Origin of the sequence: Actinoplanes lutulentus (assembly GCF_003259845.1) — a bacterium.
Lineage (GTDB): Bacteria > Actinomycetota > Actinomycetes > Mycobacteriales > Micromonosporaceae > Actinoplanes > Actinoplanes lutulentus.
Genome location: NZ_QLMJ01000032.1, coordinates 1 through 55,942, shown reverse-complemented (window position 1 = coordinate 55,942; position 55,942 = coordinate 1). Strand labels below are relative to the sequence as shown.

At 70.6% G+C, this 55,942-nt stretch carries 42 protein-coding genes, 1 rRNA gene and 1 pseudogene; 34 read left to right on the top strand and 10 right to left on the bottom strand.

What is annotated here, in order from left to right; all coding sequences use genetic code 11:
- Positions 1–157 precede the first annotated feature (157 nt).
- The 4 genes from rrf to B0I29_RS47655 all read left to right on the top strand — a co-directional run bounded on the left by rrf (position 158) and on the right by B0I29_RS47655 (position 5,792).
- Positions 158–274: ribosomal RNA gene (gene rrf / locus B0I29_RS43865) — 5S ribosomal RNA — on the top strand.
- A gap of 140 nt (positions 275–414) precedes the next feature.
- A complete protein-coding gene (locus B0I29_RS47915) occupies positions 415–3,219 on the top strand; it encodes a tetratricopeptide repeat protein (protein ID WP_245973205.1) in 2,805 nt (934 codons plus the stop codon).
- A 2-nt stretch (positions 3,220–3,221) separates the two neighbouring features.
- Entirely contained in the window at positions 3,222–4,349 is a 1,128-nt protein-coding gene (locus tag B0I29_RS43855; RefSeq protein ID WP_245973204.1) for an HAD-IIA family hydrolase, read from the top strand.
- Between the two features lie 159 nt (positions 4,350–4,508).
- Positions 4,509–5,792 (top strand): methyl-accepting chemotaxis protein, encoded by a 1,284-nt coding sequence (locus B0I29_RS47655; RefSeq protein ID WP_111655110.1) that lies wholly within the window; start codon positions 4,509–4,511, stop codon positions 5,790–5,792.
- A 45-nt stretch (positions 5,793–5,837) separates the two neighbouring features.
- On the opposite strand, the gene B0I29_RS43840 is transcribed toward B0I29_RS47655, so the two are convergent.
- Positions 5,838–6,173: an SCP2 sterol-binding domain-containing protein gene (locus tag B0I29_RS43840; RefSeq protein WP_111655109.1), complete on the bottom strand. Its 336-nt coding sequence runs from the start codon at positions 6,171–6,173 to the stop codon at positions 5,838–5,840.
- Between the two features lie 95 nt (positions 6,174–6,268).
- On the opposite strand from B0I29_RS43840, the pseudogene B0I29_RS43835 reads away from it, so the two are divergent.
- The 16 genes and pseudogenes from B0I29_RS43835 to B0I29_RS43760 all read left to right on the top strand — a co-directional run.
- Positions 6,269–6,898: pseudogene (locus tag B0I29_RS43835) on the top strand (phasin family protein); the annotation flags it as partial.
- A 292-nt stretch (positions 6,899–7,190) separates the two neighbouring features.
- Positions 7,191–7,505, top strand: a complete 315-nt coding sequence (locus B0I29_RS46225; RefSeq protein ID WP_181558295.1) for a hypothetical protein — start codon at positions 7,191–7,193, stop codon at positions 7,503–7,505.
- Positions 7,506–7,535: 30 nt separating this feature from the next.
- Positions 7,536–8,351: a TlyA family RNA methyltransferase gene (locus tag B0I29_RS43825; RefSeq protein ID WP_111655108.1), complete on the top strand. Its 816-nt coding sequence runs from the start codon at positions 7,536–7,538 to the stop codon at positions 8,349–8,351.
- Positions 8,348–9,235, top strand: coding sequence for an NAD kinase (locus tag B0I29_RS43820; protein WP_111655107.1), 888 nt, complete (start codon positions 8,348–8,350; stop codon positions 9,233–9,235). The genes B0I29_RS43825 and B0I29_RS43820 overlap by 4 nt, the downstream gene beginning before the upstream one ends.
- A 51-nt stretch (positions 9,236–9,286) precedes the next feature.
- On the top strand, positions 9,287–11,044 hold the full coding sequence (recN, locus tag B0I29_RS43815) for a DNA repair protein RecN (protein ID WP_111655106.1): 1,758 nt from the start codon (positions 9,287–9,289) through the stop codon (positions 11,042–11,044).
- A 73-nt stretch (positions 11,045–11,117) separates the two neighbouring features.
- Complete coding sequence (gene steA / locus B0I29_RS43810; RefSeq protein WP_111655116.1) at positions 11,118–12,296, top strand: putative cytokinetic ring protein SteA; 1,179 nt, start codon at positions 11,118–11,120, stop codon at positions 12,294–12,296.
- A gap of 7 nt (positions 12,297–12,303) precedes the next feature.
- Entirely contained in the window at positions 12,304–13,233 is a 930-nt protein-coding gene (locus tag B0I29_RS43805) for a copper transporter (protein ID WP_111655105.1), read from the top strand.
- A 24-nt stretch (positions 13,234–13,257) separates the two neighbouring features.
- Positions 13,258–14,091 carry a hypothetical protein gene (locus tag B0I29_RS43800; RefSeq protein ID WP_111655104.1) on the top strand — a complete coding sequence of 278 codons (834 nt, stop codon included), beginning with the start codon at positions 13,258–13,260 and terminating at the stop codon, positions 14,089–14,091.
- Complete coding sequence (gene murJ / locus B0I29_RS43795; RefSeq protein WP_111655103.1) at positions 14,088–15,662, top strand: murein biosynthesis integral membrane protein MurJ; 1,575 nt, start codon at positions 14,088–14,090, stop codon at positions 15,660–15,662. Before B0I29_RS43800 ends, murJ begins: the two co-directional genes overlap by 4 nt.
- A 25-nt stretch (positions 15,663–15,687) precedes the next feature.
- On the top strand, positions 15,688–16,800 hold the full coding sequence (locus tag B0I29_RS43790) for a glycosyltransferase family 4 protein (protein WP_111655102.1): 1,113 nt from the start codon (positions 15,688–15,690) through the stop codon (positions 16,798–16,800).
- Positions 16,797–19,019: a hypothetical protein gene (locus B0I29_RS43785; protein WP_245973203.1), complete on the top strand. Its 2,223-nt coding sequence runs from the start codon at positions 16,797–16,799 to the stop codon at positions 19,017–19,019. The genes B0I29_RS43790 and B0I29_RS43785 overlap by 4 nt, the downstream gene beginning before the upstream one ends.
- A gap of 137 nt (positions 19,020–19,156) precedes the next feature.
- Entirely contained in the window at positions 19,157–20,836 is a 1,680-nt protein-coding gene (locus B0I29_RS43780; RefSeq protein ID WP_111655101.1) for a CTP synthase, read from the top strand.
- Complete coding sequence (locus B0I29_RS43775; protein ID WP_111655100.1) at positions 20,833–21,405, top strand: NUDIX domain-containing protein; 573 nt, start codon at positions 20,833–20,835, stop codon at positions 21,403–21,405. Before B0I29_RS43780 ends, B0I29_RS43775 begins: the two co-directional genes overlap by 4 nt.
- A gap of 761 nt (positions 21,406–22,166) precedes the next feature.
- Positions 22,167–23,012 (top strand): CPBP family intramembrane glutamic endopeptidase, encoded by an 846-nt coding sequence (locus B0I29_RS43770; RefSeq protein WP_181558290.1) that lies wholly within the window; start codon positions 22,167–22,169, stop codon positions 23,010–23,012.
- A 142-nt stretch (positions 23,013–23,154) separates the two neighbouring features.
- Positions 23,155–25,491 carry a hypothetical protein gene (locus tag B0I29_RS43765; protein ID WP_111655098.1) on the top strand — a complete coding sequence of 779 codons (2,337 nt, stop codon included), beginning with the start codon at positions 23,155–23,157 and terminating at the stop codon, positions 25,489–25,491.
- Between the two features lie 11 nt (positions 25,492–25,502).
- Positions 25,503–25,913, top strand: coding sequence for a VOC family protein (locus B0I29_RS43760; protein ID WP_111655097.1), 411 nt, complete (start codon positions 25,503–25,505; stop codon positions 25,911–25,913).
- Here the strand turns inward: B0I29_RS43760 and B0I29_RS43755 are convergent.
- A complete protein-coding gene (locus tag B0I29_RS43755; protein WP_183192688.1) occupies positions 25,886–29,413 on the bottom strand; it encodes a WD40 domain-containing protein in 3,528 nt (1,175 codons plus the stop codon). The two genes, B0I29_RS43760 and B0I29_RS43755, sit on opposite strands and share 28 nt — an antisense overlap.
- Before the next feature lie 363 nt (positions 29,414–29,776).
- On the opposite strand from B0I29_RS43755, the gene B0I29_RS47265 reads away from it, so the two are divergent.
- Entirely contained in the window at positions 29,777–30,325 is a 549-nt protein-coding gene (locus B0I29_RS47265; protein ID WP_245973202.1) for a hypothetical protein, read from the top strand.
- 451 nt (positions 30,326–30,776) lie between these two features.
- Here the strand turns inward: B0I29_RS47265 and B0I29_RS43745 are convergent, their stop codons facing one another.
- On the bottom strand, positions 30,777–31,925 hold the full coding sequence (locus tag B0I29_RS43745; RefSeq protein WP_111655094.1) for a barstar family protein: 1,149 nt from the start codon (positions 31,923–31,925) through the stop codon (positions 30,777–30,779).
- Between the two features lie 128 nt (positions 31,926–32,053).
- On the opposite strand from B0I29_RS43745, the gene ald reads away from it, so the two are divergent.
- From ald to B0I29_RS43725, 4 genes are all read left to right on the top strand, one after another.
- Positions 32,054–33,169, top strand: a complete 1,116-nt coding sequence (gene ald / locus B0I29_RS43740; RefSeq protein WP_111655093.1) for an alanine dehydrogenase — start codon at positions 32,054–32,056, stop codon at positions 33,167–33,169.
- Positions 33,166–34,071 (top strand): site-specific tyrosine recombinase XerD, encoded by a 906-nt coding sequence (gene xerD / locus B0I29_RS43735; protein ID WP_111655114.1) that lies wholly within the window; start codon positions 33,166–33,168, stop codon positions 34,069–34,071. The genes ald and xerD overlap by 4 nt, the downstream gene beginning before the upstream one ends.
- Positions 34,072–34,173: 102 nt before the next feature.
- Positions 34,174–35,106 (top strand): ParA family protein, encoded by a 933-nt coding sequence (locus tag B0I29_RS43730; protein WP_014446189.1) that lies wholly within the window; start codon positions 34,174–34,176, stop codon positions 35,104–35,106.
- Between the two features lie 11 nt (positions 35,107–35,117).
- Positions 35,118–35,795: a zinc metalloprotease gene (locus B0I29_RS43725; RefSeq protein WP_111655092.1), complete on the top strand. Its 678-nt coding sequence runs from the start codon at positions 35,118–35,120 to the stop codon at positions 35,793–35,795.
- 24 nt (positions 35,796–35,819) lie between these two features.
- Here B0I29_RS43725 and B0I29_RS43720 read toward each other — a convergent pair whose 3' ends face one another.
- Positions 35,820–36,557, bottom strand: coding sequence for a class I SAM-dependent methyltransferase (locus B0I29_RS43720; protein ID WP_111655091.1), 738 nt, complete (start codon positions 36,555–36,557; stop codon positions 35,820–35,822).
- A gap of 1,084 nt (positions 36,558–37,641) precedes the next feature.
- On the opposite strand from B0I29_RS43720, the gene B0I29_RS43715 reads away from it, so the two are divergent.
- Complete coding sequence (locus B0I29_RS43715) at positions 37,642–37,965, top strand: hypothetical protein (protein WP_146617100.1); 324 nt, start codon at positions 37,642–37,644, stop codon at positions 37,963–37,965.
- Positions 37,966–38,026: 61 nt separating this feature from the next.
- Here the strand turns inward: B0I29_RS43715 and B0I29_RS43710 are convergent, their stop codons facing one another.
- Positions 38,027–38,545, bottom strand: a complete 519-nt coding sequence (locus tag B0I29_RS43710) for a GNAT family N-acetyltransferase (protein ID WP_111655113.1) — start codon at positions 38,543–38,545, stop codon at positions 38,027–38,029.
- Positions 38,546–38,667: 122 nt separating this feature from the next.
- Between B0I29_RS43710 and B0I29_RS43705 the strand changes: the two genes are divergently transcribed.
- From B0I29_RS43705 to B0I29_RS43695, 3 genes are read left to right on the top strand one after another with little or no spacing between them, the layout of a single operon-like run.
- Positions 38,668–39,702, top strand: coding sequence for a segregation and condensation protein A (locus tag B0I29_RS43705; RefSeq protein ID WP_111655112.1), 1,035 nt, complete (start codon positions 38,668–38,670; stop codon positions 39,700–39,702).
- Positions 39,699–40,712 carry an SMC-Scp complex subunit ScpB gene (gene scpB, locus B0I29_RS43700; protein ID WP_181558288.1) on the top strand — a complete coding sequence of 338 codons (1,014 nt, stop codon included), beginning with the start codon at positions 39,699–39,701 and terminating at the stop codon, positions 40,710–40,712. Before B0I29_RS43705 ends, scpB begins: the two co-directional genes overlap by 4 nt.
- Positions 40,681–41,436 carry a pseudouridine synthase gene (locus B0I29_RS43695; RefSeq protein WP_111655089.1) on the top strand — a complete coding sequence of 252 codons (756 nt, stop codon included), beginning with the start codon at positions 40,681–40,683 and terminating at the stop codon, positions 41,434–41,436. The genes scpB and B0I29_RS43695 overlap by 32 nt, the downstream gene beginning before the upstream one ends.
- On the opposite strand, the gene B0I29_RS43690 is transcribed toward B0I29_RS43695, so the two are convergent.
- Positions 41,437–41,919, bottom strand: a complete 483-nt coding sequence (locus B0I29_RS43690) for a flavoprotein (RefSeq protein WP_111655088.1) — start codon at positions 41,917–41,919, stop codon at positions 41,437–41,439.
- On the bottom strand, positions 41,916–42,800 hold the full coding sequence (locus B0I29_RS43685; protein WP_111655087.1) for a LysR family transcriptional regulator: 885 nt from the start codon (positions 42,798–42,800) through the stop codon (positions 41,916–41,918). The genes B0I29_RS43690 and B0I29_RS43685 overlap by 4 nt, the downstream gene beginning before the upstream one ends.
- Positions 42,801–42,882: 82 nt before the next feature.
- Between B0I29_RS43685 and B0I29_RS43680 the strand changes: the two genes are divergently transcribed.
- The gene (locus tag B0I29_RS43680; RefSeq protein ID WP_181558287.1) at positions 42,883–44,121 is read left to right on the top strand and encodes an MFS transporter; all 1,239 of its coding nucleotides are present in this window, start codon (positions 42,883–42,885) and stop codon (positions 44,119–44,121) included.
- Between the two features lie 795 nt (positions 44,122–44,916).
- Here B0I29_RS43680 and B0I29_RS43675 read toward each other — a convergent pair.
- Positions 44,917–45,162 (bottom strand): hypothetical protein, encoded by a 246-nt coding sequence (locus B0I29_RS43675; RefSeq protein ID WP_111655086.1) that lies wholly within the window; start codon positions 45,160–45,162, stop codon positions 44,917–44,919.
- 91 nt (positions 45,163–45,253) lie between these two features.
- Here B0I29_RS43675 and B0I29_RS43670 point away from each other — a divergent pair, with 91 nt between their 5' ends.
- From B0I29_RS43670 to B0I29_RS43660, 3 genes are read left to right on the top strand one after another with little or no spacing between them, the layout of a single operon-like run.
- Positions 45,254–45,961: an endonuclease/exonuclease/phosphatase family protein gene (locus B0I29_RS43670; RefSeq protein WP_181558286.1), complete on the top strand. Its 708-nt coding sequence runs from the start codon at positions 45,254–45,256 to the stop codon at positions 45,959–45,961.
- A 4-nt stretch (positions 45,962–45,965) separates the two neighbouring features.
- Entirely contained in the window at positions 45,966–47,120 is a 1,155-nt protein-coding gene (locus tag B0I29_RS43665) for a hypothetical protein (protein WP_111655084.1), read from the top strand.
- 10 nt (positions 47,121–47,130) lie between these two features.
- A complete protein-coding gene (locus B0I29_RS43660; RefSeq protein WP_111655083.1) occupies positions 47,131–48,303 on the top strand; it encodes a hypothetical protein in 1,173 nt (390 codons plus the stop codon).
- Here B0I29_RS43660 and B0I29_RS43655 read toward each other — a convergent pair.
- Together B0I29_RS43655 and B0I29_RS43650 are read right to left on the bottom strand one after the other, a co-directional pair.
- Positions 48,300–50,528 carry a putative bifunctional diguanylate cyclase/phosphodiesterase gene (locus B0I29_RS43655; RefSeq protein WP_245973201.1) on the bottom strand — a complete coding sequence of 743 codons (2,229 nt, stop codon included), beginning with the start codon at positions 50,526–50,528 and terminating at the stop codon, positions 48,300–48,302. The genes B0I29_RS43660 and B0I29_RS43655 overlap by 4 nt on opposite strands.
- Before the next feature lie 36 nt (positions 50,529–50,564).
- Positions 50,565–51,989, bottom strand: coding sequence for an AMP-binding protein (locus B0I29_RS43650; RefSeq protein WP_111655081.1), 1,425 nt, complete (start codon positions 51,987–51,989; stop codon positions 50,565–50,567).
- 265 nt (positions 51,990–52,254) lie between these two features.
- On the opposite strand from B0I29_RS43650, the gene B0I29_RS43645 reads away from it, so the two are divergent.
- Positions 52,255–54,294, top strand: a complete 2,040-nt coding sequence (locus B0I29_RS43645; protein WP_111655080.1) for an ABC transporter ATP-binding protein — start codon at positions 52,255–52,257, stop codon at positions 54,292–54,294.
- Positions 54,295–55,942 lie beyond the last annotated feature (1,648 nt).

The following is a 55,942-nucleotide window of genomic DNA, read 5'->3' as shown; positions in this document are numbered from 1 at the left end:
TTGAGTTGACCGGTACTAATAGGCCGAGGGCTTAACCACCCTAAATTTTATGCTTACGCGTCCACTGTGTGATTCACAGCAAACGAACAACCACCTCGTTTGCCGGCCTTTTCGGCTGGCTTATGGGTTGCTGGTTCTTCGCTACGCTGAAAGGTGTTTCGGTGGTCATAGCGGAGGGGAAACGCCCGGTTACATTCCGAACCCGGTAGCTAAGCCCTCCAGCGCCGATGGTACTGCACTCGGGAGGGTGTGGGAGAGTAGGACGCCGCCGGACTCAACGTGATGGTCGAGGGCCGCCCCCGCTCGGGGTCGGCCCTTGACTGCGTTTACGAGCAAGTCCCCTAGTAGCTTTGAGTGTTGACGCTTGGCGCCGCCCGTTCCGAGGGCCAGCCGCCGTATTGGAAGGAATGATCCGTGACTACAGGACCGCAAGACGGCGGCTCCAGCAACCGAGACGGCGAGAGCCGTCCCGGCCGCAGTCGCGACGGAGCTGGCGACGAGCGCCGGAGTGACCGCGGTGGCTCCTCCCAGGGCGGCGGCGAGCGGGGCGGATCCCGTGGCGGCTACCAGGGTGGCGGCGACCGCGGAGGCTTCCGTGGCGGCGACCGGCCCGGTGGCGACCGCGGGGGTTTCCGTGGTGGCGACCGTGGCGGCTACCAGGGCGGACAGCGTTCGTCGGGTGGCGGCTACCGGGGCGACCGTCCCAGTGGTGACCGTCCGCAGGGCGACCGTGGTGGTTACCAGGGTGGCGGCGACCGCGGTGGTTTCCGCGGTGGCGACCGTCCCCAGGGTGACCGTGGCGGCTACCAGGGCGGACAGCGCTCGGTGGGCGGCGGCGACCGTGGCGGTTTCCGCGGTGGCGACCGTCCGCAGGGTGACCGTGGCGGCTACCAGGGTGGCGGCGACCGCGGTGGTTTCCGTGGTGGAGACCGCGACCGTGGCGCCGGCCAGGGTGGCTTCCGTGGCGGTGACCGTCCGTCCGGTGACCGTGGTGGTTACCAGGGTGGCGGCGACCGTGGTGGTTTCCGTGGCGGTGACCGTCCGCAGAGCGGTGGCTACCGGGGCGAGCGTCCCAGTGGTGACCGTCCGCAGGGCGACCGTGGCGGTTACCAGGGTGGCGGCGACCGCGGTGGATACCGTGGTGGCGACCGTCCCCAGGGTGACCGTGGCGGATACCAGGGCGGTGGCGACCGCGGCGGCTTCAACCGTGGCGACCGTCCGCAGAGCGGTGGCTACCGGGGCGACCGTCCCAGTGGTGACCGTCCCCAGAGCGGCGGCTTCCGTGGTGGCGACCGTCCGTCCGGTGACCGTGGTGGTTACCAGGGTGGCGGCGACCGTGGCGGTTTCCGTGGCGGCGACCGTCCCCAGAGTGGTGGCTACCGTGGCGGCGACCGCCCGCAGAGCGGCGGCTTCCGCGGTGGCGACCGTCCGTCCGGTGACCGTGGCGGCTACCAGGGTGGCGGCGACCGCGGTGGATTCCGCGGTGGCGACCGTCCGTCTGGCGACCGTGGTGGTTACCAGGGTGGCGGCGACCGCGGCGGCTTCAACCGTGGCGGCGACCGCGGCGGCTTCAACCGTGGCGGCGACCGTCCGCAGAGCGGTGGCTACCGGGGCGACCGTCCCAGTGGTGACCGTCCCCAGAGCGGCGGCTTCCGTGGTGGCGACCGTCCCCAGGGCGACCGTGGCGGCTACCAGGGTGGCGGCGACCGCGGTGGATTCCGCGGTGGCGACCGTCCCCAGGGTGACCGCGGTGGTTACCAGGGTGGCGGCGATCGTGGTGGTTACCAGGGCGGTGGCGACCGCGGTGGATTCCGTGGCGGCGACCGTGACCGTGGCGGCTACCAGGGTGGCGGCGACCGTGGCGGCTTCAACCGCGACCGTTCGAGCGGCCCCCGTGAGAGCTTCTCCGGTGGCGACCGCCCGCAGGGTGGCGGCTACCGGGGCGACCGTCCCAGCAGCGACCGTCCGTCCGGCTACCGGGGCGACCGTCCCCAGGGTGACCGTCCGTCCGGCGACCGCGGTGGTTTCCGCGGTGGCGACCGTCCCCAGGGTGACCGTGGCGGTTACCAGGGTGGCGGCGACCGTGGCGGCTTCAACCGTGGTGGCGACCGGCCCCAGGGCGACCGCGGCGGCTTCCGCAGCGACCGTGACCGTGGCGGCTTCCAGGAGCGCGACAACCGGCCGCAGGACGAGCAGGACGCTCAGCCGACCTTCCACGCCCCGGAGATCCCCGAGGACATCGTCGCGACCGACCTCGACCAGGAGGTCCGCGCCGAACTGAACTCCCTCACCCGTGAGATGGCGGACAAGGTCGCGCGGCACCTCGTCGCGGCCGGCCAGATCATCGACGAGGACTCCGAGCTGGCGCTGCAGCACGCGATCGCGGCTCGCCGGCTCGCGTCCCGGATCGCCGTGGTGCGTGAGGCCGTCGGTCTCGCCGCCTACGCGGCCGGTGACTGGACGACGGCCATCGCCGAGCTGCGCACCTACCACCGGATGACCGGTCGGCAGACGCACCTCGCCGAGCTGGCCGACTGCGAGCGGGCCCTGGGCCGGCCGGAGCGGGCGATCGACCTGTACCGCGGCGCCGACATCGCGAAGCTTGAGAAGACCGGTGCGATCGAGCTGCTGATCGTGGCGGCCGGCGCCCGGACCGACCTCGGCCAGCACGACGCGGCCGTGGCGATGCTCCAGGTCAAGGAACTGACCTCGGAGGAGGACGCCGACTGGGCGGCCCGCCTGCGGTACGCGTACGCCGACGCCCTGCTCGCGGCTGGTCGCCGTGACGAGGCCCGGGAGTGGTTCGCCCGTGCCGCTGCCGCCGACGAGGAGCAGCTGACCGACGCGGCCGAGCGGCTTCTCGAACTCGACGGCGTCTCCATCGAGGGCGACGACGAGGACGAGGACGACGAGACCGAGGCTGCCCTCGGTGAGGCCGGCCCGGAGACTCGTTCCGAGGACGACGACGCTTCCGAGGGCCCGGTGGCCGAGGACGACGACGACTTCGAGGACGACGACGAAGACGACGACGAGGACGACGCGCCGGTCGCGGTCGACGCCGAGGACGACGAGTTCGAGGACGACGACGAGGATGACGAGGACGACGACGAGTCGGCCGCGGTGTCCGAGACCGACGTGAACACCGACGCCGTCAAGTCCGACGACGAGAAGAAGCAGGCGGACGAGTTCGTCGCGAAGTCGGACGACGAGCAGAAGTAAGCATGAGCGACCACCTCGCCGCGGGCTACGACCTGGTCATCTTCGACCTGGACGGCGTCATCTACCTGATCGACAAACCGATTCAGGGCGCGGCCGAGGCGGTCGAGCAGCTGCGCTCTGGCGGGACTTCGATCGCGTACGCGACGAACAACGCCTCGCGGCGCGCCGCTGATGTGGCCGCGCTGCTGACCGGCATGGGTGTGAAGGCCGCGCCGGCTGAGGTTCTGACCTCGGCCGGCGCGGCCGCCGTGCTTCTGGCCGAGCGGTTTCCGGCCGGCGCGCCGATCCTGGTGGTGGGCGCCGACGCCCTGCGCGCCGAGGTCCGCGACGCGGGCCTCAACCCCGTCGGCTCGGCCGAGGACGAACCGGTCGCGGTCATTCAGGGGTACGGACCTGAGGTCGGCTGGAAGGTCCTGGCCGAAGCCGCTCTGGCGGTACGGGCCGGAGCGACCTGGTTCGCCACCAACACCGACAAGACTCTGCCGAGCCCCCGTGGCCCGCTGCCGGGCAACGGTTCCCTGGTGGCGGTCCTGCGCACCGCCCTGGACCGTGACCCGGACGTGGTCGTCGGCAAGCCGGAGCCAGGCCTGTTCACCACGGCCGCGGAGCGGTCCGAGGCGAAGCGTCCACTGGCAATCGGCGACCGCCTGGACACCGACATCGAGGGCGCGGCCGGCGCCGGCATGGACAGCCTGCTGGTACTCACCGGCGTCAGCGGCCCGGCCGACCTGCTGGCGGCACCACCCCACCGCCGCCCCACTTACGTGGCAGCCGACCTGTCGGCCCTATTCCACCCAGCCGCCAACGCCCGCATCCCCGTGCCAGGCAAAGACGTGCCAGGCAAAGACGTGCCAGGCAAAGAGGCGCTGGGCAGAGATGTGCCGGGCGAAGAGGCGCTGGGCGAAGACACCGGTGCCGAGATCAGCGGCGAGGCGCGAGACGGGGTTGCCGGCGCAGCCGCCGGCTGGCGGGTCACCCGCGACGGTGACCGCGCTGTCCTGGACGGCTCCGGCGACCCGGTCACCGCGCTGCGCCTGCTCTGCGGCGTCACCTGGGACGGCGTCCCATCCTCCGCGATCGAGGCCGGCTCACCCGAAGCCACCGAACTCCTCCACTCCTGGGGCCTCTGACCCCGCTCCGCAGACCCCACCGTGTCGACTTGAGGTGCGGATTGCGCCCGAACTCGACACGCGGGCTTGGGGGGCCGTGCGTCGTGGCCTGGGGGATGTCAGTCAGTTTTGGAGGCTGTTGTCGATCACGCTGTGGGCGGAGTGGCCGATAAGAGCGGTATGAGCGCGTTCACTCTGCCGCGTGGCGCCCGGCTGTCCGACGCGTCGTGGGCTGCTCGGCATCGGATCATCAGCAGGCTGCTCTGGTTCCACGTTCCGGCGTTCCTGGTGCTCGGCTTTCTGGGGCCGCGTTCGCCGTGGGAGACCGTGCTGCTGGCCGGGGCGCTCACCGTCTGGGCGGCGGCGAGTCGTGTGCTGCCCAACCCGAAAGCGATGGCGTCGCACACCAGCGTGGGGCTGATCGCGTGCACGTTCATCGCGATCGAGCTCTCCGGTGGGGAGATGGCCGCGCACATCCACCTGTACGCGATTCTGATCTTCGTGGCGCTCTATCAGATGTGGGCGCCGCTGATCTCGGCCGTCGTGGTCGTGGTGGTGCACCACGGTGTGCTCGGGCTTCTCGAACCGGAGCGGGTCTTCGGCATCCACCACATGGCGATCGGCGCGGCGATCGTGATGGTCGCCGTGCACGCCGGGCTCGCGGCTCTTGAGGTGGCCGGCATCGTGATCTTCTGGCACTTCGCGGAGCAGGCGGAACGGGAGAACGAGGTTCTCGCGCGGGAGGCCGAGGACGCCCGGCGGCAGACCGAACGGGCCGAGCAGGACGCGCGGGAACGGGCCGCCGAGGATGTCCGGCTCCGCTCCGAGCAGGCGGCCGAGCACGCTCGCCGGGTGACCGCGGACGTCACGGAGATCAGCGCGGAGGCGCACGCCGCGATCTCGGCGGTCGCGGCCGTCGACCGCGAACTGGCCGCGCTCACCGCGTCGGTCCACGACATCGCGCAGCGTTCCGCGGATGCCGCCGGCACCGCGGCGAGCGGTAAGGACGCGGCCGCGTCAGCGGGCGAGAAGGTACGTGCCCTCGAGCGCTCGGTCGGTGAGATCGCTGACGTGAACGCGCTGATCGCGTCGCTGGCCGAACAGACGAATCTGCTCGCGCTCAACGCCACGATCGAGGCGGCGCGGGCCGGCGAGCTCGGCAAGGGTTTCGCCGTGGTGGCCAGCGAGGTGAAGGACCTCGCCCGGGAGACGGCCACGTCGGTCCAACGGGTGAACGAGGTGATCACCGCGATCGTGGCGGAGACCGACGACGTGGCGCAGACGATCACGTCCACCACCGGTGCGGTCGACGGGATCCACGAGTTGCAGCTGAACATCGCGTCCTCGGTGGAGGAGCAGGCTGCCGTGCTCTCCGAGGTGACCACCCAGCTGTCGACCGCGACCTCGGCCGCCGATCAGGTGCTGGCCGGGCTCCAGTCGCTGGCCGCCCGTTCCGGTTCTTGAACGTTTTCGATCACCGGGCCGTATCTGGAAGCGCTGCTGGCGCTCTCAGAGGAGCTTACGGAGTTTGAGCAGGTCGAACGGGTTCGCCTTGATGGTGACCTGCCGGGACGCGATCGCGCGGGTGACGTCGAGCCTGCCCTCGATCAGGGCGATCAGGTCGGCGCCCGAGGAGATCAGCGCGATCTTCGCTTTTGGATCGTCGCCGTCCGCGATGTCGATCAGCCGGCCGCCGGTGATCCGGCCGTGGAACGCGGTGCCGAGGTCGGTCACCCGGCAGGCGAGCGTGCGATCGAGGTCGAGATGGCCCTGGGCTTCGGCGTTGGCGGCCAATTTCGCGGCCAGGTCGTGCAACGCTTGCCGGCACTCGTCCACGGTGACCATCGGCACCCTCCCTTGCGACACCAGCACGGTACCTCAGGAAGATGTCCGGGGTGCCCGGTAGCGTGGCACCCGACGCGGCGAGAGGAGGCGGGACCATGGCAGATGCATGGCGGGCATATCTGGACCTGGCGCTCGGGCTCACGGAAGCCCCCAGGAAAAAGGCTCAGCAGGTCGCCGGGGAGGTGTTCTCCCGGGGTGGCGCGACGGCGGTTCAGCTGCAGGGCCTGGTGGAGGATCTGCTCTCGGCCGGTGTGGCGAACCGTGAGGCGCTGACGAACATTGTCCGTTTCGAGGTGGACCGTGCTCTCGGGCGGGTGGGCCTGGCCACCGCCGACGAGGTGTCGGATCTGACGACGCGGGTGCACGACCTGGAGCGACAGCTGCGGGAGGCGGAGTCGAAGCCCGGCACCGTCGCTCCGCCGGCGGCGCCGGTCGCACCACCGGCGAAAAAGGCCGTGGCGAAGAAAGCGGTGAAAGCCAAGCCGAACGCGATGCCCTCGGCCGGAACGGGCCGGGCGTCCGCACCGGCCAATGTGGCCCCCGCGCCCAGCGAGCCGGTTGCGAGTGAGCCGGCTCCCATCAAGCCGGTGGCGGTCACCCCGGATGTGCCGGTGAAAGCAGCGAAGAAAGCCGTCGCCAAGAAAGCGGTCGCCAAGCGCGCGCCCGCCAGGAAGGCGGCGGTGCCGTCGCAGGCGACACCGGCCACGGGCATGCCCGTTCCGGCGGGGACCTCAGCGTCGCCGGTGAGCGCGGTGGTCGAGGCAGCCGCCGCGACCGAACTGCCCCCGGTCGAAAAGCCGGCCGAAAAGCCGGTCGAAAAGCCGGTCGTGAAGACGGTGGAGAAGCCGGCCGAAAAGACAGTGGCGAAGCCGATCGCGGCGCCTCGGAAACGGGCTCCGCGCAAGGCTGCGGCCGTCGAGCCGGCTCCGGCGAAGAAGGCCGCTCCCCGCAAGACCGCTGCGAAGAAGACAGTGCCGAACCAGGCGACCTCGGCCGAGACCACGGAGGCGTGATCCCGTGACGTTCCCGAATTTCGCGCAGCCCGGCCCCCGGCCCGGCCCGCCCCTCGGCAACCAGCACCCGGTGACCCAGCACCCGGTGACCCAGCACCCGGTGACCCAGCAGCAGGGAACCCAGTTTCAGGGAGCCCAGTTCCAGGGAACCCCGCACACGCCGGGCGGCGGGAACGGGGAGGACACCGGGCATCCGGCGGTGGACGCGGTGCTACGGTCGCTCGCCAACGCCGCGCGGCTGGCGCCGGCGGAACAGATCGCCGAGTACGAGGCCGCGCACCAGGTGCTCCAGGAAACCCTGGCGAGCATCGACCGCTGAGACTCGTACAAGAAAAGGGTTTGATCTTAAATGGCCCGCCGTGCGCGGCTGGACGCTGAGCTCGTCCGCCGCAAGCTCGCTCGCTCCCGGGAACAGGCTGCCGCGCTCGTCGCGGACGGCCGTGTGCAGGTCCGGGGCGTCGTCGCCCACAAGGTGGCGGCGATGGTCGACCCGGCCGACCCGGTGCTGGTGACCGGGGAGGATCCGCAGACCGAGTACGTGTCCCGGGGCGGGCACAAGCTCGCCGGAGCGCTCGCCGCCTTCAAACAGCTGAGCGTCGAGGGGAGAAGGTGCCTGGACGCCGGGGCCTCCACCGGCGGGTTCACCGACGTGCTGCTGCGCGCCGGAGCCCGGCAGGTGGTGGCGGTCGACGTCGGTTACGGGCAGCTGGCCTGGCCGATCCGGACCAACGAGCGCGTCGTGGTGATGGAGCGCACCAACGTGCGCACCCTGACCCCGGACGTGATCGGCGGGACGGTCGACCTGACCGTGGCCGACCTGTCGTTCATCTCGCTGCGGCTGGTGCTGCCGGCGCTCGCGGCGTGCACCGACGGTGATCTGGCGCTGATGGTGAAACCGCAGTTCGAGGTCGGCAAGGAACGGGTCGGCACCGGTGGTGTGGTCCGTGACTGGCGGCTGCGCGCGGAGGCCGTGATGGACGTGGCGGCGGCCGCGCAGCAGCTGGGCCTGGGTGTGCGGGACGTGGCGGCGAGCCCGCTGCCCGGACCGAGCGGCAACGTGGAGTTCTTCGTGTGGTTCCGGCGGGACGCGCCACCCGCCGAGCAGGAGCGGATCGAGAGTGTGGTCGAGGCGGGACCCGTGGCTGCTGACCTGGAGGCGACATGACCCGCTCGGCCCTGCTGGTGACGCACACCGGGCGCAGGCAGAGCACACAGCACGCCCGTGCGGTGGCGCTGGATCTGATCGCGGCCGGTTTCGAGGTCCGGGTCATCGCCGAGGAGGTCGCCGACATCGACCTGCCACCGGAGGTGAAGCCGGTCGAGGGACCGGCGGCGACCGAGGGTGTGGAGATCGTGCTGGCGCTCGGTGGTGACGGCACGTTCCTGCGCGCCGCCGACCTGGCCCGGCCGGTGAAGGCGCCGCTGCTCGGGATCAACCTGGGCAAGGTGGGTTTCCTCGCCGAGGCGGAGATCGAGCACATCGACGAGGCGGTCGCCAGCGTGGTGGCCGGCGACTACACGGTCGACGAGCGGCTGACCCTGGACGTGCGGGCCGAGTACGACGGACGCCTGATCGCCGAGTCCTGGGCGCTCAACGAGGTGTCGGTGGAGAAGGGGCAGCGGGCGCAGATGCTCGAGCTCCTGGTCGACGTGGACGGCCGGCCGCTGTCGCGGTACGGCTGTGACGGTGTGGTTTGCGCCACACCGACCGGGTCGACGGCGTACGCGTTCTCGGCCGGCGGACCGGTGGTCTGGCCCGAGGTGGAGGCGCTGCTGCTCGTGCCGATCAGTGCGCACGCGCTGTTCAGCAAGCCGCTGGTGACCGCTCCGACGTCGACGTTCGTCCTGACGGTCGACCCGTATACGTCCTTTGCGGTGCTCTGCTGTGACGGTCGCCGCACCTGGGACCTGCCGCCCGGCTCGCGGGTGACAGTCGAACGGGGTCAGTTGCCCGTCCGGGTGGTCCGTCTGGCGCCCCGGCCGTTCACTGACACGCTCGTGGCGAAGTTCGAGTTGCCCGTGGTCGGGTGGCGAGGGAATCGACGCTGATCAGAGATCCCGGAGTGGGCGTTTGTCGGTGGGCACCGTTACTGTTCGCCTGTGCTGGAGGAACTGCGCATCACCGGTCTCGGCGTCATCGACGACACCACGCTGCGACTCACGTCGGGAATGAATGTGATCACCGGCGAGACCGGTGCTGGCAAGACGATGGTGGTGACCGGTCTCGGACTTCTGTTCGGTGGCCGGGCCGACGCCGGCCGGGTGCGAGCCGACCCGGGCCGTGCCGTCGTGGAGGGCCGGCTGAAACTGCGCGGCAGCCTGGGTGACGCGGTGCGCACCCGGGTCACCGACGCCGGTGGCGAGGCCGACGACGACGGCTCGATCCTGCTGAGCCGCACGGTGACGGCCGAGGGCCGGTCCCGGGCGCACGTCGGTGGCCGCAGCATGCCGGTGTCGACGCTCAGCGAGCTCGGCGAGCAGATCCTGGCCGTGCACGGCCAGTCCGATCAGCTGCGGCTGCTGCGCCCGTCCGAGCAGCGTTCCGCGCTGGACCGGTTCGCCGGCCCGGAGCACGAGAAGCTTCTGGACTCCTACCGCGAGGCGTTCACCCGCTGGCGCAAGGTGGTCGAGGACCTGACCGACCGCCGGCGCAACGCGCGGCAGCGCTCGCAGGAGGCCGACCTGCTCAAGCTCGGCCTCGACGAGATAACCCGGGTCGACCCGCAGCCCGGTGAGGACGACGATCTGCGCGCCGAGCTGCAGCGGCTGGAGCACGCCGAGGGGCTGCGGGTGGCCGCGGCCATCGCCGGGCAGGCCCTGGCCGGTGGTGTGGAGGCGACCGACGACACTCCGGACGCGACCCAGCTGCTCGGCACCGCCCGGCGCACCCTGGAGGGTCAGGCCGGTGTCGATCCGCTGCTGGGCGAGCTTGCCCTGCGGATCGAGGAGGCGGCGACCCTGGTCGGTGACGTCTCGTCGGAGCTCTCGGCGTACCTCGGTGAGCTGGACGCGGACCCGGCCCGGCTGGAGGCGATCTACGAGCGGCGGGCCGCGCTGCGGGCGCTGACCCGGAAGTACGCGGACGACATCGACGGCGTGATCGTCTGGGCGGAGAACGCCCGGGCCAAGCTGAGCGAGCTGGACAACTCCGACGAGCTGCTGGAAGAGCTGGACAAGGAACGGCAGCGACTCGCCGCGACCGTGGGTGAGCTGGCGGGCCGGCTGACGGCGGCCCGGCGGGAGGCGGCCGGGCGGTTCTCCGAGGCGGTCAGCGTGGAGCTGGCCGGTCTGGCGATGCCGCACGCGCGGGTCGAGATCGCGGTGCTGACCCGCACGCCGACGCGCGACGAGCCGGCCGTGTCGGTTGACGGCGAGGAGTTCGCGGCCGGTCCGGACGGCGCCGACGAGGTGGAGCTGCGGCTGCTGGCCCACCCGGGCGCGCCGTCGCTGCCGCTGCAGAAGGGCGCCTCCGGTGGTGAGCTGTCCCGGGTGATGCTGGCGATCGAGGTGGTGTTCGCGGGTGCCGGTGGCCCGCCGACGCTGGTCTTCGACGAGGTGGACTCGGGTGTCGGTGGCACGGCCGCTGTGGAGATCGGGCGGCGGCTGGCGCGCCTTGCGCGTACCCATCAGGTGTTGGTCGTGACGCACTTGCCGCAGGTCGCGGCATTCGCGGATCGCCATCTGGTGGTCGCGAAAGACACCGGTGGGGCGATCACTACGAGTGGTGTGCGGATCGTGGAGGAGACCGAGCGGGCCCGTGAGTTGTCGCGGATGCTGGCTGGTCTGCCGGATTCGGACCTCGGCATCGCGCATGCCGAGGAGTTGCTCTCGGTAGCCGCCCGGGAAAAACGTGCGTGATAAGTCCCGATTGTCGGTGAGCTGGCGCATGTCGCGGGGGGATGGGGTGCGACGCCGTGTCAGGATGGCCGGGATGCGACTTCCCACCTTGCGCCGCACGCGTTCCACCGAGCCCGGCCCGGTTTCCGGGGTGGCCCGGCTCGATCGGCGTACCAAGCGACTGACCGGCAGGCTGCGTCCCGGCGACATCGCCGTGATCGACCACCTCGATCTGGACCGGGTGGCGGCCGACTCGCTGGTCGCCTCCGGTGTGACCGCGGTGCTCAACGCGAAGCCCTCGATCTCCGGCCGGTACCCGAACCTGGGTCCGGAAGTGCTGATCAAGGGTGGCGTGCTGCTCGTCGACGGCCTCGGTGAGGACATCTTCAAGGGCCTGCGCGAGGGGCAGACGGTCAGCATCGACGGTGGCACCGTGCTGCTCGCCGGCGAGCCCGTCGCCACCGGCGTGCGGCAGGACACCGAAACCGTCGCCCAGGCGATGGCCGACGCCCGCGAGGGCCTGTCGGTGCAGCTGGAGGCGTTCGCGCAGAACACGCTCGACTACATGAAGCAGGAGCGTGAGCTGCTGCTCGACGGCGTCGGCGTGCCGGACGTGCGGACCCGCATCGCCGGCCGGCACGTGTTGATCGTGGTGCGCGGTTACGACTACAAGGAGGACCTCGACGTCCTCCGGCCCTACATCCGGGAGTACAAACCGGTCCTGATCGGGGTGGACGGCGGCGCCGACGCCCTGGTGGAGAACGGTTACACCCCCGACCTGATCATCGGCGACATGGATTCGGTCACCGACGACGTGCTGCGGTGCGGCGCCGAGGTGATCGTTCACGCGTACCCGGACGGGCGCGCGCCCGGCCTGGAGCGGGTCCGTGGTGTCGGGGTGGACGCGATCACGTTCCCGGCCGCGGCCACCAGCGAGGACCTGGCGATGCTGCTCGCCGACGAGAAGGGCGCGTCACTGATCGTGGCGGTCGGCACCCACGCGAACCTTGTCGAGTTCCTCGACAAGGGCCGCGGCGGCATGGCGTCGACGTTCCTGACCCGGCTCAAGGTCGGCGGCAAGCTGGTCGACGCGAAAGGCGTGAGCCGGCTCTACCGGCAGAACATCTCCGGCTCCGCGCTGCTGCTCCTGGTGCTGTCCGCCCTCGCGGCGATGGCTTCGGCGGTGGCCGTCTCCACGGTGGGGAAGGCGTACCTCACCGTCGTGTCCGAGTGGTGGAACAATTTGGTGTTCCAGCTCGACAATTTCTTCTGAGGGCGTCGTGATCAACTTCCGGTACCACGTGGTGTCTCTCACCGCGGTCTTCCTCGCGCTCGCGATCGGCCTGGTGGTCGGCACCGCCGCGCTCAACGGCCCGGTCTCCGAGAACCTGCGTGCCAACCTCGAGGCGCTGAAGAAGGACAACGACGTTCGCCGCGATCAGGTGAACCAGGCCCGCGACGAGCTCAACCGCAACCAGGACTTCGCGACCGAGCTGGCGCCGGTGGTGCTCGCCGGCAAGCTGGCCACCCGCAAGATCGCCGTGGTGTCGCTGCCCGGCGCCGAGGACACCGCCGACGCGGTGACCAAGATGCTGAACGTGGCGAACGCGACGGTGACCGCGCGGGTCCGGGTGGAGGAGAAGTTCCTCGACCCGAACTACTCCAACGAGCTGCTCGACCTGGCCGACCAGTCGTCGCAGGTGAGCATCCCGGTGACCTCGCTGCCGCGGAACAGCGACGGCGTGGAGACGGCGAGCGCGCTGATCGCGCTGACCCTGCTGCAGGGCACCACGTCGCCGACGCAGGATGACGTGACAGCGGTGCTGACCGGGCTCTCGCAGGCCGGTTACCTCGGTGTCGAGGACAACGCGACCGGTGGCGCCGAGGCGATCGTGCTGGTCGCCGGTGAGCCCGCCACCGACAAGGAAGCCACGAAGAAGAGTGCGTTCGCGGTCACCGTCGCGGCCCAGTTCGGCATGAACCGGCCGCTGATCGTGGCCGGCGACGGCGCCGGCGAGGGCACCCTGGTGGCCGGGGTGCGCAGCGACCCGAGCCTGGTGAAGAAGATCTCCACGGTGGACAACGTGAGCACCGTGCAGGGCCAGGTGGCGACCGCGATGGCGACCACCGAGCGCCTCGTGCAGAACAAAATCGGTCAGTACGGCCTCGGCACCGGCTCCTCCTCGATGGTGCCGTCAGCGGCGCCGTAACACCCCTGACTAGACTTTCGGGCCATGGCCTACCTCCGCTCCTTCGGCATCGGCGCCCTGGTCGCGCGGTCCGCTCTCGCCTGGGTGCGCCGCGACCCGAACGCGGGTGACCTGCGCCGGACCAACTTCCACGGCCGTACGGTGACCCTCGCCGGCGGTCCCGCGCTCGCGCTGGGCGCCACGGCCGGCGCTGCTTCCGGTGCCGCGACGCCCCGGCTCGCCGCCGCGGCGGTCGCCGCCGGAGCGGTCAGCGGCGCGGTCGGGCTCTATGACGACATCGTCGGCAACCGGCCGGAGCAGAAGACCGCGAAGGGCTTCGCCGGCCACCTGGGCGCGCTGCGCGAGGGCCGGGTCACCAGCGGCCTCGTCAAGATCGCCGGAGTGGGCACGGCCGGCCTGGTCGCCTCCGCCCTGATCGGCAGCAACCGGCGCAGCGGCTTCGGCCGGGGCGCCGACGTGCTGCTCGGCGCCGGGGTGATCGCCGGGACGGCGAACCTGCTGAACCTTCTCGACCTGCGTCCCGGCCGCGCGCTCAAGGCCGGTGCCATCCTCGGGGCGCCGCTGGCGATCGGCCGCGGCGGCGCGATGACCGCCGGGACGATCGGCGCCGGCGCGGCCCTGCTGCCGGCCGACCTGAACGAGGAGATCATGCTCGGCGACTCCGGGGCGAACGCGCTCGGCGCGCTGCTCGGGGTGGCGTTCACGGCCCGGGCCGGCACCGGGAGCCGGGTGGCGGCGCTGGCCGTGCTGGCGGCGCTGACCGCCGCGAGCGAGCAGATCAGCTTCACCAAGGTCATCCAGGACACGCCGTGGCTGCGCGCCGTCGACGAGCTCGGCCGCCGGCCACCCGAAGCGTGACCGATACGGCGAAGACCGCTGCGAAGATCGCCGGGGCAGCGGCGCTGATCACCGTGCTCACGGTGGTCGCCCGGCTCGCCGGGTTCGGCCGTACCCTGGTCTTCTTCTACACGGTCGGTGAGGGTGGCGACGGCGGTCTCGCCGACATCTACTTCGCGGCGAACACGGTCCCGAACATCGTCTTCGAGTTGGTGGCCGGTGGCGCTCTGGCAAGCCTCGTGGTGCCGCTGGTGGCGAAAGCGGCGGCCGAGGGCGACCGGCAGCGCGTCGGCGCCGTCACCTCGGCGCTGCTGACCTGGATGCTGGCGCTGACCGTGCCGCTCGCCGTGCTGGTGGCGCTGGCCGCCGGCCCGATCACCGGGCTGTTGCAGGGTGTCGACCCGGCGCACCAGGAGGTCGCGGCCCGGATGCTGCGGATCTTCGCGCCGCAGCTGCCGCTGTACGGGATCGGCATCGTGCTGGCCGGGGTGCTCCAGGCACACCACCGGTTCGCGTGGCCGGTGATCGCGCCGCTGCTGTCCAGCGTCACGGTGATGAGCGCGTACCTGGCGTACGCCGGGATCGACGGCGCCCGGACCGGTTTCGCCGGGCTGAGCACCGCCGGCGAGCTGACCCTGTCGATCGGCACCACACTGGGCGTGGTGGTGCTGACCCTCTGCCTGTTCGTGCCGCTCGCCCGGCTGCGGCTGCGTCTGCGGCCCTCGCTGCGGTTCCCCGGCGACGAGGGACAGCAGGCGGTCCGGCTCGGCTGGGCCGGTGCGGTGACCGTCGGCGCGCAGCAGATCGTGGTGGCCCTCGTCGTGACGCTCGGGGCCGCGCAGCTGGCTCGCTACAACGGCGCGCAGACCGTCTTCCTGCTGCCCTGGGCGGTCCTCGCGGTGCCGCTGGCCACCGCGGTGTACCCGCGCCTGTCGGACGCCGCCGCGCGCGGTGACGAGGACGCGTACGCCTCCGCGCTCTCCGGCACCGCCAAGTCGATCATTCTGCTCGCCGGTCTGGGCGCGGCCGCGCTCGCCGGGCTGGCCGTCCCGGCGGCGTTCCTGATGAACGCGCCCGGCGCGGTCCCCGGCATCATCGGCTTCGCGCCCGGCCTGCTGGGGTACGCGATGTTCGCCCTGCTGTCCCGAGCCCTCTACGCCCGGGGTGCATCGAGGGCGGCCGCCGCGGCGTCCGGGATCGGCTGGCTCTGCGCCGGGATCGTGGTCGTCGCGGTCACCGCGAGCGCCGGCGGCCGGGCCGAGCTGCTCGGACTGGGCCTCGCCAACGCGGCCGGGATGACAGTGACCGGGATGCTGCTGGTCCGCGCGGTACGCCGGCACGCGGGCCCGGCGGCACTCGCCGGATTCGGCCGGGCCGGTGCCGCGGCCGTGGTGGCAGCCCTCGCCGCCGGTGTCGCCGGATGGGCGACCGTGACCGGGCTGGAACGGGCATTCTGGCCCACCCCGGGAGTGCCCGCCGCCCTCGCGGAAGGCATGCTGGGCGGTGTCGCCGTCGTGGTGGTGTTCGCCGTGGTGGCGTACGCGCTGGACCGGCGTGACATGCAACCGCTGGTCGCAAGGCTGCGAAAATAAACTTCTTCAGGGAGGAAACCCGTCCGTGAGCAGCGACGACAGGTGGCGTGGCTCGGTTGTGCTGGTCCTCGCGTCCAGCACCGGCGGGATCGGCCAGCACGTCGCCTCGCTGGCCCGGGGACTGGTCGAGGCCGGTTGCCGGGTGCTGGTCTGCGGCCCGGCCGCGACCGACGCGCACTTCGGGTTCAGCACGTCCGGTGTCGAGTTCGCGCCGGTGGAGATTCCGGCCGACCCCGGGCCGCAGGACTCCGGCGCGATCCGGCAGCTGCGCAAGGCCATCACCGGCCGGGACGCCGAGGTGATCCACGCACACGGGTTGCGGGCCGGATTCGTGGTGTCGCTCGCGCGTACCGCAGTGCCCCTGGTGGTGACCTGGCACAACGCCGTGCTCGCGCGTGGCCTGAAAGGCCAGGCCGGAGCGCTGCTGGAGCGGATCGTGGCGCGTAACGCCGCGCTCACCCTGGGCGCCTCACAGGACCTGGTGGACCGGGCCGTCACGATGGGTGCGAAACACGCCCGGCTCGGCCCGGTGGCCTCACCCCGGCTGGACCCGCCGAAGCGCACCCGATCGGCGGTGCGCGCCGAGTTCCGGCTCAAGGCCGCGACCCCGCTGATCCTGTCGGTCGGCCGGCTGCACCCGCAGAAACGCTACGACCTGCTCGTCGACGCCGCCGCCCGGTGGCGTGACCTGACGCCCGCGCCGGTGGTGGCGGTGGCCGGCTCCGGGCCGAGCTACATGCCCCTGGCGCAACGGGCGTCGCAGCTGCACGCCCCGTTCCACCTGCTCGGGCACCGCGGCGACGTGCCCGACCTGCTGCTCGGCGCGGACCTGGCGGTGGTCACCAGCGACTGGGAGGCCCGGCAGCTGTTCACCCAGGAGGCCCTGTACGCCGGTGTGCCGCTGATCGTCACCGCGGTCGGCGGGCTGCCCGGGCTGGTCGGTGACGCCGCCGTGGTGATCCCGCCGGGTGACCTGGACGCGCTCGACGAAGCGGTCCGCCGGATGCTGGCCGACCCCGAGCTGCGCGCCGATTACGCGGCCCGTGGCCCCGTGCAGGCGGCGACCTGGCCGACCGAGCCGGATGTGGTTGCCGACGTGTGCTCCGCGTACGCCGAGGTCACGGCGGTCCGCCGGTGATCAAGGACCGGCTGCGCCGGGTTCAGCGTCCGGGTGTCGCACCCACCCGTGCCTGGGTGCCTTATCTTTTGCTGGCCCTGGTCGCGGTGACCAGCCTGGCCGGGTTGACGATCCGTCCCGACGAGCAGGCCAGCCGCGGCGCCGCCGATTACGTGGTGGTGGCGGCCGCGCCCGGCCTGCGCTGGGAGGACCTGGACCCGCAGCGCACCCCGGCACTCTGGCAGGAGGCGAAAGCGGGCTCGGTCGGCTGGCTGACCGTGCGATCCGCGCACGCGGTGACCTGCCCGGCCGACGGGTTCCTGACGCTGGGCGCCGGCAACTACGCGGCCTGGGACTCCCGGGAGGTGACCGGCCGCTGCCCCGCGGCCGAGCCCCAGCTCACCCGCCCGGACGGCATCGGCGCGAACGTCGTCGACCAGCGCACCGTGGTCCGCAACAACCAGGACCGGATGCCGTACGGCACCACGCCGGGCGCCCTCGCCGAATCGGTGCGCTGCACGGTGGCCGTCGGCCCCGGCGCGGCGATCGCGGCGGCCCGCCCGTTCGGCCGCGTCGACAAGTACGTCCCGGAACTGCCCGCGGACCCGTCCACCCTGCTCGGTGACTGTGTGCTCAGCGTGGTCGACCTCGGCACCATCAACGGCAGCGGTGCCGAACGTCAGGCCGACGTCGCCGCCGCCGACGCGGTCCTGGCCCGGGTCCTCAGCTCCCGCCCGGAACGCTCGCTCATGCTGATCGCCGGGATCTCCGACACCGACCCCAGCTCCCGGCTGCACGTCGCGATCGCCGAAGGACCGGGCTGGGAGGGCGGCTGGCTCACCTCGGCCGGCACCGGCCGCGACGGATATCTGCAACTGGTCGACCTGGCGCCGACCGTGCTGTCGGCGCTGGGCCGCCCGGCGCCGGAGAAGCTGTTCTCCGGGTACGCGGCCACCGTCGCCGACGGCCGCCCGGCCGACCCGGCCGAGGCCATGCAGGGCGAACACGACGCCGACCGGCGGGCGATCGCCCAGCGCGGCGTCACCGAGATCTTCTTCGCGGTGCTGGCGATCGTGCAGCTGCTGCTGTTCGCCGCCACGATCCCGGTGCTGATCCGGGCCCGCCGGCACGCCGGACCGGCCGGGCCGTCGCTGCCACCGCGCCGCCTCGTGGCGATCGTCGAGGCCGCCCTGATCGCGGCCGGGCTGGCGATCCCGGCGGCGCTCGTCGCCGACCTGGTGCCGTGGTGGAGCAGCGAGCATCCGGCGTGGGCGTTCGGCTCGGCCACGGCCGCGCTGATGGTGCTCGGCACGCTGGTGATCCGGCTGTCGCCGCGGTACCCGCGCACCCTGTGGCCGATGGGCGCGGTCTCCGCGGTCGCCGTCGTGGTGGTCGCGCTGGACCTGCTCACCGGCGCCCGGCTCCAGCTCAACGGCGTGGCCGGCTACTCGGCGGTGTACGGCATCCGTTACGCCGGCGTCGGCAGTGTCGGGCTCGGCGTCTTCGTGGCCGGTCTGATGCTGCTGGCCGGCTGCGTGGCCCAGTGGGTCACCCGGCAGTGGCGCCCGCTGATCATGGTGATCTTCGGTGGACTGGGTGTCGTCGTGGTCGGCAGCCCGTACCTCGGCGCCGACCCGACCGGCGCGATCGCGGTGACCGCCGGGGTGTGCGTCGCGGCGGCGATCAGCACCGGCGGCTGGCTGACGTTCCCGCGGTTCGCCTGGGCGGCTCTGGCCGGTCTGGTGGTCACCATCGGGTTCGCGGTCTTCGACCTGAGCCGGCCGGAGCTGGAACAGGGCACCCTCGGCCGGTTCCTGACCTCGCTCGGCAACGGCACCGCCGGGCCGGCCATGCAGCGGGCCGCCGCGGCGAGCGGTCAGGCACTGGTGGACAGCCCTCTCACGCTCCTCGCGCTCTTCGGTGCCCTGATGCTCGCCTTCTGCCAGTTCTCCCCGTGGGGTGGCCTCAACCGGGTCTACGGGCTGCATCCGGCGGTCCGCGCGGGTATCGCCGGCACCACGGTGGCGACCCTGATCGCCGGACTGTTCGGCGGGACGGCTCTCGGGGTGTCCGGAACGGCGGCGGCGCTGGCCGTTCCGGTGGCGGTGCTCACGGCGTTACGTGTTCTCCTTCACGCCGCCGACCGCAGCTCGTCGCCCGGCGAAACGGACGGACCGGGCGGACCGTTGCTACGCAAATCCGACGATGATCCAGTTCAGGCGGGTGAAAGAGCCGTCTGAGGGCCCGCTGACACGCGTGCCGAGCAGCCCAGACGTGGCGGCTCCGGCAAACAGTGTTACGGTGAATTCCCGTGGATGGGGCTTTAACCGGCCCTTGCCGCAAGTTGGAGAAAGACAGGCGACCACGGGAGCGGGCCTTGGCCTCATCAGTGCGCGACACGCGGCACATCTTCGTCACCGGGGGCGTCGCCTCCTCGCTGGGCAAGGGCCTCACCGCCTCCAGCCTCGGCAATCTGCTCACCGCCCGCGGTCTCCGCGTCGTGATGCAGAAGCTGGACCCTTATCTGAACGTCGACCCAGGAACGATGAACCCGTTCCAGCACGGCGAGGTCTTCGTGACGGAGGACGGCGCCGAGACGGACCTCGACGTCGGCCATTACGAGCGCTTCCTCGACCGGGATCTCTCCGGCAAGGCGAACGTCACGACCGGCCAGGTCTACTCGGCGGTCATCGCCCGGGAGCGGCGCGGCGAATACCTGGGCGATACCGTGCAGGTCATCCCGCACATCACCAACGAGATCAAGAGCCGCATCTTCGCGATGGGCGACCCGGACGAGAACGGTCTCGTCCCGGACGTCGTCATCACCGAGGTGGGCGGCACGGTCGGCGACATGGAGTCGCTGCCGTTCCTCGAGGCGATCCGTCAGGTGCGCCACGAGGTCGGCCGGGACCACGTCTTCTACCTGCACGTCTCCTTGGTGCCTTATCTGGCGCCGTCGGGCGAGCTGAAGACGAAGCCGACCCAGCACTCGGTGGCGGCGCTGCGCAACATCGGTATTCAGCCGGACGCGCTGATCTGCCGCAGTGACCGGGAGATCCCGGACAAGATGAAACACAAGCTGGCGCTCTACTGCGACGTCGACCGTGAGGCCGTCATCGCCTGTCCGGACGCGCCCAGCATCTACGACATCCCGAAGGTCCTGCACGACGAGGGCCTCGACGCGTACGTCGTGCGCCGTCTCGGCCTGTCGTTCCGGGACGTCAACTGGAAGACCTGGAACGACCTGCTGGAGCGCGTGCACCACCCGAAGCGCACCATCACGATCGCGCTGGTCGGCAAGTACGTCGATCTGCCGGACGCGTACCTGTCGGTCTCCGAGGCGATCCGGGCGGCCGGCTTCGGCAACACCGTCAAGATCAAGCTGCGCTGGGTGCCGAGCGACGAGTGCGTCACCCCGGCCGGCGCCGCCGCCGCTCTCAAGGGCGCCGACGGCATCGTCATCCCGGGCGGCTTCGGCGTCCGCGGCATCGAGGGCAAGGTCAACACCTCGCGGTACGCGCGGGAGAACCAGGTCCCGATCCTCGGCCTCTGCCTCGGCCTGCAGTGCATGACGATCGACGCGGCCCGCAACATGGCCGGTCTCACCGGGGCGAACTCGCTGGAGTTCGACGAGCGCGCCACCTATCCGGTCATCTCCACGATGGCCGACCAGGAGGACATCGTCGCAGGCAAGGGCGACCTGGGTGGCACCATGCGCCTGGGTGCGTACCCGGCCGCTCTCAAGGAGGGCTCCATCGTCGCCGAGGTGTATGGCGCCACGGAGATCTCCGAGCGGCACCGGCACCGCTACGAGGTGAACAACGACTACCGCGACAAGCTGTCGCAGGCCGGCCTGGTCTTCTCCGGTACGTCGCCGGACGGCCGGCTCGTCGAGTTCATCGAGCTGGACCGCGACGTCCACCCGTACTTCGTGGCCACACAGGCTCACCCCGAGCTGAAGAGCCGCCCGACCCGGCCGCACCCGCTCTTCGACGGCCTGGTCAAGGCCGCGATCGCCTACGCGGCCGCGGACGAGCTGCCGGTCGCGCCCGAATGACCTTCGCCCACGAGCGGCTCTCCCGCACCGATCGGTTCCACGGGGCGATCTTCTCGGTCTACACCGACGAGATCACCATGTCCGACGGCACCTCCGCCGCCCGCGACGTGGTGGAGAACCGCGGCGCGGTGGTCGTCGTTGCCCTCGACGATCAGGACCAGGTGGTCCTGATCAAGCAGTACCGGCATCCGGTGCGCTCCCACCTGTGGGAGCTGCCGGCCGGCCTGCGCGACGTCGAGGGTGAGGACCCGGCACTGACCGCGGCCCGCGAACTGGCCGAGGAGGCAGACCTCACGGCCGGCCGCTTCGACCACCTCGTCGACCTGCACACCTCACCGGGCTTCAGCGACGAGTTCGTGCTGGTCTACCTGGCCCGCGACCTTGCTGAGGTGCCGGCGGCGGACCGGCACGTGCGCACCGCCGAGGAAGCCGACATCGAGGTCCACCGCGTCCCCCTGGACAAAGCGGTCGAAATGGCCCTGCGCGGCGAAATCACCAACGCGGCAGCGGTAGCGGGCCTTCTCGCCGCCGCCCGCGCCCGCGACACCGCCTGGGCGCTCCTCCGCTAACCCCTGTTTCGCGATCCGGCGCCGGGCCATTGTGGTCCGGCGCCGTTTCTTTTGATACGCGAGACCGGGCCTCGACAACCGCATCAACCACCTCCCGTGGTCTCTCGACACCTGCCGGCCCCTCCCGCCGGCGCGCTCCGCCGCCGGCCCCGGCGCCCCCTCACCCCCGACCGGCTGGCGCTCGCGGTCGCGCGGGCGCCGTTTTCACGACCGCAAGCGCAAGCCGGCGTGGCCCGGCTTGCGCTCGTGGTCGCGCAGGGCCCGTTTTCGCGACCGCAAGCGCGAGCCGGCGTGGCCGGGCTGGTGCTTGTGGTCGCGTAGGGCCTGAATTCGCGACCGCGAGCGCAAGCTGACGCCCGCCGGCCGGTCGGCTGTACGGCACGGCTGTTGGCTGTACATGGTGGCGACCCTGCTGTGCAGCCGGTGGGGGACGCCGGGTCCGGCGGCGGAAGGTGCGGCCGCTCTCGCGGCGAGGCGTTGCTCGGATTTTGTGCGGTTGGGCCGCCCGGGCGACCGCGAACTCACAAGTTCCGGGAAGGCCGCCGCCGCGGCGTGTCGACGTCGGGCGGTTCGCGAGTGTTCTGGTGACGTGCTGTCGCCACGTGCGGCTGGGGGGTGAGGGGCGCCGGGGCCGGCGGCGGAGCGCGCCGGGGGGAGGGCCGGCAGGTGTTGGACTCTCGGGTGCGGGCGGGCTTGCGGTTGTCCGGCCTCGGTTACGCGTATCCATGGATGGGTTTGCTTGTGGTGTCCATGATGGATTGATGCTGACCAGGGGGTTGACCGGGGCGGGGATCGGGCTGCTTGCTGGTGCGCCGGTGGTGTTATGGCTGATGGGGCGGACGGCGCTGGCCACGTCGGCTGATGCGGAGGCCGGGGGTGTGCCGCTCGCGGCGGTGGTGGTGCCCTATGTCGTTGGACTGATTTTGATCAGGCTGGTGCCGCCGAAGCTGCCGTTGTTGGAGCGTTCCGACGATGAGCGGCTGCGGCGGCAGGTGGTGTGGCTGGCCGGGTTGGCGCTGCTGTTTCCGGTGGCGGGGCTGCTGCTCGGTGAGTCGGCGATTTATCCGATCGCGAAGATTTTGATCCTGCTGGGCGGGGCCTGGGTGGTGCTGCGGCGGATTCCCGCGGTGTCGCCGGCGGGCGAGCATCGTGCGCGGATCCCGCGGTTCTGGTACTGGCTCGGACCCGGTGTGGTGATCGCCGTCTGGGGATATCTGTTCTTCTACAGCCCGCTGGTCGAGACCGACATTTCCGGATATGGGGACTGGGGCCGGGTGGAGCTTGCCGTGGTCGCGCTCTACACGTTTCTGACCGCGAGTGTTCTTGAGGAGATCTTCTATCGGGTGATTCTGCAGACCCGCCTCGAAGCGCTCTGGGGGCGGTGGCCGGCGATCGTCGCGACGGCGCTGCTGTTCGTGGCGATGCACGTGCACCGGTACGCGGACGGACCGTTTCTGGACATCACCCTGCTGATCCTGACGTCCAACGGTGCACTCGGGGTGTTCGCCGGATACCTCTGGTCGAAGTACCGCAACGTGTGGGCGCTGATCGTGGTGCACGGGGCGATCAATGGGCTGGCGCTGGTCCCGTTGCTGATCGGGTGGTGATTTCTTGGCGCACAGCAGTTGGCCTCGCTCTGAACGGGTCATGGAATACCCCCTCTGACCTGTGGTTTTGCTGTCCGTGGCCGGGCGAGCGACGCAACGACGATCCGTTAGCGTGCTGCCGATCGGGAGCCATGGGGGACAAGTGAGCGAATCAACGGCGGTCATCGAGCGGGTGCCCGCGCCGGCGCCGGCCGAGGTCAAGGCCGAGCGGACGACGGACCTGTTGCGGGTGCTGCCCTGGCTGGTCGTCGTGGCGGTGCTGCTCGGGTTGCTGACCTGGTCGAACACGCCCGGCGTCGAGACGCTGCGGTACGCGGTCTACTGGCCGCTCGGTGTGCTGGTGCCCGGCGTGCTCGTCTACCGGGCGCTGCGCGGCAGCCGCGGCAACCTGCCGGAGGACATCGGGTTCGGCGCGACCGCGGGCATCGCGGTGCAGCTGATCGGCTGGGCGATCTTCGTGAGCCTCGGGATCGGCGGGGTTCTGTGGGTGTGGCCGCTGCTGGTGATCGCCGTGTTCGCGGCGGTGCCCGGCCTGCGCCGGCACTGGCGGATCGAGGACCCGCAGCCGCTGCCGCTCGCCTGGTCGTGGGCGATCGCCGCGATCGCGGTGCTGGCCGTCGCGGTCCTCGGGCTCGGTGAGTGGGCGACCAACCCGCTGCCGCCGGTCACCCACTCGCTGTTCGGCGACATCTACTACCACTGGGCGAACGCCGCCCAGCTCAGCCACACGATCTTCCCGACCCAGCCGCAGATGGCCGGCGAGCCGCTGAAGTACCACTGGTTCTCCGACGCGTTCCGGGCCTCGGCCACGATGATCAGCGGCGCCGAGCTGGCGACAGTGATGCTGCGCCTCTGGGCCGGACCGATCGTGATCACCACGGTCCTGGTCATTGCCGGCCTGGCGCGGCAGGCGAGCCGGGTGTGGTGGGCCGGGCCGGTCGCCGCGTTCGTGGCGGTGGCGCTGCCGCTCGCCTCGATCTGGCCGGAGTTCTCGAGCTGGCCGGTGACCGTCGAGCCCTGGTACAGCCCGACGCTGACCTTCTCGATCCCGTTCGTGACCGTGGTCGCGGCGCTGCTGGTCGACATGGCGCGGGGCGTGCCCTTGAAAAAACGCGGCTGGGCGCTGTTCGGCATGCTGCTCGTCGTCGCCACGGCCAGCAAGTCCAGCTCGCTGCCGGTGCTGCTCGGCGGCATCATGCTCGGCGGGCTCGCGCTCTGGGTGATCACCCGGCAGCTCCCGAAGATGATGCTCGGCGCGCTCGGTGCGGCCGCGCTGGTCCTGGCGCTGACCGTGCCGTTCCTGGCCGGTGGCGGATCCGGCGCCGGCATCCAGTTCGGCGCCACGTTCAGCTTCAAGGGCCAGTACATCTGGGTGGTCGGCAAGGACCACATCCCCGGCACCGGCGGCATTCTGCCCGAGCAGATGTTCCACGTGCCGTGGGGTCTCAAGCTGATCCTGCCGGCGCTGGTGGTCTGCTTCGTGATCAGCCAGCTCGGCCGGGTCCTCGGCTTCGCCGCGCTGCTGCGCCGCGACATCCGCAAGGACGCGGCCGCCTGGGTCCTGGCCGGCATCGGCATCGCCGGCTGGGCCGGCGCGCTGCTGGTCAACCACACCGCCAACGGCGAGCTCTACTTCGTCTACTCGGCGATCCCGGCGCAGGCCGCGCTGACCGCGTGGCTGCTCACCGCGGTGGCGCCGCGCAAGGCGTACCTGCCGATCGCCGGCGGCCTGCTCGCCGGGGCGCTGACCGGCGCGCTGCTCTACCGGTTCGGTCCCGGCCTGGACGGGCCGTGGCAGGACCACTGGCGATACAACCTGGGCCGTCCGGTCATCGTGCTGCTGATCGTTCTGGCGATCGGCGCCGGCCTGTGGTGGCTGCACCGGCGGCGCTGGCCCGCCATGGTCGGCACCGGCCTGGCCGTGCTGGTCGCGGCCGGCATCGGGCTCGGCTGGGACACCACCTGGCGCGGCGTCTCCGGCCAGGCCGAGCAGGCGTTCAACGGCACCACGCCGTCGGCCGGCAAGAAGGGCGACTTCTGGGTCACCCAGAACGAGATGCGCGCGGCGGCCTGGCTCGCTGACAACGCGCCGGCTGAGGACTACGTGGCGACCAACGTGCACTGCGAGATGGTGAAGACCGACGCGGACTGCACCAACCGGTCGTTCTGGGTGTCGGCGCTGACCGAGCACGCGGTGGTGCTCGAAGGGTGGGCGTACCAGCCGGCCACGCAGTCGGCGCACGGGGAGAGCGGGATCCCGTACTTCAAGGCGGCGTCGCCGGAGCCGGAACGCCAGCGGATCAACGACGCGGCGTTCAGCGCGCCGACGGCTTCCGGCCTGGCCGAGCTCCGTGACCGTTATAAGGCGAAGTGGCTCTACGCCGACAAACGGGCTTCGCCGGTCTCGCCCGAGCTCGCCAACCTCGCCACCGAGCGGTTCCGGGCCGGGGACGTGATTGTCTACCAGCTTCCGGGGTAGAAACGCTTGGTGTGAGCGTTCCTAAGCTGAGGTCCTTCGTCCTGGACACCACCGACGCGCGGCGGCTCGCCGAGTTCTACCGCCACCTGCTCGGCCTGGAATATCGGCCGGGCGACGAGCCGCCGGCGTCTTCGGACGAGCCCGAGAAGGAATGGCTGGTCCTGCTCGCCGATGACGGGTCGTGGCAGCTGGCGTTCCAGCAGACCGACGGCATCACGCCGACGACCTGGCCGGACGACGCGGTGCCGCAGCAGATGCATCTGGACACGGCGGTCGACTCGAAAGCCGAGCTCGACCGCCAGCACGAGCGCGTGCTGAGCTTGGGCGGAACGTTGCGCTTCGATCGAAGCGACGACCCCGAAGAGCCACTACGTGTGTACGCCGACCCGGACGGTCACACGTTCTGTATTTTCGTCGGCTGAAGCGCGAAGCAGTACACGCCGCCGTAACCGCCGAGGAAGAGGCGCCGGCCGTCGGGGTGCCAGGCGAGTGATGCGGGCAGCCCGTCGACCCGGGTCAGAGCAATCACCCGGCGGGCGGCGACGTCCCAGACGCGGATGGCGCCGTCGTAGGAGCCTGAGGCGAGAAAGCGGCTGTCCGGGGTCGCGGCGAGAGCCGTGATCATGTCGACGCCGGCGACCAGCCGGGCGAGCAGCCGGTGAGCCGCCGGGTCCCAGAGCCTGATCGTGCCGTCGTCGCCTGCGCTGGCGAGCCATGTGGCGTCCGGAGCCGCGGCCAGGGCATGCAGCCGGCCGGCGTGGTCGCTGAGACGGGCCAGCTGCTCTCCGGTTTCCGGGTTCCAGAGCCGGACAGTGGTGTCGTGGCCCGCGCTGGCCAGCCATTCACCCGACGGCGCGGCGACAATGGCGGTGATCTCGCCCTTGTGGTGATTCAGGCGCTGCCAGGTCCTCAGGGTGCCAGGCCGTTTCAGGACGATCTCGCCACCGGCGTCGGTGAGCGCGAGCCAGTCGCCGGCGAATGCCATGGCCCAGCATTGACCGACGTCGCCTTCGCTCGTTTCGCCGCCGGACCACCTGATCCAGACTCGGCGGCCGCCCGCTGCGGCCAAATCGCCCCGTGGTGACACGGCGAGGCAGCGGATCTGGTCGTCGAAGAGATCGGCGACATACCGCGGACCGTCCGGATGCCACAGCCGAAGCGTGCTATCAGGATCTGAGGTCACCTGCGCGAGCCAGGAGCCGTCCGGCGCGACGGAGATCGGCCCCGTCGGCAGGTCGAGAGCGGATTCCCGAGGGTGTTCACCGCGGGAATCCGGATTCCAGGTACGGAGAAACCCGTCCACGCCGGCAGTCGCGATCCATCCGGCGCCGGATGCCGCGGCGACGGCCGTCACGTGGCTGGCGTGGCTGCGAATCTGGCTCGTCTCGCGTCCGGTGCTCACGTCACAGACATGCGTCAGCCCGGTCTGACCGGCGATGACGACCGACGAGCCGTCCGAGGTGACCACCACGGCGGTGGGGGTGTAGCCGATGCTTTCCGCGGCTTCGTCGATCACGCCGATCTGCTCGCCGGTGCGGGTGTCCCACACCGTGACCTGCCTGCCGCCGCCGGTCGTGACCAGCAGGGTGCCGTCCGGGCTCGCCGCGGCGGCGGTCAGCCATCGGCCGCTTTCGAAGGCGCCCCTCCGCTGCCGGGTCGCGACGTCCCAGGTGCTGACCGTTCCGTAGTAGGCCACCGCCGTGACCGTGGCGCCGCCAGGCGCGAAGAAGATGCTGACGATCCCGTCGATCCGGTGGAACGAGGAACGCACGATCCGGTCCACGATCCGGTGCCATCGGCGGATCGTCCGGGAGGGCGCGGTGATCAGGCGGGCCGCTGGCCGGCCGGTGCCTGCATGCCAGAGGGAGACCGTCCCGGTGATGCTGCCGGTCGCCACCCAGGAGCCGTCCGGCGAGATCGCGACCGCGGAGATCTTGTCGGGGTGTCCTTTGACAGCGGTCCGCAGCCGGCCGGTCGGGACGTCCCACAATCGGACCGATCCGTCGGCGCTGCCGCTCGCGACCGAGCCGCCGTCCGCCGAGACCGCCAGCGCGGTCACCCCGCGCTTGTGGCTGCCGAGCTGCCGGATCTCGCGGCCGGACTCCGGATCCCAGAGCCGGAGAACACCGTCCTCGCCGCCGCTGACGAGCCAGGTCGCGTCCGGGGCGATCGCGAGCGCGTTGATTCCGGCGGTCCGCCCGGTGAAAGCGCGGCGCAGGGCTGGATCGGGCAGATCCGGCAGCGGCCAGACGCTGCTGAGCGCGGATCGTTGCTGGAGCTCAGCGGCGAGCGCTCCCCAGTCCTCGTCGTGCGCCACTCGATCGAAGAGGATCTCGAGGCGTGCGCCGGGCGGCTCGGTCGGGGCCAGCAGGTGTGCGGTCTGCTGCAACAACTCGTTCAGCCGCCGGGCCTTCGGCGTGTCGATCAGGGAGAGGTCGGCGGCCGGCGCGGCCGGGCCGTTGTCCTCCAACCTGGTCGCCACCCAGCGCAGATCGGTGGCGACAGCGGCTGCCTCGTCGGCCCGGCCCGCCGACAGGAGGTGCTCGACGAGGTGGTCCCGCAGGTAGCGGCTGTGGTCCGGCAGATGCCACCAGGGTGTCACCCGGGCGGTGTCGAGCAGGACGCCGTGCAGCCGTTCGATCTCGGTGCCGCCGAGCCCGTCGGCCAGGTAGTCGCGGACGACGTCGTGCAGCCCGATCGTGCCGCCCTCGGCTGTTCCGATCAGCGTCAGCAGCGCCAGGTCGGCAAGGCGTGCACACAACCGCCGGGTCTCGGTCTCGTCCAGGGCGCCGGTGGCCTGCCAGAGCGCGGCGACCAGGGCGACCGGGACCACCTCGTCCTCGACGAAGATCGACAGCTCGGCGAACCGGGTCTGTTCCGCTGTGGTGAGCAGGCCGGCGCCGGCCTCGATGGTCGCGCCGATCGCCTTGTCCCGCTGTTCGGGCTTGTTGACGTCCAGCTGCTCGGGGACGACGCCGGTGAGCCGGTCCACGCTCAGCGGGCCCTCCCGGCGCAGCCGCGCCAGCAGGCCCCGGCCGGCCGCGGCCACGTCGGTGTGCGACCGGGTCTGGTCGAGGAGAAGCTTGTTGACCAGACGCAGCAGCAGCGGCCAGCTCCCGGCCTCGGCCAGCAACCCGTCGATCACCTCGGGCGGCAGGGGCTGCGGCAGGTCGGCGGTCAGGACCCGCCGGGACTGCACGGGCGACATCCGGTCCACCTTCACCGGGATCGCACCGCCCGCGACCAGTGTCGCCACCCGAGTGGTGACCAGCCGCGCGGATCTGCCCGCGACGGGGAACGCCGCCAGTTGATCGTCGTCCCAGACGTCGTCCAGAATGATCAACCGGCGTGGCCCTGCGGCGAGCACTGCCGCGAGGTGGTCGGCTGCCTGGCGTACGTCGGTGAAGGGTTGAGCGCGCGCCGGGTCGATCTGCTTGACCAGGTCGTTGATCTTTTCGACGAGCGCGCCTCGGCGCGCGTCGCGGCCGAGCGTCACCCAGTACACCCGGCGGCCGAAATGCCGGGAAACCCGGGCGTCGGCCCGGACCATCCGGGCGATCGTCGTCTTGCCGAACCCGCCGGCGCCGTGGACGGCCGTCGTGATGCCGACGGTCACGCCTCGGCGGCGGCGAAGGGCGCGGACGATGGCGGTCAGCTCACGGGGCCGATCCACCATCCACGGCTCGGGTGGCGGCGCTGCGGGGATCAGAGTCGCGCGCGAGGACTCGTACCCTCGCTGTGTCCACCAGAGCAACCACGCGCCGAGCGCGAGCGAAGGCACCGAGATCGCGGTCCAGCGCAGCGGATGATCTTCCATGGTGGGGAACCAGGGGGCATCGCCACCGGTCGCGACGTTGATCGCCACCGCGGAGAGCGCGGTGGCGACGGCCGTGAGCACGCCGGCGAGGATGATGGCGAGCATCCGCACGGTCCCATCCAATCCGAATCGGACCGTCGGCGCGACGACCCGGACGGTCAGACGTTCCGCACTTTCGTCGGCCGCGGATGTTAACCGGGGGCCTCGCCTGGCCCTCCTTTCGCTGTGCATTTCCTGTCTGGACACTTTGCGTTAGCCGTGTGCTGCTGCAATGCCGAATCGGATTCGCACACACGGGGGAACTGGGTACGTGGTAGAACCTCAAGTCCTGCGGCTTGACGCACATGCCGCCTCCGGTGAGTGGCTGACGTGGTGAACCGCTGGCGTTACGGGTTCTTCGCCGCCGTGCTGCTCGCAACGTCACTCCTGAGCGTTTCGCTGCAGCTCTTCGATGGTCCTCTCTGGCCGATGCTGATCGTGGTGTTGACGTTTGTTGTGCTTGCCGCGCTGTCGGGTTCTCGATATCGGCCCAGGAGACTGGTCCCGCGGCCCGCGGTGCCGGCCTTCGAGACACCGATCAATCCGTACCCGGTCTTGCTTCTCGGCATCCTGACCGTGACGACGGGTCTGCAGCTCTCCGAAGACATTCGCGACCTGCTGAACGGCGACGGGGAAGACTTGCCGCTGTCTGCGGGGTTGGCGACAGCTTTGGTGTTGGCCTGGTACGTGGCTCTGCACGTCGGCGGGCCGGTGCGGCTCGGGGTGGACGGGATTCGGCAGCCCCGGGTATTCGGGTCGAGGCTGGTGCCGTGGGACTCGGTCGGTCCGGACACGGTCGACAGCCGGCGGTCGGTGTCGCTCACCGGTGTGAATCCGGAGTTCCTGGACTGGGTGATTCAGCAGTATGTCGCGCGGCCTGAGCGCCGTTCCGGCATCGGGACGGAGGCTGAGCTCGCCCGGCTGGAGGCCGCTGGGGTAGGCCTGCCGGAGCGATGGAGCGACGCCGGCGAGCTTTGATGCCGACCTGTTGTTCGTCCTGGTCTTCCCAGCAGGCGTCTGGGGGAGCGATGTATCTCTTTGCAGGCCACACCCGCAGCGGGTGTAGGACTCGTGATCGATATGCCGCGGTCAGTCCCCGGGCCGTATAAAACGCCGCTCCCTGCACCGCCCGCTCGTTATGTGCCGTCACCGTGGAAATGGCTTGGGCGCTTCCCGCCGTAAGAGAAGACATGAGCGTATCGACGATGCAATACGCCGTCACGAATTGCAGGATCGCGAGAAGGCACATCACACCCGGCCGGCTGAAAATTCAGAACCCCGCAGGTCAGCATGCACCAGGTTGTCCACATGGACGACCCACGGCGCCGGATCAATCCGCTGCACCACCTCATGCGGATTGGACGATATCGGCAGCGAGGAAATGCGCCACCCGCGCCAGGAAATCGCGATTCGAGCGCATGACCGAAATCTATCGTAGATCGACGTCCACGCCGGCGACGGTGAGCAGTCCGACGAGCTGGTCCATGGTCAGCGCCGGCGCCCACCACCGCCGGTCGTAGCCCGGTTTCAGCGAAGCCCGCGCGATCGCCGAGTCGTGCCAGATCAGCTGGAATCCGGGTGCGGCGCCCCAGCCGCCCTGGAGGCAGTCGTGCAGCGCGCCGAGGTTCCATCCGAAGTAGCCGCCGGGGCCGTTGACCGCCTCGCCGATCGCGCAGTAGAAGCCCTCTTCGTCGGTGATGTGCCGTCCGTCGAGTTCGAAGACGCCGTCCGCGACGTCAACGCCGTGCCGGTGGTGGGCGAGGGCCGCGCCGGCCCACTCCTGGCGCAGCTCGCGATCGTAGGAAGCCCAGCTGGCGAGCATCGCCGGACGCCCGTCGCGCCAGCGTTCCCACACGTCACCGGCGTGCTGCGGGCGCGGCGGCCCGATCGCGTCGGCGTACGTCGGCTGGAACTCCACGTCGACCAGACCCTCACCGAGCGACGATGGCCGGACCGCGGACACCTCGGCGCCGAGGCCGGCGTCGAGCAGCCGGGTGGCGGTGCCGTCGTGGGCGACGCTGAAGACCGACGCGTGCACCCAGCGGCGGTGACGGGAGGCGGCGCCGCGTTCCAGGGCGTCGATGGCACGTTGCAGCCGGGTGCCGGGCCGGCAGCCGAGCAGGGTGGCCGGGCGGGGCAGCGGTGCGGGTGGCTGCCGGCAGACGCCGTCGATGTCGCCGCACAACCCGAAGTCCTCATCGAAGCCGACCCCGGCCAGCTTGTAGCCCATCTTGTCGGGGCTCTTGCGGGTTCCCGCTCGCATCCGCCCGGACAGCACCACGTCGAGCGGGCCGTGCCGCGACTCCCGGAGAGCCGACACCACTGTCACGTCCAGCAGCTCCTGATCGAGATCAGGCGACCCGAGCGCTTCCAGACCGATATTGCCCACCCACAGAGGACCCGTGCCGTCGCAGGCCGCGCGGAGCCTGCCGGTGGGCCGGCAATCGAGCAGTGAGTAACGCTCCAGGGGCGGTTCGCTCACCGGAGCGAACAACCCGTCGATGTCGGCACACGCCGCGACGACGTTGTCACCGTCATCGATGGTCTCATCGACCAGAAGCCACGGAAGGCCGATCATCGGGCGACCGTACCCCCTCGCCGCCAAGAGGGGTATCCCGGGATTGAAGCGACGAAACTACAGGCACACGGGGGTACTCTCCGCGCAAAGAGGACCAGCTCAGCGTTGAGAGAGGACGGTGTCGGCTGATGAGGGTCGGCATTCCCCAAGAGGTCAAGAACAACGAGTTCCGGGTGGCGATCACCCCGGCGGGAGTCTACGAATTGGCCCGTTGGGGCCATCAGGTGTTCGTTCAGTCCGGTGCGGGGGTGGGCTCCTCGATCACGGACGGTGACTTTCAGTCGGCGGGCGCGACGATCCTGCCGGACGCCGACGCGGTCTGGGAGACCGGCGACCTGATCCTGAAGGTCAAGGAACCGATCCCGGACGAGTACCACCGGATGCGGCCCGGTCAGGTCCTCTTCACCTACCTGCACCTGGCCGCCTCGAAGCAGTGCACCGACGCGCTGCTGGACCGCAAGGTCACCGGGATCGCGTACGAGACCGTCGAGCTGCCGGACCGCTCGCTGCCACTGCTGGCGCCGATGTCCGAGGTGGCCGGCCGGCTCGCTCCGCAGGTCGGCGCCTACCACCTGATGCGGCAGGGTGGTGGCCGCGGCGTGCTGATGGGCGGCGTGCCCGGGGTCTACGCGGCCAAGGTCGTCGTGATCGGCGCCGGCGTCTCCGGGCTCAACGCGGCGGCGATCGCGCTCGGCATGCAGGCCGAGGTGCTGCTGCTCGACAAGAACGTGGCCCGGCTGCGCGCGGTCGACGCCGACTATCGAGGGCACATCCAGACGATCGCTTCGAACGCGTACGAGGTGGAGAAAGCCGTCCTCGACGCCGACCTGGTGATCGGGGCGGTGCTGGTGCCCGGTGCGAAGGCGCCGACGCTGATCTCCAACGACCTGGTCGCCCGGATGAAGCCGGGCAGCGTGCTGGTCGACATCTCGATCGACCAGGGTGGCTGTTTCGAGGACTCGCGGCCGACGACGCACGACGATCCGACGTACCGGGTGCACGAGTCGATGTTCTACTGCGTGGCGAACATGCCCGGCGCGGTGCCGCACACGAGCACGTACGCGCTGACGAACGTGACTCTCCCGTACGCTCTGGAATTGGCCAATCGCGGCTGGCGCGACGCGCTGCGGACCGATCCGGCTCTGGCCGGTGGTCTCAACACGTTCGACGGGCAGGTCGTCTACGGACCGGTCGCGGAGGCGCACGGCATGCGTTCGATACCGCTGACGGAGGTGCTCCGCTGAGTGTTCAGCAGGCGATCGACACGTACCTCGACCACCTGGGCGTGGAGCGGGGCCTGTCCCGCAACACGCTCGCCTCTTACCGGCGTGACCTGGAGCGTTACGCCGGTGAGCTGGCCGAGTCGGGTATCACCGACCTGGCCGGGGTGCGTTTCGCCGACGTCACCGGCCACCTGACCCGGCTGCGCGAGAGCGGCCTCGCGTCGTCCTCGGCGGCGCGGGCCATCAGCGCCGTGCGCGGGCTGCATCGCTTCGCGGTCCGCGAGCGCTTGGTGGCCCAAGACGTGACAGCTGAGGTACGCCCACCGGCGCCACCGAAACGTCTCCCCAAAGCCCTGGCCGTGGAGGAGGTGAACCGGCTGCTCGCGGTACCGGACACGCATTCACCACTGGGCCTGCGCGACCGTGCCCTGCTGGAGTTCCTCTACGGCACCGGGGCGCGGATCTCCGAGGCGGTCGGCGCGGACATCGACGATGTGGACCTGGAAGACGTGACGCTGAGGGGCAAGGGCGGGAAAAGCCGGCTCGTTCCCATCGGCGGCTACGCGCGCAACGCCCTGGACGCCTACCGCACCCGGGCCCGCCCGATCCTCAGCGAGAACGGCCGCGGCACTCCGGCCGTCTTCCTGAACGCCCGCGGCGGCCGCCTCTCCCGGCAGAGCGCCTGGACCGTCCTGCACCGCTGCGCGAGCGAAGCGGGTCTGCAGACCGAGGGACCGTACGCCGTCTCGCCACACACCCTGCGTCACTCCTACGCCACGCATCTGCTCGACGGAGGTGCCGATGTACGGGTCGTTCAGGAACTGTTGGGACATGCCTCGGTAACCACGACGCAGGTGTATACGCTGGTGACCGTCGAGCGACTCCGCGAGGTGTACGCCACTTCTCACCCGCGCGCTCGTTGATGGATGCGTACCCACAGGTGCGACACGCCGAACGGCTGACCCCAAAGGGGCGGCACGCGTGGCGTACAGTCGGGCATCAGCAGTCGGGAGGGGGGTGAGGTCATGTCGGGTAACGGCGAACGTGCGGAGGCCTGGACATCGACGCTCCGCGAGCAGCAGAACTCCCTCGACCTCGGCGCTGACCTGGGTCCGGCGGACCCCACGGCGTACACGATGCGCCGCCCGATCCCCGAGCCGATGCCGACCGATCGGCACGGCCCGGCGCGGATCATCGCCTTGGCGAACCAGAAAGGTGGCGTCGGCAAGACGACGACCACCATCAACCTGGGTGCGGCCCTGGCGGAGTACGGGCGGAAGGTCCTCCTCGTCGACTTCGACCCGCAGGGCGCCTGCTCGGTCGGCCTCGGGGTGAACCCGCACAACCTCGACCTGAGCGTCTACAACCTGCTCATGCAGGACGACGTCGCCACCGAGGACGTCATCATCAAGACTGACGTGGCGGGCCTGCACCTGCTCCCGGCAAACATCGACCTCTCCGCGGCCGAGATCCAGCTGGTCAACGAGGTCGCCCGGGAAATGGCCCTGGCCCGGGCGCTGCGGTCGGTCCGTAAGGAATACGACTTCATCCTGATCGACTGCCAGCCCTCGCTGGGCCTGCTGGCGATCAACGCGCTGACGATCGCGCACGGCGTGCTCATCCCGCTCGAGTGCGAGTTCTTCTCGCTTCGCGGTGTGGCGCTGCTGCTCGACACGATCGACAAGGTGCGCGAGCGGCTCAACTTCGACCTGGAGCTCGAGGGCATCCTCGCGACGATGTACGACTCCCGCACCACGCACTGCCGCCAGGTGCTGCAGCGTGTGGTCGAGGCGTTCGGCGACAAGGTGTACCAGACGGTCATCACCAAGACCGTCAAGTTCCCCGAGTCGACAGTCGCGGGCGCGCCGATCACCTCGCTCGACCCGGCGTCGTCCGGCGCCCGTAACTACCGTCAGCTCGCTCGCGAGGTCATCGCCGCAAAGGCAGAACGAGGCTAGGTTCCACACCCGTGCTGTTCGCCCTCGGCGAGCCGGTCGCGTTCGTCGCCCTGCTGCTCGCCTTCCTGTTCGGCCTGGCGCTTCGAGCCATCGCCATCCGCTTCACCGCACGCGCCGTCGGCCTGGCCGAACGCCGGATCTCGTGGCGGCTGACCCCTCGCGAGGACATCGACCCGTTCGGCGCGGTCGCCGCGGCCGTCGGTGGCATGGGCTGGGGCAAGCAGCTCACTGTCGACGAGGTCCCGCGCTACCGCGGCCGCGGCCGCGCCGCCGCGGTCTTCATCGCCGGCCCGGTCGCCTGCATCCTCGCCGGTGAACTGCTGATCGCGATCTACGCACTCGTCTTCCCGGACACCGCCGCGTTCGTGCTGGCCGAAGCCGGTCTCGGCGACATCCTGCGCGGCGTCGCCCTGCCCGCTGCCCAGCAGTTCCTGCTGTCGTTCGGCGTGGGCCTGCTCGCGTTCGGCCTGCTCGCGCTCATCCCGATCCCGCCGCTCGACGGTTTCGGCATCATGTGGAACGCTCTGCGCCGCCCCGGCGCCAGCATGGCCTGGATGCGTCTCTGGTTCGAGGACAAGAACATCGGGGTCCTCCTCCTGCTGATCTTCGCCTTCTTCCCGACCGGATATCCCCTGCTCAACATGGTGCTGGACTTCCTGGGCGTCCTCTTCCTGCGGGTCTGGGCCTAAAACCTTCTTGGGTACGCGTTACCGCTACGCCTGTTTCCGATAGACCGAGATGTGATCGGTGCTATCCGGCCCGAACGGCGTCCGTTTCCAGTCGGCGTACCGCGCCTCCAGGCGTAGCCCGGCTGCCTCGGCCATCGCGTCGATCTGCTCCGGCCACTGATACCGCATCCCGAACGGCTCCAGCCGCACATTGCCGTCGGTGAATTTCAGCGTCTGCCGGAGAAACGTCTGGGCCGTCCGGTCGTACCGATGCATGCGCACCTTGACCACGTCCTCGGTGACCTCCCAGACCTGAACCTCGCACTCATCCTGATCGAACTTCCGCTCGTCCGGCACGAAGGCCTCGATCACGAACCGCCCACCCGGGGCGAGAACCCGGGCGACGTTGCCGAAGCAGTCCTCCTGCCGCCCCGGCACGGTCAGGTTGAAGAGCGTGTTGAAGACCAGGAAGACCAGCGGGAACTCCCCGTCCACGGCGACATCGGCCATGTCACCGATGACCACCGGGATGTCCTCGCCGCCGCCCTTTCCCCGCATCAGCGCGACCATCTCCGGCGAGGCCTCGATCCCTTCGACCGCGATCCCGGTAGCGGCCAGCGGAACGGCGACCCGCCCACTGCCGATGGCAAGCTCCAGGGCGGGCCCACGGCCGGCGAGCCCCGCCAGGAACGCGACCGCGTCGGCCGGGTCGGGGTTGCCGGGGGAGTCGTAATGGGCAGCCCACTGGCGCCCGAACAGCCCTGGATCATCCAAAATAGACATGCTTCTTCCGTTACCCCGCCCCCACCCCGAAAAACCGTCCCGTTAACCGTGTCTGCCGGTGAGTGGGCCTGCGCTGTCGGCACTCGTCGCAGAATGGGCGGGGTTCGCGAGAGTCCAGCGTCGCGACCCCGCAGCCCGGGCAGGTGAGAGCGCCAGCTCCCCGCACCGGTCCCGCAACGGCACCCCGCCGCAATCGTGGCCCCCGAACCACACCCGGACGGGCTCCCCGCACCGGTCCCGCAACGGCACCCCGCCGCAATCGTGGCCCCCGAACCACACCCGGACGGGCTCCACGGCCCAACAACGCGCCGCTCAGCGTGAGTGTGTCGATTCAGGGTTCGATACGCACCCAAAGTCGACACGCAGCGGCGGGCGGCCCGGAGCGTGTCGACTTAGATCCAAGGCCAGCCGGACCCGACCGCCGGACGTTTCGACCGCTGGCCGTGTCGGCTGCTGGCCGTGTCGGCTGCTGGACGTGCCGGCTGGTGGGTCGCGCCGACCGGTTGGCGAGCCGTAGCTCGGACATGTCATCGGACGCTCATAAGGTGGCTGGGCTACGGCCGAGAGGCGCGAGCCGTAGTTCGGGCACGTTATCGCTGCCCCATTCCACGGCTGAGCTACGGCTCGCCGCTCGGCAACGACGAACTGCGGCACCGACCACGCCGGACCCCCGACCACGCCGGACCCCCGACAAGGCCGGACCCCCGACAAGGCCGGACCCCCGACAAGGGCCGGACCCGACCGGCCGGCACGCACTGCCAGCGGTGTTGCCCCTGCCAGCGGCGTTGCCCTGCCGACCCGCGGTGCCCTGACAGCGGCGTTGCCCTGCCGACTGCGGTGCTCTGCTGGCGGCGTTGGCCTGGCGGCCGGGCGGAGTGGGTTCTGCGTGTCGATTTCGGGTGGGGATTGCACCTCAAGTCGACACGCGGTTTGGGGGCGCTGGGAATGTGGTATATCGGTGCGAAAGCCGATGGTGAACATCTCAATACGGTTTGACTAACGACACATTTCGCATTGGCATCTACAGTTTCTCGCACGCAGGCCGCCCCGGTCTCGCGCTATCGACGACGGAGAGGAGGCTGCTGTGGCGACGAAGGTCAAGGACGTCAAGGCTGCTGCCGTGAAGGCCAAGGACGAGGTCAAGGCCAAGGCTGTCAAGGCGAAGGCCACGGTCACGGACGAGGCCAAGACCCCGAAGGCGGCGAAGGCCCCCAAGGCGGCGAAGGCCCCCAAGGTCGTCAAGGTCGAGAAGCCGGCCAAGGTCGTCAAGGCCGAGAAGGCTCCGAAGGTCGCGAAGGCCCCCAAGGTCGCGAAGGCCCCCAAGGTCGTCAAGGCCCCGAAGGTCGTCAAGGTCGAGAAGGCCCCGAAGACCGTGAAGACCGCGAAGGTCGTCAAGGCCAAGAAGTAAGCACTACGAAGAACTGATCGACCGGGCCGCCACCGCGAGAACGCGCGGGGCGGCCCGTGCGTCACGTGGTGAACAGCTCGCAGGTCATGTTGTAGTACCGATCGGTCGACCCGATATGCCGCATCCCCAGACGACGGCAGACCGCCTGGGAGGCCGTGTTCTCCGGGTTCGTCACGGCCAGCACCGGGGAGATGCCGGATCGGGCCGCGTACGCCATCACGGCATTCGCCGCCTCGGTCGCGTACCCCTGCCCCCAGGCGTCCGGGTGCAGGTGCCATCCGATCTCGGTCTCCACCGCAGGGGTGAGTGGCTTGCCGGAGGCAAGCAGCCTGACCAGGAACGCGGCGCCGAGCAGCCGTCCGGTCTGCCGGTTCTGGATCGCCCAGACGGTGTGCACTTCGTCCTGCCGATCACGCCAGGTCGCGAGCCGGGCGAGCGCCCCGTCCAGGTCGGTGAGCACCTGTGGATCGGCGCCGAGATAGCGCATGACGTCCCAGCGCGAGTACATGTCGAGGACGAACCCGGCGTCCTTCTCCTCCCACTCGCGAAGCAGGAGGCGCGGGGAGATCAGTGACCTCATCGCGGCAGCGTAACCGGAGAGCAGCAACCGGTCACGCTTTGCGACGTTGGAACGTGCGGAAGCTGTCCGGCGATCAAGGCGGAGGAAATGACAGCGTGAGCCCGGATCAGCTCGTCACAGACATGGTCTACGGTCGGCACGTGCCGCACGAGCCTGCCCAGCCACCGACCGACACGGTCGAGGAGATCGCTGAGATTCCCGCCGAGACCGATTCCGGCAAGTTCACGGTGCGGCTGGCCAACTTCACCGGCCCGTTCGACCTGCTGCTCCAGCTGATCGGCAAGCACAAGCTGGACGTCACCGAGATCGCCCTGCATCAGGTCACCGACGACTTCATCGCCTACATCCGGGCGATGGGTGACGCCTGGGACCTCGGCGAGACGAGTGAGTTCCTGCTGGTCGCGGCGACGTTGCTGGACCTCAAGGCGGCCCGCCTGCTGCCGGCCGCCGAGGTCGAGGACGAGGAGGACCTCGCCCTGCTGGAAGCGCGCGACCTGCTCTTCGCGCGACTGCTGCAATACAAGGCGTACAAGGAAGCGGCCGCGCACATCGCGGAACTCGAGCTGAGCGGCGCGCGTCGCTGGCCGCGATTGGTCACCCTGGAGCCACGGTACGCGGAAGCGCTACCGGAACTGGTTCTCGGAGTAGGACCGGAACGACTCCTGAAACTGGCGCTGAAGCAGTTCCTGCCGAAACCGGGTCCGCCGCAGGTCTCGATCGCCCACATCCACCAGGTGCGGGTGAGTGTCCGGGAGCACGCGGCGCTGCTGCGTGACCGGCTGCGCCGAGCGGGTTCGGCGACGTTCAGCCTGCTGATCGCGGACTGCGAGAACACCCTTGAGGTGGTGGCCCGGTTCCTGGCGCTGCTGGAGCTGTACCGCGAGGGGCTGATCGAGTTCGACCAGCCGGTGTCGCTGGAGGAGATGACGGTGCGCTGGATCGGTGGTGAGGACGCCGCCGACGCCGAGCTCGACATCGACGACTACGAGGGTACGAAGCCGGCCCCCGAGGACGAGAATCCCGCCCAGCCGGACGATGACGCGTCCGATGATGCTGAAGAGGACACCGATTCGGACGAACTCGGCGCCGCTGAGCTTGACGAGCGCCCCGTCAATGGTGATCTTGTCGAGGGCGACGGCGTGGAGGAGACATCGTGAGCAGCGAGGAGCAAGAGGAATCCCTGGCCGCGCAGGCGGCGGCATGGGTTCCGCCGTGGGAGCGCCGGCGGGAACCGGACCGGGATTACCAGGACGCCGCCGAGGCGGTGGACGCTCCCCGGGAGTTCCCGGAGGACGAGGACGGCGACTTCGACGACGAGCCGGATCCGACCGATGTCGAGCCGGGCCCGGAGCTGCCGCTGCCCGGAGCGGTCGAGGAGGCCGCGGAAGCGGACGATCCGGAGGCCGACGAGTTCGACGACGGCGAGCACGTCCCGGTGGACGCGCCGACCGAGATCGAGCCGGTCGATGTCGAGCTCGCTCACGACGACGCTCCGGCCGAACCCGCGCCGGTGGCCGCGATCGTCGCGCCTGTCGTGGTCACGGTGCCGGCCCAGGCCCGCGGGCCACGGGTGGACGTTGATGCGGTTGACGAGGCTGACGTCCGTACCCTCCCTGATCTTGACGACGCGGAACTGGCGGCGGCGCTCGAATCGATCATGCTGGTGGTTGACGAGCCGGTAGGCGAGTTGCAGTTGGCGCAGGTGATGGAGCAGCCGGTCGAGCGGATCGCGCGCACGCTGGAGGACGTCTCGGCGCGGTACACGGCGGCCGGGAACGGGATCGACCTGCGCAGGGTCGCGGGTGGCTGGCGTCTCTACACCCGGCCGGAGTACGCGCCGTACGTCGAGCGGTTCGTGCTGGACGGGCAGTCGGTGCGGCTCACGCAGGCCGCGCTGGAGACACTCTCGGTGGTGGCCTACAAACAGCCGGTGACTCGTTCGCGCATCTCCGCCATCCGCGGTGTGAACTGTGACGGTGTCATGCGTACGCTGGTCACTCGCGGCCTCATCGAGGAGTGCGGCACGGAGCCGGAAACCGGGGCATACCTGTACCGGACCACCGTGCTGTTCCTGGAGAAGCTCGGCCTGAACACGGTCGACCAGCTGCCCCCGCTCGCCCCGTTCCTGCCCGACGATGTGGAAGAAGTACTTGATGCCTCAGGCTGACACCGCCGAACGCCTCCAGAAAGTCCTGGCGGCGGCCGGTGTTGGATCCCGGCGCGCCTGCGAAGACCTGATCTTCCGGCGGCGCGTCACCGTCAACGGCCGGGTCGCCAAACTCGGCGACAAGGTCGACCCCGCCACGGCGGAGATCCACGTCGACGGGCAGCGGGTGATCACCAACACCAAGCTGGTCTACGTCGCGCTGAACAAGCCGCGTGGCGTCGTCTCCAGCCTCGACGACGAGAAGGGCCGCACCGAGCTGGCCGACTTCCTCGGCGCCAACTTCGAGCAGCGGCTGTTCCACGTGGGCCGGCTCGACGCCGAGTCCGAGGGCCTGCTGCTGCTCACCAACGACGGTGGGCTCGCGCACAAGCTGATGCACCCGTCGTACGAGATCTCCAAGACCTACCTGGCCGAGGTCGTCGGACCGCTGCCGCGCAGCGTCGGCCGCAACCTGCAGGGTGGCATCGAGCTGGAGGACGGCCCGGCGAAGGTGGACAACTTCCGCCTCGTCGACGCGATGGGCAAGACCGCGCAGGTGGAGATCGTCCTGCACGAGGGCCGCAAGCACATCGTCCGCCGGATGATGGACGCGGTCGGTCACCCGGTCACCCGGCTGATCCGTACCGCCGTCGGCCCGATCCGCCTGGGTGACCTGCGGCCGGGCCACTTCCGGCACCTGTCGCCGGCCGAGGTGGCCGCGCTCTTCAAGGCCGTCGGAGACTGATCACGGGCTGAGGTGCTCCAACGCCAGGTGCCAGGGGAACGGGTCGGTGACGGTCGGCGGGTCGAGGACCCGTACCCCCTCGGCGCGTAACTGGGCGACGCTGCGCTGGTACGGCAGCCGCTGCCACAGGGCCTCGCCGAGCGACGGGAGCACCACCACCGGGATGCCCAGGCCGGGCGCCTCGGCGAGCAGACCGAGTGGGTACGTGTCGGCGATGCCCAGTGCGAACTTGTTGACCGTGTTGAAGCTGGCCGGCGCGACCACGATCGCGGCCGGCCGGGGCGGTTTCGGCTCGTCGGGCCGGCGGTATCGGCTGCGCACCGGACGGCCGGTCAGCTCCTCCAGCGCCGGGACGTCGATGAAGCCGAGCGCGAGCGGGGTGGCGACGACCTGCACCTCCCAGCCCTGCTGCTGAGCCTGGGTGACGAGGTCGCCGACGCCGGGCGCGGGCCCGGTGGCGCAGACGATGACGTAGAGGGTCATGTGATTCTCTCGGTCAGCAGGGTGATCAGGGCCCGGGCGGCGGCGCCCGGCGTACGGTCGTCGGCGATCGCGAGCGACAGCGGCCAGGTGAGGTCGGCGCCGGTGACCGGGATGACGGCGACACCGGGTTCGTCTCCCAGCACGAACCGGGGCAGCAGCGTGATGCCGAGCCCGTGGCGGACGTGGGCCGCTCCGGTGCCGATGTCGGCGATCTCGATGGTGACCCGGCGGGGCACGCCGGCCGCGGCGAACGCGCGGTCGGTGACCGACCTGTTGCCGTAACCGACCGGGGAGTCGATGAAGTCGAGCCCGGTCAGCTCGGTGATCTCGACGGTGTCGCGAGCAGCCAGCGGATGACCGTCCGGAACGACCAGGTCGAGCACGGAATGGGTCAGCTCGATCAGCCGCACGCCACGCGGCTTGGCGCCGGGCAGGGAGACGAACGCCAGATCGAGGCGGTGGTCGGTGAGCGCCTCGATCAGGCCGGTCGAGCCGGACGGCGCGGCCATGGTGCGCAGCAGCACACCGGGATGCCGGCGGTGGAACTCGCCGAGGATCGCCGGCAGGTCGATGATCCGGATCGAGGTGAGCGTACCGATGCGCAGTGTGCCGCTCAGGCCGCCGCGCACCTCGGCGACCGCGTCGCGGGCCTCGCGGGCCGCGTCCAGGGCGAAGCGGGCGCGGGGGAGCAGTGCGGCGCCGGCGTCGGTGAGCAGGACCCGTTTCGAGTTGCGTTCCAGCAGCGCGGCGCCGAGGTCGCGCTCCAGGGCCTTGACCGCCGCGGAGACCGCCGACTGGACGACGAACAGCCTGGTCGCGGCCCGGGTGAAGCTCTGCTCCTCGGCGACCGCGACGAAGTACTCCAGCTGACGCAGTTCCACGCGCTCAAGTATCAACGATGGTGATGCGTACAAGCTATATCTTTCGTTGTTCTTGATAGTTGGCGCGAGCGACAGTGAGGACATGACCGCTTCGCCCGCCCGGCTTCACCTCGGCTTCTGGTCGATCGCCCTCGCGTTCCTGACCGCGATGGCCTTCTCGACAGTGCCCACACCGCTGTACCCGCTGTACATGAAGCAGGACGGCTTCGACACGTTCACCGTCACGATCGTCTTCGCCGTCTACGCGGTCGGCGTGGTGATCAGTCTGCTGCTCGCCGGGCACGTCTCCGACCGGCTCGGCCGCAAGACGATCCTGATCCCGGCACTCGCCCTGGAGCTGCTCGCCGCGGTCCTCTTCCTCACCAGCACGTCGTTGCCGGTCCTGCTCGCCGCCCGGTTCGTCACCGGCCTCGGCGTCGGCATGATCACCGCGACCGCCACGGCACACCTCTCCGAACTGCACGCGGCACACCGGCCGGGCGCGTCCCGCCAGCGCTTCGAGGTGGTCTCGACCGCCGCCAACAGCGGCGGCCTGGGATTGGGCACGCTCCTCGCGGGACTCCTCGCCCAATTTGTGTACGCCCCATTGCGTACGCCGTACCTCGTCTTCATCGGCCTGCTCGCGGTGAGCATCGTGGCCGTGGCCCTCACCCCGGAGACGGTCACCCGGGTTCCGGGCCGCTACGCGTACCGCCCGCAGCGCATCGGCGCCCACGGCGACCGCACGGTCTACCTGGCCGCGGCAACGTCGGCGCTGGCCTCGTTCGCGGTCTTCGGCGTCTTCACCTCACTGGCACCCGGCTTCGTCGCCGGCACCCTGCACCACTCGTCGCGGGCCCTGGCCGGAGCGATCGTCTTCGCGGTCTTCGGCGCGGCCGCCGCGGCACAGGCCCTGACCGGCCGGCTCAGCGGACCGGCGAAGACCCGGCTCGGCCTGCTGGCCCAGGCCGGTGGCATCGTCACCCTGGTGGCCGGCATGCACACGGCCAGCCTGGCCGCCTTCCTGATCGGCGGCGTCGCGGCCGGCATCGGAGCGGGCGTCCTCTTCAAGGCGGCGGTCGGCGCGGTCGCGGCATCGGCGGCCCCGGCGGAACGCGGCGAGGCGCTGGCGGGCTTGTTCCTGATCGCGTACCTCGGCCTGGGCGTCCCGGCGATCGGCCTGGGCGTGGCGACGCAGTCGTTGCCGGCGGTCACCGTGATGACCTGGTTCGCAGGTGCGCTGCTGGTCCTGCTGGGAGCGGTCGCCCTGCTGAGCCGGCGCGGCCAGACCCCGGCACAGCCGGTTGCCGAGGTTCGCGAGCTGGCCCACAGCGCCCGCTGACGGCCGGTTCTCGCCGATCCGTTCCCTCAGCGGTCCTGTTCCCTCAGCGGTCCCGTTCTCCCGGCGGTCAGGGAGAGCGGGCCGTTTCGCGTCCTTCAGTGGAGGCCCGCCACCTGTTCGGAATCGGCACGCGGGGCCGGCGAAGAGCCAGCTGATCAACGTCCGTGTCGCGGAGGCGGGCCGAGGGCCCACGGTGGGCTTGGGCTTGGGTATGCGGCCCGCGTGGCTGGGGGCGCACGGTGGGCCTGGGTGGACGTGGCTGGGGTCGCACGGTTGCGGTTTGTGTGACTTCATCACGGCCAGGGCGTGGACCCGGGCACACGTTGGCGTTGTGTGCGCCCTGACTCACGCTGCGGCCCTGACCCGTTCCGCGAGCTGGCGCGCTCCCGCGTCCGGCTGGTCCGGCTGGTTGTCAGTGTTGTCGCGCGGCCGGGTCTACAGCACTGAGCGCCAGCCGGACCGGCTGGCGCCTGCGTCACTCGCCTCACCGGGCCGTCGCGCAGAGTCAGCGTCTGTCAACGGGTCCGCCAGATCTTGGTGAGCCGAAGCCACAACCCAGGTGACCCACCGGTCTCCAAGATCCGGCGCTCTCCGCCATCATGGTGGCAGCGAGTCGCCAGGGAACTCACGGCTCACCCGAGATCGGCACGCCACTCGCGGCGGCCGCCGGGAACTCATGAGTTCGCGGTCGACCGGACAGGACAGATCGATCGGACGGCCGAATCGCACAGGTTGATCGGACGGCCGAACCGCACAGGAACGAAACAACGCCCCGCGCCGTCGGGGGACACGAACTCAGCTGGCGTCGGTGCGGTAGCCGTGGGCGCTCAGGACGGTGAGCAGGTGGTGGTCGTACGCCTGCTCGTCGGCGTCGCGCCATTGGTGGCCCTCGGGGCACTGCCAGTTCGGGGTGGGGTCGCGCATCACGCAGCCGCCCAGGGCCAGGTCACCGTCGTCGGCGGCGTCGATCGCTTCCGGTACGGGGAGGCCGAAGAGCAGCGGCACGCCGGGCGTACCGCATTCGGGGCAGGAAGGGATCATGGGAGAAACGGTACTCGCGCCCGGCGGCCGCGCGTTTGAGCCGGCCGTCTGAGGTAACCCGAGCGATATGCCCCCGACCCCTCTGAGAATCATGACCCTCAATCTTCTCTCGCCCGCGCACGCCGACTGGGAGCGGCGCCGGCCGGTGCTGCGCGACGGCCTTGCGGCCTTGCGCCCGGACCTGGTCGCGCTTCAGGAGACGGTCTGGGGACGAGGGTACGACCAGGCAGCCGACCTTCTCGGGCCCGGTTATCACCTGGCCCGGCACTCCCGGCGTACCGAAGATGGTGTTGGCGCCGTGCTGGCGAGCCGGTGGCCGCTCGGCGCGGTGTCCGAGATCGACCTGCACGTCTCCGGGCGGGCGGACCCGCCGTTGCCGGCCGCCGTGATCGCCGAGGTGGAGGTGCCGGCCGGGCCGCTCTTCTTCGTCCACCACCGGCCGGCGCAGCGGCGAGGGCAGGACGCCGAACGTGAGGCGCAGGCCGTGCTCTGCGCGCGGATCGTCGAGGAGCGGTTCGCCGGGCGGCGCCCGCACACGATCCTGGCCGGGGATTTCGGCGACACACCGGACTCGGCGAGCGTCCGTTTCTGGACCGGCCGGCAGGCGGCGCACGGCTTCTCGGTCACCTATCAGGACACTTGGGAGGCGGCGCACCCCGGCGATATCGGCCGCCGCGTCGAATACGTGATGGTCCGTGACGGCACCCTGGACGTGGCGGACTGCCGCCCGGCCGTCGACGCCGTCTGGGCCGCCGGCCACTTCGGAGTGGTCGCCGACCTCCTCGTTCGGGAAGGATGAAGCGATGTCCGACAACTGGACCACCGCACTGTCCCGGTACGCGGCACGGCTGCATGCCACCGCCGGCGACCGGCACCACATCGCGTCGCCGCTCGGCGCGTGGTTGCTGCTGGCACTGGCCGCCTCTGCCGCGCCTGATGATGCCGATCTCGCCGACGCTCTCGGTGTCGCGCCGAAACAGGCCGCCGAGATCGCCGCCGCCCTGCTCGCCGAGCCGCACCCACTCGTCGCCGCGGCCACCGCGGTGTGGCACGCCCAAGGGGTGAGCGGGCTGGAGGGCTGGCCGCTGCCGGAGTCGACCACGGTCGGGCCGCTGCCCAGCAAGGCCGAGCTCGACGCGTGGGCGCGTGAGCACACCTATGGCCTGATCGAGACGTTCCCCGGCGAACCCGCGCCGGACCTGTTGCTGCTGCTCGCCAGCGCCCTGGCGACCAAGGTCTCGTGGACCGAGCCGTTCACGCCGGCGCCCGCCGCGGAGCTGGGCGGGGAGTGGGCCGGGCGGCTCACCACGGTGTTGCGTACCCCGGAGCACGGCCACCAGGCCTTCATCGCGAGCACCGCTGAGGCGGGCGACGTGATCGTGCACGTGGCGCCGGCCGGTGGGCTGTCCGTGATCTCGGTGGCCGCGGCTCCCGATGTCACGCCGGAGCGGGTGATCGCCGCGGCCTACAAGATCGCACTCACCCCGGAGCCGGCCCCCATGTCGCTGTTCGACCTGCCGCTCGGTGAGACGCCACTCTGGACGATCCGGGAGGAGCGCCGGCACGAGCGGCGGACCGAGTTCACGACGGCGCTGCTGCCGGCCTGGTCGGCGCAGAGCGATCATGACCTGGCCGCCGATCCGGCCCTGGGGTTCCCGGCCGTGACCCGGGTGCTCGGGCGGCTGCTGACCGCCCCGGCCGGCCGGTTCGAGGCGAAGCAGACGGCGGTGGCACGGTACAGCCGGTTCGGGTTCGAGGCGGCGGCCGTCAGCGCGTACATGTACCCGACGTCCCTGCCTCCGGAGACCGCAGTCCGGTACGCGGAGCTGAGGTTCGGTCACGCGTACGCCGTCGTCGCCGTGACCGGGCAGCCTGATGGACCATGGCATGGTGTTCCGGTTTTTTCGGCGTGGGTGAGTGAGCCGGAGGACGTCGCGGAGGCGGATCGAGACCTATGATTCGTTGATCATGGATGAGGATTTGATCGGCGCGCTCGGACGGTACGCGGCACGGCTTCACGAGACGATCGGGGACTCCCATCACGTGGCGTCCCCGCTCGGCGCGTGGCTGCTGCTCGCGCTGACGGCGGCGAGAGACACCGGCGGTGAGCTGGCCGAGACGCTCGGCGTGGAGCCGGCGCGTGCCGCGGAGATGGCGGCGGCGCTGCTGAACGAGCCGCATCCGCTGGTGGCGGCGGCCACCGCGATGTGGCACACGGCGAACGCGACCGATCAGCAGGCCTGGCGGGAGGCGTTGCCCGAGGCGACCGAGTTCGGCCCGGTGCCGGACAAGGCCGGGCTGGATCGCTGGGCGCGCGAGCACACCCTCGGCCTGATCGACAGGTTCCCGGGCGGCCCTGATCCGCGCACCCTGCTGATGCTGGCCGGCGCGCTCGCGACCAGGGTGCCGTGGGAGAACCAGTTCGCCGTGACGTCCGCGTCGCAGCTCGGTGACACCAGCCCGTGGGCGTCGTCGCTCACCCATGTTCTGCACGGGTACAGCAACGGCGGCACCTTCGTGGCCCGCACCCGCGACGCCGGCCACGTGATCGTGCACGCCGCGCCGGCGGTCCGGGACCACGCGATTCTGTACGTGGTCTCGGTGGCCGCCGCCGACGATGTGCCCGCGTTATCGGTGCTGGCGGCCGCCCAGGAGATCGCGGTCCTGGTGGCGCGCGGCCGGCAGCAGGAGGTACGCGTACCGCTGCGCGACCTGCCGCTCGGTGAGACGCCGCTGTGGCGGATCTGGGAGGGGACGGCGTACGGGGACGACGACAAGCACTCCGCCGTCCTGCCGTGCTGGACGGCCGCGGGTGAGCACGACCTGTCCGCGGCGGGCCTCGGTTTCGACGTGGCGGGCCGGCTGCTCGGCGGCGACGAGCTCCAGGCGGTCCAGGTGACCGTGGCCCGGTACGGGCGTGCCGGGTTCGAGGCCGCGGGGCTGACCACCATGCGGGTCGGTGGGAGCCTGCCCGAACGCGGTCTGGCGCGGTTCGCCGAGCTCCGGTTCGGCCATCCGCACGCGGTCGTCGCGGTCACCGCGGGCGAGGACAGCCCGTGGCACGGCGTGCCGGTCTTCTCCGCGTGGGTGAGCGAGCCGGAGGACGTCCCCGAGCAGGACCTCGACGAGGATCTGGACTAGGCGACCAGGGCCGGCGCGGTCAGGGCGGCGTCGATGTCGGCGGCCGGTGCGGGCCGGGCGAAGTAGTAGCCCTGCGCGTACCGGTAACCCAGCTCGACCAGCCGATCCGCCTGCTCGCGGGTCTCCACGCCCTCGGCCACGGCGCGCAGGCCCAGCGTCGCGGCGATCGTGCTCAGCGACGTGGCGATCGCCTCCTGCTCCGCCGTGCCGTTCAGGTCGTCGATGAACGACTTGTCGACCTTCAGCGTGGTCACCGGGCAGGTTCGCAGCAGCGTCAGGGAGCTGTGTCCCGTACCGAAGTCGTCGAGAGCGATGCCGACGCCGAGCTCGCGCAGCTCACGCACCGTGCTCAAGGCGACGCCGCCGGCGAAGACGGCGGTCTCGGTGATCTCGATGGTGATCCGCTCGGGCGCGAGCCCGTGCCGGGAGAGGGCGTCGGCGACCAGGCCGGGCAGGTCCGGGTCGAGGAGCTGGCGGGCCGAGACGTTGATGTTGACGCGGGGTCCGGCGTCGCCGTGCCGGTCCTGCCAGCCGGCGGCGTCGGCGCAGGCCTGGTTGATGATCCAGGCGCCCAGGTCGATGATCAGGCCGCTGTGCTCGGCGACCGGGATGAACTCGACCGGCGAGACCACCGGGCCGTCGGACGGGTGCCAGCGGACCAGGGCCTCGACGCCGACGATGGTGCCGGCGGGCAGTTCGACGATGGGCTGGTAGAGCAGCCGGAACTCGCCACGGTCGAGGCCTCGGCGCAGCGCGGCGGCCAGTTCGGCGTGGTGTTCCGCGGTCGCGTCCAGCTCGGTGCAGTGTTCGCGGGAGCGGTTCGCGCCGGTGAGTTTCGCGGCCTGCAGGGCGAGTTCGGCGCGGCGCAGCAGGTCCGGGACCTCGGCGCGGCTGCCGGAAGCGTAGCCGACCGTCACGGTGACGAGCAGGTCGTGCCCGTCGACGCGTAGTGGGCTGCGGAAAGCTTGCAGGATGGATTCCGCGACCTCGGACGTCTGGCGAGGCAGCAGGATCCCGAACTCGTCGCCCAGCAGCCGGGCGGCCACCGCATCGGGTCCGGCCGCCGTGCGGACGCGCTCGGCCGCGGCCCGCAGCAGGGCGTCGCCGGCCTCGTCGCCGAGCCGGTCGTTGAGGGCGGCGAACCCGTCCAGGTCACAGACCGCGACCGTGGTGGTGCCGGTACGCGCGGCGAGAGCAGCCGTGAAGAACCGCCGGTTCGGCAGGCCGGTCAGATCGTCGTGGTTGGCCTGCGCATCGAGCCGGTCGAGCAGCAGATTGTTGTCGGAGAGGGCGGCGTACTGGCGGATCATCACGAGCAGCGTCAGCACCACCGAGCCACCGGCCATGCCGGCCGACAGCTGCCCGTGGCGCAGGGTGAGGACGACCAGCATGGTGACGGTGACCGCGACGGCCGTGTACGGCACGACGCTGATGTGCCGCCAGATTCCCAGGTGACCCGGCTGGTCGACCTCTGCCGGCGGGGCCGGCGGGCCGCTGTCGGCGCGGATCTGCATGAGTGCCGCGGCCGCGAAGAACACGGCACAGGTGGGCAGGGTCACCACGGTCGGGTTGAGATACGGCCGGCCCTCGAACAGCGGCGCCACCGTCCAGGCGAGCGGGGCGATCAGGCCGATCGGGGCGAGGGTCCAGAGGGCGGCGCGGTTCACGGCCCGGCTGCGGGCGATGCCGACCTTGACGACGGCCACGACCGCGGCGCAGGCCACGAACAGGACGATGCCGATCAGCGCCGCCGCCGGCTGGCCGTTCGCGGCCGGGATCGAGGTGTTCCAGAGGAAGTGGGTGACGCCCATGCTGGCGGCGACGCCGACGATCGCGACGTCCAGGAACATCGCCACACTCGCCCGCCAGGCCCGGCTCGGCCTCGGCAACCGGACCAGGGCGAGTACGGCGGAACCGACCGCGATCAGGTAACCGGCAGCGGTGAGCCGACTCATCGCGACAGGCAGGCCGGAGCTGAGAGTGTCGTACGCCTGGCCCGCCGTCGCGACGGTCAGCCAGCCGCAGGCCCAGACGAGCCGTCGCCAGAAGTCACGGGCCGGCCCCCGCGCGGTCCGTACCGCGAGAGTGCAGGCCAGCAGCGACGTGACGGCCGCGCCGATCGTCGACGGCCAGAGCAGCCAGGACGGCGACCCGATCCGTCGGCCGAGGATGCCCAGCACCGTGCTGATCAGGAACCAGATGACAGCCAGGATGAGCACACGCACGGCTGCTGCTCTCCTCATGAACGGCCTATCGGCAGTTCACAGCGAGGGGAGCAGCTTTTTCTGCACCTTGCCCATGCCGTTGCGAGGCAGCTCACCGACGAGCCGGACGACGCGGGGCCGTTTGTGCGCGGCGAGGCGGTGCGCGACGAAACTGATCAGTTCCTCCGGGGTGACCGAGCTGGCAGTGACTCTTTCGGTGACGACGAATGCTGTGATCTGTTCGCCCAGGTCGGCGTGCGGGGTGCCGATCACGGCGGCTTCGCGTACCGCCGGGTGCAGCAGCAGCGCGTCCTCGACCTCGCCGGCGCCGACCCGGTAACCGCCGGTTTTGATCAGGTCGGTGGAGGCGCGGCCCACGATCCGGTGCCAGCCGTCGGCGCCGATCGTGGCGACGTCACCGGTCGGGAACCAGCCGTCGTCCAGGGCGGGTGGCTCGATGGTGTCGCCGCGCAGATAGCCGTCGAGCAGGGTCGGCCCGGTCACCTGGAGGTGGCCGATGGTGGTGCCGTCGGCGGGCAGGGGCTGACCGTTTTCGTCCACCAGACGGGTGCTGATGCCGGCGAGTGGGGTGCCGACGTGGCCGGCCCGTCTTTCTCCGTCGGCTCGGGCGCTCACGGTGATCAGGGTTTCGGTCATGCCGTACCGCTCAACCGGTGCCTGACCTGCGAGCTCTTTGATCGTTTCGAACACCGGCGAGGGCAGCGGGGCGCTTCCGGACACGAGCAGGCGGGCCGGCTTGAGCGCGCGGGCCGCCTCCGGGGCGTTCGCCACCCGGGACCACACGGTCGGGACGCCGAAGTACATGGTTCCGGGTGTTGAGGCGTACCGCTCGGGTGTGGGTTTGATCGTGTGGCGCAACCACCCACCGAGCCGCAGCGGTCCGAGAACGCCCAGCACGAGCCCATGCACGTGATACAGCGGAAGCCCGTGCACGAGCGTGTCCTCGGGCGTCCACTGCCAGGCGTCGGCGAGCGCGTCCAAGCCCGCTGCCAGGGCTTTCCGCGAGATGACCACACCTTTCGGAGGCCCCGTGGTCCCGCTCGTGTAAAGCACAAGAGCCGGTCGCTGCGCTTCCGGCTCCTTCTGCGGCATGGTTCCTGGCCGTTTCTGGTCACTGATGGACAGCGTGGGTACGCCCGAAGCACCGGCAGCGCCGGGGTTGTCCGACAGGATCAGGGTGGCCTGGGAGTCGCGCAGGATATGGGCGCGTTCGAGCTCACCGGCATCAGGAGGAACCGGGACGACAGGGACGCCGGCGAGAAGCGCGCCGGTGATCGCGGCGATCGTGGGAAGCCCGGGCTGCGCGTCGACGGCGACGGTGGTCTGACCGTTTTCGGCACTCAGGCTCGCGGCGATCGTGCAGGCCCAGCCGAGGAGCTCGTGCCGGGAGAGGGTGTGCTCACCGGCGGCGACGGCGCCGGGGAGATCGTCTCCTGTGGTGAGTGCGGCGAGCAGCGTCATGCCCGGATTCTGTCATCGGGCCGTGGTGGTGCGAGTGTGCTGGGGCTGTAGCGGTGCCGGTGCGCTGGGGCTGTAACGGTGCCGGTGCGGTCGGGTCGTGTCGGTGCCGGTGTGCTCGGGCGGGGGAATTCCGCGGCGGACTCGGGCTGTCGGGAGTGATCGGCTGGTTGCTGGCCGTCACGGTGCGTGCCTAGCGTTCAGGCAGGTCTTCGTCTTTTTGCCCTTCTGCTGGACTTTGCTGGGATATTTCCCGAGGAGCTGCCCTATGCCGGATTCCGCCGACAGGGCCCGCTGGCGGGATCTGCGACAACTCACCCGGGGGTATCGCCGGTGGATCGCCCTGGCCGCCGCGCTCAGCCTGCTCGGATCCGCACTCGCCCTGGCCCAGCCGCTGCTCGCCGGCCGGGCGATCGACGCGGCCGCCGGCGGGAACGTCCCCTGGCCGGTGATCGCCGCCCTGACCGGACTGTTCACCGCGCAGGCAGCGGCGCTGGCCCTGGCCCGCTGGGTGCAGGCGTACACCGGCGAGACGATGACCCGCGATCTCCGCCGAACCGTCACCAGCCACGTGTTGCGCGTACGCCTGTCCGTTCTTGATCGGATCCGCACCGGCGACGTGATCGCCCGGGCCTGCGGCGACACCACGATCGTCAAAACTCTCGTGGCGCAGAGCCTGGGCACCGGCGTGGCCGGCGTGATCGGCCTGATCGCCACCGTCGTCCTGCTCGGCGTGCTGGACCCGTGGCTGCTCGGGATCGTCGCGCTGCTCTTCAGCGTCGCCGTCGGCAGCCTGCTGGCCGTGGTGAGCCGGCTGCGGGTCGCGTCCCGGGCCGCGCAGAACGCCGAAGGCACCCTCACCGCTGACCTGGAACGAGCCCTGGGCGGCGTGCGAACCGTACGCGCCAACCGCGCCGAACCCGTCGAATCAGCTCGTATCGACCGGGCGGCCGGGCGTGCCTACTTCTCCAATCTGCGGATGGCCGGCCTGGTCGCACTGAGCGGCCCCACGAACGACCTGGCCGTGAGCGGATCTTTCCTGGCGGTGCTGCTGGTCGGCTCCACCCGGGTAGCCGCCGGCGAGACCAGCCTGGGCCGGCTGGTCGCGTTCACCCTGGCGATGACCTACCTGGCCGCGCCGATCTACGAGATCTTCCAGGCGGTCAGCGCGGTCCAGCAGGGCTCCGGCGCACTGCACCGGATCAACGAGGTCCTGGCCCTCCCGACCGAACGTGATCAGCCAGTAGCGGTGGTCCCGGTCCAGCGCCGCCCTTCCCCGGTGCTGGAGTTCCGAGACGTCTGGTTCGGATACGACCCGGCCAGGCCGGTCCTGAAAGGCATCAACTTCACGGTCCCGGAACGCGGCCAGATCGCCCTGGTAGGCCCCTCCGGAGCAGGCAAGTCAACGATCTTCGCGCTGGCGGAGCGCTTCTACGAGCCAGACCGTGGGCTGATCCTGCTGCACGGGCGGGACGTGCGCTTCACTCCGTACGCGAGGCATCGCACAGCGGTAGGCCTGGTGGAACAGGACTGCCCGTTGCTGGCCGGAACGTTACGAGAAAACCTTTTGTACGGCACGGTTTCCCCAGCCAGATCGCCACGGCACGCGCAGGCGTCCACGCCCGGGCCGGCGCCCGCATCTGGGCCGGGGTCCATGTCCGGGCCGGGGTCCACGTCCGGGATGGCGCCGATGTCTGGGCCGGCGCGCACGTCTGGGCCGGGGTCCATGTCCGGGATGGCGTCCACGTCTGGGCCGGGGTCCATGTCCGGGATGGCGTCCACGTCTGGGCCGACCACCGCATATGGGCCGGGCTCCGCGCCTGACCTGGCCTCCGGGTCCGCGTCTGCGTTCGGGCTGGCCTCCATGCCCGGACCGCGCTCACCGGTGTCCGATGATGAGCTGGCGAGGGTATTGGAGATGACCGGCCTGACCGCCGTAGTGGCAGCCCTGCCGCGAGGCCTGGACACCCCCGTGGGCGACCGAGGCCGGCAGCTGTCCGGAGGCCAGCGCCAGCGGGTGGCGATCGCCCGATGCCTGCTGGCCAACCCACGCCTGATCCTCCTCGACGAACCAACAGCCCACCTCGATCCCGACAGCGAACAAGCCCTGGCCGTGACCCTCCACGAGGTAGCAGCGGTATGCGCCCTGGTGGTGATCGCCCACCGCTTCTCAACGGTCCGAGCAGCAGACCGAGTCCTGGTGATCGACGGAGGCATGGTCCAGGCGGAGGGAACCCACAACGAGCTACTAGAAGCCAACCCGTACTACCGCCGCCTAGCCACCAAGGACCACCCGATCTGGTCCTAACCCGCCCAGAGCCAAGCGAAGCCACACCCAGTCGCTGGCCACTTCGCCGTGTGCTCTGTGCGTTGGGCCGGTGTGCTCTGTGCGTTGGGCTCCGTGCTCCGTGCTCTGTGTCCCGTGCCGCGTGTCCCGTGTCCCGTGCCGCGTGTCCCGTGTCCCGTGCCGCGTGTCCCGTGCCCTGTGCCGGGTGCTCCGCGCCTTGGGCTCGGTGCGCCCCGCGTCCCGAGCACGCGCCCGCCCGGATCGACCCGACCCGCCTGGCCGTCGCGGGCTGGTTCGTGGTGGGCGCGGTGGTAGATGGGACGGCGGCGGCCGGGCGGATCGTGTATGCCTGACGGGGATTGGTGGCCCTGGTCGCGGCACTGCACCGGTTTCGCCAGCGTCGGTGGTGCCATGTCGAGCGGCAAACATGCAGGTATTCGGCGCGACGGGGCGTGGCCGGAGCCGGCGTCCGGCCTCTCCACCGGCGGCGAAGGATTCTTGGGCTTGGGGCAACGTAGCGCGTTCTCGCTGGTGGACCTGCTTTCCGGGCCGGGGGTCTGTCGCCTCCTCGATGGCCGGCCGGTCTCGCGCCGGTTCTGCGGGCGGCGTCTCGTGGGCGACTGGACGCGAAACTAGTCGAGAGGCTTGCGGTAGGTCGTCTCCTGGTGCGGTGCCGGTCTTGGCCGCGTCGGCCGATGTGGCGCCGCTGCCGACTCCCGGGGTACCGCTCTCGGTCTGACCACAGCCTGCGGAAGTGTCCTCCACCGCGCTAACTGCAGTGGTGTCGGTGGCTGCAGTGGTGTGGCCCGCACGGACGTTGCTCACGGTGGCGCCGTTCTTTGGCGCGGAGCTCGGTCCCGGATCGCTCCCTGCCGTTCCCGTCTCGGGCTCGGCTTCTGCTGCGTGAGCGGCGCGGGCGGCGTCGAGGCGGCGCAGGCGTTCGGCATGGCGTTGCGTCAATCCCCACGCTCGATGGCGCTCGTGCTGCCGGCGGAATTCGTCCTTGGCGGCCGAATAGTTCCGCGCCGCCGTCCGGTCGCGCATCGTTGCCAATTCGGCTCTGCTGAATAACCCTCGCTGCCCCTTCATGCGTCAATTGTTTCAGGCTCAGATTCGAACCGGTAAGTGTTTTTCGGCGCCGTTTCGAGCGAACCCTTCACCATTTGAAGGGCGGGCGAAGGGCGCAATAAATCCAGCTCAGAGGGGCCTATGGGGATCGGATGCGACCGCTTCAGCTGCGGACATTGGCGGTCTTCGCTCAATTCTCAGACCTCGGTCTTACGTCGCGAATTCAGATCTCGGACCCAGGTCTGAGGCGTCGATTTTCCTTTTCAGTCCTAGGTCTGTTGAGTGTTGTGATGCGGCGCGACATTCTGAGTGCCAGCGCGTTGGCTGGGCTCCGGATGAGCGGGCTGCAGCACTGCAGCGATGTGGGGAGTCCTGGGGGACGGGAGGCGAGCAATGTCCGTCGCAGGATAGGTGAGTGTGGGCGGCGGTGACGGGTGGTGAGTGCAGGCGGTGGCCCCAGATGGCGGCAACCGACTGTGAATGCAGGCGGCGGCCTCGGGTAGCGCCGGTCACGTCCGCTGGCGTGGTGTAAGAGGCGGCCAGCACTGATCCGTGTGTGTTGATCTTAAGCGGCGATTGCGGTTGTCTCGACGATTTCGGT

Coding starts and splice junctions, on each gene's coding strand:
- B0I29_RS43855 (WP_245973204.1), top strand. CDS start 3,222: ATGAGCGACCACCTCGCCGCGGGCTACGACCTGGTCATCTTCGACCTG.
- B0I29_RS47655 (WP_111655110.1), top strand. CDS start 4,509: ATGAGCGCGTTCACTCTGCCGCGTGGCGCCCGGCTGTCCGACGCGTCG.
- B0I29_RS43840 (WP_111655109.1), bottom strand. CDS start 6,173: ATGGTCACCGTGGACGAGTGCCGGCAAGCGTTGCACGACCTGGCCGCG.
- B0I29_RS43825 (WP_111655108.1), top strand. CDS start 7,536: ATGGCCCGCCGTGCGCGGCTGGACGCTGAGCTCGTCCGCCGCAAGCTC.
- B0I29_RS43820 (WP_111655107.1), top strand. CDS start 8,348: ATGACCCGCTCGGCCCTGCTGGTGACGCACACCGGGCGCAGGCAGAGC.
- steA (WP_111655116.1), top strand. CDS start 11,118: ATGCGACTTCCCACCTTGCGCCGCACGCGTTCCACCGAGCCCGGCCCG.
- B0I29_RS43800 (WP_111655104.1), top strand. CDS start 13,258: ATGGCCTACCTCCGCTCCTTCGGCATCGGCGCCCTGGTCGCGCGGTCC.
- B0I29_RS43775 (WP_111655100.1), top strand. CDS start 20,833: ATGACCTTCGCCCACGAGCGGCTCTCCCGCACCGATCGGTTCCACGGG.
- B0I29_RS43770 (WP_181558290.1), top strand. CDS start 22,167: ATGCTGACCAGGGGGTTGACCGGGGCGGGGATCGGGCTGCTTGCTGGT.
- B0I29_RS43755 (WP_183192688.1), bottom strand. CDS start 29,413: ATGCTCGCCATCATCCTCGCCGGCGTGCTCACGGCCGTCGCCACCGCG.
- B0I29_RS47265 (WP_245973202.1), top strand. CDS start 29,777: ATGCTGATCGTGGTGTTGACGTTTGTTGTGCTTGCCGCGCTGTCGGGT.
- B0I29_RS43745 (WP_111655094.1), bottom strand. CDS start 31,925: ATGATCGGCCTTCCGTGGCTTCTGGTCGATGAGACCATCGATGACGGT.
- ald (WP_111655093.1), top strand. CDS start 32,054: ATGAGGGTCGGCATTCCCCAAGAGGTCAAGAACAACGAGTTCCGGGTG.
- B0I29_RS43730 (WP_014446189.1), top strand. CDS start 34,174: ATGTCGGGTAACGGCGAACGTGCGGAGGCCTGGACATCGACGCTCCGC.
- B0I29_RS43720 (WP_111655091.1), bottom strand. CDS start 36,557: ATGTCTATTTTGGATGATCCAGGGCTGTTCGGGCGCCAGTGGGCTGCC.
- B0I29_RS43710 (WP_111655113.1), bottom strand. CDS start 38,545: ATGAGGTCACTGATCTCCCCGCGCCTCCTGCTTCGCGAGTGGGAGGAG.
- B0I29_RS43705 (WP_111655112.1), top strand. CDS start 38,668: ATGGTCTACGGTCGGCACGTGCCGCACGAGCCTGCCCAGCCACCGACC.
- B0I29_RS43695 (WP_111655089.1), top strand. CDS start 40,681: ATGTGGAAGAAGTACTTGATGCCTCAGGCTGACACCGCCGAACGCCTC.
- B0I29_RS43690 (WP_111655088.1), bottom strand. CDS start 41,919: ATGACCCTCTACGTCATCGTCTGCGCCACCGGGCCCGCGCCCGGCGTC.
- B0I29_RS43680 (WP_181558287.1), top strand. CDS start 42,883: ATGACCGCTTCGCCCGCCCGGCTTCACCTCGGCTTCTGGTCGATCGCC.
- B0I29_RS43675 (WP_111655086.1), bottom strand. CDS start 45,162: ATGATCCCTTCCTGCCCCGAATGCGGTACGCCCGGCGTGCCGCTGCTC.
- B0I29_RS43670 (WP_181558286.1), top strand. CDS start 45,254: ATGACCCTCAATCTTCTCTCGCCCGCGCACGCCGACTGGGAGCGGCGC.
- B0I29_RS43665 (WP_111655084.1), top strand. CDS start 45,966: ATGTCCGACAACTGGACCACCGCACTGTCCCGGTACGCGGCACGGCTG.
- B0I29_RS43660 (WP_111655083.1), top strand. CDS start 47,131: ATGGATGAGGATTTGATCGGCGCGCTCGGACGGTACGCGGCACGGCTT.
- B0I29_RS43650 (WP_111655081.1), bottom strand. CDS start 51,989: ATGACGCTGCTCGCCGCACTCACCACAGGAGACGATCTCCCCGGCGCC.
- B0I29_RS43645 (WP_111655080.1), top strand. CDS start 52,255: ATGCCGGATTCCGCCGACAGGGCCCGCTGGCGGGATCTGCGACAACTC.